Annotated in this window: 53 protein-coding genes, 2 tRNA genes and 1 pseudogene (1 of these 56 running past the window's edge); 11 read left to right on the top strand and 45 right to left on the bottom strand. The window is 51.7% G+C overall.

Annotation, left to right across the window (positions count from 1 at the left end; all coding sequences use genetic code 11):
- The 14 genes from pnp to rlmE all read right to left on the bottom strand — a co-directional run.
- A protein-coding gene (pnp, locus tag AB7038_RS16120; RefSeq protein WP_369453645.1) for a polyribonucleotide nucleotidyltransferase crosses the window boundary here: on the bottom strand, window positions 1-1,060 show its 5' end (the start). 1,097 nt of this gene lie to the left of the window's left edge; only the first 1,060 of its 2,157 coding nucleotides appear in the window; its start codon is at window positions 1,058-1,060; the stop codon falls past the left edge of the window.
- 226 nt (window positions 1,061-1,286) lie between these two features.
- Entirely contained in the window at window positions 1,287-1,556 is a 270-nt protein-coding gene (gene rpsO / locus AB7038_RS16115; RefSeq protein ID WP_004234569.1) for a 30S ribosomal protein S15, read from the bottom strand.
- A 121-nt stretch (window positions 1,557-1,677) separates the two neighbouring features.
- On the bottom strand, window positions 1,678-2,622 hold the full coding sequence (gene truB, locus AB7038_RS16110) for a tRNA pseudouridine(55) synthase TruB (RefSeq protein WP_369453644.1): 945 nt from the start codon (window positions 2,620-2,622) through the stop codon (window positions 1,678-1,680).
- The gene (gene rbfA, locus AB7038_RS16105) at window positions 2,622-3,032 is read right to left on the bottom strand and encodes a 30S ribosome-binding factor RbfA (protein WP_004234563.1); all 411 of its coding nucleotides are present in this window, start codon (window positions 3,030-3,032) and stop codon (window positions 2,622-2,624) included. The genes truB and rbfA overlap by 1 nt, the downstream gene beginning before the upstream one ends.
- A 72-nt stretch (window positions 3,033-3,104) precedes the next feature.
- On the bottom strand, window positions 3,105-5,837 hold the full coding sequence (infB, locus tag AB7038_RS16100; protein WP_087826309.1) for a translation initiation factor IF-2: 2,733 nt from the start codon (window positions 5,835-5,837) through the stop codon (window positions 3,105-3,107).
- Window positions 5,838-5,858: 21 nt separating this feature from the next.
- Complete coding sequence (gene nusA, locus AB7038_RS16095; protein ID WP_004234558.1) at window positions 5,859-7,370, bottom strand: transcription termination factor NusA; 1,512 nt, start codon at window positions 7,368-7,370, stop codon at window positions 5,859-5,861.
- Between the two features lie 26 nt (window positions 7,371-7,396).
- Window positions 7,397-7,849: a ribosome maturation factor RimP gene (rimP, locus tag AB7038_RS16090; RefSeq protein WP_004241392.1), complete on the bottom strand. Its 453-nt coding sequence runs from the start codon at window positions 7,847-7,849 to the stop codon at window positions 7,397-7,399.
- Between the two features lie 196 nt (window positions 7,850-8,045).
- Window positions 8,046-8,122 (bottom strand) — tRNA-Met (locus tag AB7038_RS16085).
- Window positions 8,123-8,179: 57 nt separating this feature from the next.
- Window positions 8,180-8,269, bottom strand: a tRNA-Leu gene (locus AB7038_RS16080).
- Between the two features lie 80 nt (window positions 8,270-8,349).
- Complete coding sequence (secG, locus tag AB7038_RS16075) at window positions 8,350-8,688, bottom strand: preprotein translocase subunit SecG (RefSeq protein ID WP_015422312.1); 339 nt, start codon at window positions 8,686-8,688, stop codon at window positions 8,350-8,352.
- Between the two features lie 244 nt (window positions 8,689-8,932).
- Window positions 8,933-10,267, bottom strand: coding sequence for a phosphoglucosamine mutase (glmM, locus tag AB7038_RS16070; protein WP_004241391.1), 1,335 nt, complete (start codon window positions 10,265-10,267; stop codon window positions 8,933-8,935).
- A complete protein-coding gene (gene folP / locus AB7038_RS16065) occupies window positions 10,260-11,108 on the bottom strand; it encodes a dihydropteroate synthase (protein ID WP_368889652.1) in 849 nt (282 codons plus the stop codon). The genes glmM and folP overlap by 8 nt, the downstream gene beginning before the upstream one ends.
- Before the next feature lie 140 nt (window positions 11,109-11,248).
- Window positions 11,249-13,195, bottom strand: coding sequence for an ATP-dependent zinc metalloprotease FtsH (gene ftsH, locus AB7038_RS16060; protein WP_369453643.1), 1,947 nt, complete (start codon window positions 13,193-13,195; stop codon window positions 11,249-11,251).
- Window positions 13,196-13,243: 48 nt separating this feature from the next.
- Window positions 13,244-13,873 (bottom strand): 23S rRNA (uridine(2552)-2'-O)-methyltransferase RlmE, encoded by a 630-nt coding sequence (gene rlmE, locus AB7038_RS16055; protein ID WP_004234546.1) that lies wholly within the window; start codon window positions 13,871-13,873, stop codon window positions 13,244-13,246.
- 159 nt (window positions 13,874-14,032) lie between these two features.
- Between rlmE and yhbY the strand changes: the two genes are divergently transcribed.
- Window positions 14,033-14,326 (top strand): ribosome assembly RNA-binding protein YhbY, encoded by a 294-nt coding sequence (gene yhbY, locus AB7038_RS16050; protein ID WP_004234544.1) that lies wholly within the window; start codon window positions 14,033-14,035, stop codon window positions 14,324-14,326.
- Window positions 14,327-14,524: 198 nt separating this feature from the next.
- Here yhbY and greA read toward each other — a convergent pair whose 3' ends face one another.
- Window positions 14,525-15,001, bottom strand: a complete 477-nt coding sequence (gene greA, locus AB7038_RS16045; RefSeq protein ID WP_015422313.1) for a transcription elongation factor GreA — start codon at window positions 14,999-15,001, stop codon at window positions 14,525-14,527.
- A gap of 328 nt (window positions 15,002-15,329) precedes the next feature.
- Between greA and dacB the strand changes: the two genes are divergently transcribed.
- Complete coding sequence (gene dacB, locus AB7038_RS16040) at window positions 15,330-16,742, top strand: serine-type D-Ala-D-Ala carboxypeptidase (RefSeq protein WP_170927037.1); 1,413 nt, start codon at window positions 15,330-15,332, stop codon at window positions 16,740-16,742.
- 874 nt (window positions 16,743-17,616) lie between these two features.
- On the opposite strand, the gene AB7038_RS16035 is transcribed toward dacB, so the two are convergent.
- The 5 genes and pseudogenes from AB7038_RS16035 to rplU form a co-directional block, all read right to left on the bottom strand.
- Window positions 17,617-18,156, bottom strand: a complete 540-nt coding sequence (locus AB7038_RS16035; protein ID WP_369453642.1) for a DUF4225 domain-containing protein — start codon at window positions 18,154-18,156, stop codon at window positions 17,617-17,619.
- 177 nt (window positions 18,157-18,333) lie between these two features.
- Window positions 18,334-18,755, bottom strand: a pseudogene (locus tag AB7038_RS16030) (Hcp family type VI secretion system effector).
- Window positions 18,756-18,954: 199 nt separating this feature from the next.
- On the bottom strand, window positions 18,955-20,124 hold the full coding sequence (gene cgtA / locus AB7038_RS16025; protein ID WP_004234535.1) for an Obg family GTPase CgtA: 1,170 nt from the start codon (window positions 20,122-20,124) through the stop codon (window positions 18,955-18,957).
- Window positions 20,125-20,252: 128 nt separating this feature from the next.
- A complete protein-coding gene (rpmA, locus tag AB7038_RS16020; protein ID WP_004241388.1) occupies window positions 20,253-20,510 on the bottom strand; it encodes a 50S ribosomal protein L27 in 258 nt (85 codons plus the stop codon).
- Window positions 20,511-20,530: 20 nt separating this feature from the next.
- A complete protein-coding gene (rplU, locus tag AB7038_RS16015) occupies window positions 20,531-20,839 on the bottom strand; it encodes a 50S ribosomal protein L21 (protein WP_004241383.1) in 309 nt (102 codons plus the stop codon).
- Between the two features lie 262 nt (window positions 20,840-21,101).
- Between rplU and ispB the strand changes: the two genes are divergently transcribed.
- Window positions 21,102-22,073 carry an octaprenyl diphosphate synthase gene (ispB, locus tag AB7038_RS16010; RefSeq protein WP_004234531.1) on the top strand — a complete coding sequence of 324 codons (972 nt, stop codon included), beginning with the start codon at window positions 21,102-21,104 and terminating at the stop codon, window positions 22,071-22,073.
- Between the two features lie 42 nt (window positions 22,074-22,115).
- Here the strand turns inward: ispB and AB7038_RS16005 are convergent, their stop codons facing one another.
- Window positions 22,116-22,502, bottom strand: coding sequence for a DNA-binding protein (locus AB7038_RS16005; RefSeq protein ID WP_072872183.1), 387 nt, complete (start codon window positions 22,500-22,502; stop codon window positions 22,116-22,118).
- Window positions 22,503-23,084: 582 nt separating this feature from the next.
- Between AB7038_RS16005 and AB7038_RS16000 the strand changes: the two genes are divergently transcribed.
- Window positions 23,085-23,351, top strand: coding sequence for a helix-turn-helix domain-containing protein (locus AB7038_RS16000; RefSeq protein WP_015422314.1), 267 nt, complete (start codon window positions 23,085-23,087; stop codon window positions 23,349-23,351).
- Window positions 23,352-23,444: 93 nt separating this feature from the next.
- Here the strand turns inward: AB7038_RS16000 and mdh are convergent, their stop codons facing one another.
- Window positions 23,445-24,383: a malate dehydrogenase gene (mdh, locus tag AB7038_RS15995; RefSeq protein WP_024474260.1), complete on the bottom strand. Its 939-nt coding sequence runs from the start codon at window positions 24,381-24,383 to the stop codon at window positions 23,445-23,447.
- Window positions 24,384-24,831: 448 nt separating this feature from the next.
- Here mdh and argR point away from each other — a divergent pair, with 448 nt between their 5' ends.
- Window positions 24,832-25,302: a transcriptional regulator ArgR gene (gene argR, locus AB7038_RS15990; protein WP_004234524.1), complete on the top strand. Its 471-nt coding sequence runs from the start codon at window positions 24,832-24,834 to the stop codon at window positions 25,300-25,302.
- A gap of 67 nt (window positions 25,303-25,369) precedes the next feature.
- Here the strand turns inward: argR and mpl are convergent, their stop codons facing one another.
- On the bottom strand, window positions 25,370-26,722 hold the full coding sequence (mpl, locus tag AB7038_RS15985) for a UDP-N-acetylmuramate:L-alanyl-gamma-D-glutamyl-meso-diaminopimelate ligase (RefSeq protein ID WP_369453641.1): 1,353 nt from the start codon (window positions 26,720-26,722) through the stop codon (window positions 25,370-25,372).
- Between the two features lie 167 nt (window positions 26,723-26,889).
- Between mpl and fbp the strand changes: the two genes are divergently transcribed.
- Window positions 26,890-27,903 (top strand): class 1 fructose-bisphosphatase, encoded by a 1,014-nt coding sequence (gene fbp / locus AB7038_RS15980; protein ID WP_025154535.1) that lies wholly within the window; start codon window positions 26,890-26,892, stop codon window positions 27,901-27,903.
- A 95-nt stretch (window positions 27,904-27,998) separates the two neighbouring features.
- Entirely contained in the window at window positions 27,999-28,529 is a 531-nt protein-coding gene (gene ppa, locus AB7038_RS15975) for an inorganic diphosphatase (RefSeq protein ID WP_046894262.1), read from the top strand.
- A gap of 67 nt (window positions 28,530-28,596) precedes the next feature.
- Here the strand turns inward: ppa and AB7038_RS15970 are convergent, their stop codons facing one another.
- Genes AB7038_RS15970 through tamA form a run of 3 tightly spaced genes read right to left on the bottom strand, consistent with a single transcriptional unit; the run spans window position 28,597 to window position 34,475 of the window.
- Window positions 28,597-28,959: a gamma-glutamylcyclotransferase gene (locus AB7038_RS15970; protein ID WP_368889648.1), complete on the bottom strand. Its 363-nt coding sequence runs from the start codon at window positions 28,957-28,959 to the stop codon at window positions 28,597-28,599.
- Between the two features lie 3 nt (window positions 28,960-28,962).
- The gene (gene tamB, locus AB7038_RS15965) at window positions 28,963-32,733 is read right to left on the bottom strand and encodes an autotransporter assembly complex protein TamB (RefSeq protein WP_368889647.1); all 3,771 of its coding nucleotides are present in this window, start codon (window positions 32,731-32,733) and stop codon (window positions 28,963-28,965) included.
- Entirely contained in the window at window positions 32,733-34,475 is a 1,743-nt protein-coding gene (gene tamA / locus AB7038_RS15960) for an autotransporter assembly complex protein TamA (RefSeq protein ID WP_368889646.1), read from the bottom strand. Before tamA ends, tamB begins: the two co-directional genes overlap by 1 nt.
- 133 nt (window positions 34,476-34,608) lie before the next feature.
- Between tamA and msrA the strand changes: the two genes are divergently transcribed.
- Both msrA and AB7038_RS15950 read left to right on the top strand, forming a co-directional pair.
- The gene (gene msrA, locus AB7038_RS15955) at window positions 34,609-35,274 is read left to right on the top strand and encodes a peptide-methionine (S)-S-oxide reductase MsrA (RefSeq protein WP_369453640.1); all 666 of its coding nucleotides are present in this window, start codon (window positions 34,609-34,611) and stop codon (window positions 35,272-35,274) included.
- A 178-nt stretch (window positions 35,275-35,452) separates the two neighbouring features.
- Window positions 35,453-36,823, top strand: a complete 1,371-nt coding sequence (locus tag AB7038_RS15950; RefSeq protein ID WP_349419081.1) for a hemolysin family protein — start codon at window positions 35,453-35,455, stop codon at window positions 36,821-36,823.
- 33 nt (window positions 36,824-36,856) lie between these two features.
- On the opposite strand, the gene AB7038_RS15945 is transcribed toward AB7038_RS15950, so the two are convergent.
- From AB7038_RS15945 to AB7038_RS15935, 3 genes are all read right to left on the bottom strand, one after another.
- Window positions 36,857-37,063 carry a DUF1107 domain-containing protein gene (locus AB7038_RS15945; RefSeq protein WP_004234508.1) on the bottom strand — a complete coding sequence of 69 codons (207 nt, stop codon included), beginning with the start codon at window positions 37,061-37,063 and terminating at the stop codon, window positions 36,857-36,859.
- A gap of 331 nt (window positions 37,064-37,394) precedes the next feature.
- Window positions 37,395-38,135, bottom strand: coding sequence for a 3'(2'),5'-bisphosphate nucleotidase CysQ (cysQ, locus tag AB7038_RS15940; protein ID WP_025154542.1), 741 nt, complete (start codon window positions 38,133-38,135; stop codon window positions 37,395-37,397).
- A 134-nt stretch (window positions 38,136-38,269) separates the two neighbouring features.
- Window positions 38,270-38,890 carry a peptidylprolyl isomerase gene (locus AB7038_RS15935; protein WP_369453639.1) on the bottom strand — a complete coding sequence of 207 codons (621 nt, stop codon included), beginning with the start codon at window positions 38,888-38,890 and terminating at the stop codon, window positions 38,270-38,272.
- A gap of 220 nt (window positions 38,891-39,110) precedes the next feature.
- On the opposite strand from AB7038_RS15935, the gene AB7038_RS15930 reads away from it, so the two are divergent.
- Window positions 39,111-39,698, top strand: a complete 588-nt coding sequence (locus AB7038_RS15930) for a LysM-like peptidoglycan-binding domain-containing protein (protein WP_369453638.1) — start codon at window positions 39,111-39,113, stop codon at window positions 39,696-39,698.
- A 75-nt stretch (window positions 39,699-39,773) separates the two neighbouring features.
- On the opposite strand, the gene rplI is transcribed toward AB7038_RS15930, so the two are convergent.
- The 16 genes from rplI to tsaE all read right to left on the bottom strand — a co-directional run bounded on the left by rplI (window position 39,774) and on the right by tsaE (window position 55,552).
- A complete protein-coding gene (rplI, locus tag AB7038_RS15925) occupies window positions 39,774-40,223 on the bottom strand; it encodes a 50S ribosomal protein L9 (protein ID WP_004234503.1) in 450 nt (149 codons plus the stop codon).
- Window positions 40,224-40,261: 38 nt separating this feature from the next.
- On the bottom strand, window positions 40,262-40,489 hold the full coding sequence (gene rpsR / locus AB7038_RS15920; RefSeq protein WP_004234502.1) for a 30S ribosomal protein S18: 228 nt from the start codon (window positions 40,487-40,489) through the stop codon (window positions 40,262-40,264).
- A 4-nt stretch (window positions 40,490-40,493) separates the two neighbouring features.
- Complete coding sequence (gene priB, locus AB7038_RS15915; protein ID WP_045139169.1) at window positions 40,494-40,811, bottom strand: primosomal replication protein N; 318 nt, start codon at window positions 40,809-40,811, stop codon at window positions 40,494-40,496.
- A gap of 5 nt (window positions 40,812-40,816) precedes the next feature.
- On the bottom strand, window positions 40,817-41,206 hold the full coding sequence (rpsF, locus tag AB7038_RS15910) for a 30S ribosomal protein S6 (RefSeq protein ID WP_004241366.1): 390 nt from the start codon (window positions 41,204-41,206) through the stop codon (window positions 40,817-40,819).
- Window positions 41,207-41,357: 151 nt separating this feature from the next.
- Complete coding sequence (gene rlmB / locus AB7038_RS15905; protein ID WP_368889643.1) at window positions 41,358-42,092, bottom strand: 23S rRNA (guanosine(2251)-2'-O)-methyltransferase RlmB; 735 nt, start codon at window positions 42,090-42,092, stop codon at window positions 41,358-41,360.
- 78 nt (window positions 42,093-42,170) lie between these two features.
- Window positions 42,171-44,609: a ribonuclease R gene (rnr, locus tag AB7038_RS15900; RefSeq protein ID WP_369453637.1), complete on the bottom strand. Its 2,439-nt coding sequence runs from the start codon at window positions 44,607-44,609 to the stop codon at window positions 42,171-42,173.
- 27 nt (window positions 44,610-44,636) lie between these two features.
- Window positions 44,637-45,065 (bottom strand): nitric oxide-sensing transcriptional repressor NsrR, encoded by a 429-nt coding sequence (nsrR, locus tag AB7038_RS15895; protein WP_046894250.1) that lies wholly within the window; start codon window positions 45,063-45,065, stop codon window positions 44,637-44,639.
- A gap of 205 nt (window positions 45,066-45,270) precedes the next feature.
- Entirely contained in the window at window positions 45,271-46,569 is a 1,299-nt protein-coding gene (locus AB7038_RS15890; protein ID WP_072872193.1) for an adenylosuccinate synthase, read from the bottom strand.
- A gap of 191 nt (window positions 46,570-46,760) precedes the next feature.
- Complete coding sequence (gene hflC, locus AB7038_RS15885; RefSeq protein WP_004234484.1) at window positions 46,761-47,774, bottom strand: protease modulator HflC; 1,014 nt, start codon at window positions 47,772-47,774, stop codon at window positions 46,761-46,763.
- A gap of 2 nt (window positions 47,775-47,776) precedes the next feature.
- Window positions 47,777-49,054, bottom strand: a complete 1,278-nt coding sequence (hflK, locus tag AB7038_RS15880) for an FtsH protease activity modulator HflK (RefSeq protein ID WP_108655943.1) — start codon at window positions 49,052-49,054, stop codon at window positions 47,777-47,779.
- Between the two features lie 86 nt (window positions 49,055-49,140).
- Window positions 49,141-50,421, bottom strand: a complete 1,281-nt coding sequence (hflX, locus tag AB7038_RS15875; RefSeq protein WP_004234480.1) for a ribosome rescue GTPase HflX — start codon at window positions 50,419-50,421, stop codon at window positions 49,141-49,143.
- A 98-nt stretch (window positions 50,422-50,519) separates the two neighbouring features.
- Window positions 50,520-50,825, bottom strand: coding sequence for an RNA chaperone Hfq (gene hfq, locus AB7038_RS15870; RefSeq protein ID WP_072872197.1), 306 nt, complete (start codon window positions 50,823-50,825; stop codon window positions 50,520-50,522).
- Window positions 50,826-50,932: 107 nt separating this feature from the next.
- The gene (gene miaA / locus AB7038_RS15865) at window positions 50,933-51,871 is read right to left on the bottom strand and encodes a tRNA (adenosine(37)-N6)-dimethylallyltransferase MiaA (protein WP_072872198.1); all 939 of its coding nucleotides are present in this window, start codon (window positions 51,869-51,871) and stop codon (window positions 50,933-50,935) included.
- Complete coding sequence (gene mutL, locus AB7038_RS15860; protein ID WP_369453636.1) at window positions 51,864-53,762, bottom strand: DNA mismatch repair endonuclease MutL; 1,899 nt, start codon at window positions 53,760-53,762, stop codon at window positions 51,864-51,866. The genes miaA and mutL overlap by 8 nt, the downstream gene beginning before the upstream one ends.
- Before the next feature lie 19 nt (window positions 53,763-53,781).
- Complete coding sequence (locus AB7038_RS15855) at window positions 53,782-55,074, bottom strand: N-acetylmuramoyl-L-alanine amidase (protein ID WP_369453635.1); 1,293 nt, start codon at window positions 55,072-55,074, stop codon at window positions 53,782-53,784.
- 13 nt (window positions 55,075-55,087) lie between these two features.
- Entirely contained in the window at window positions 55,088-55,552 is a 465-nt protein-coding gene (tsaE, locus tag AB7038_RS15850; RefSeq protein ID WP_024474246.1) for a tRNA (adenosine(37)-N6)-threonylcarbamoyltransferase complex ATPase subunit type 1 TsaE, read from the bottom strand.
- Window positions 55,553-55,745: 193 nt separating this feature from the next.
- On the opposite strand from tsaE, the gene queG reads away from it, so the two are divergent.
- Entirely contained in the window at window positions 55,746-56,903 is a 1,158-nt protein-coding gene (gene queG, locus AB7038_RS15845; protein ID WP_369453634.1) for a tRNA epoxyqueuosine(34) reductase QueG, read from the top strand.
- The last annotated feature ends 768 nt before the right edge of the window (window positions 56,904-57,671 follow it).

The raw sequence follows: 57,671 nt of genomic DNA, 5'->3' as shown, positions 1-57,671 counted from the left end.
CACCACGGGTGAACAGAGAAGAACCGTGAGTACGCGGCAGAACGCCGGTGCGGACATCCAGTGCACGGACCATGTCTTTTTCACGGCCGTCGATACGCGGCTCGCCGTTCAGAACACGGGTACGGACAACAGATTTCTCAACCGCAGCCAGGATGTCGCTGATTTCATGTTTCAGTTCACCGGTCAGCTCTTCACCACGTGCGGCAAATTCAGCTTCCAGTGCACTGATGGTTGCATCTTTAATGATATCAACCTGTGCGTAACGATCCTGTTTCTCAGTGATACGGTAAGCATCACCCAGCGCTTTTTCAGACAGCTCAGCAACACGGTCATGCAGAGTCTGGTTAACAGGCTCAGGCTGCCAGTCCCACTTCGGCTTACCGGCTTCAGCGGCCAGTGCATTGATGTTTTCGATAACAATCTGCTGCTGCTCGTGACCGAACACGACCGCACCCAGCATTTGTTCTTCGGTCAGCAGCTGTGCTTCTGATTCAACCATCAGAACCGCACCTTTGGTACCGGCAACAACCAGATCCAGTTTACTTACCGCTAATTCGTCAGTGGTCGGGTTCAGAACATACTGGTCATTGATGAAACCAACACGTGCCGCACCAATCGGGCCGTTAAACGGAATACCGGACAGTGCCAGCGCCGCTGAGGCACCAATCATTGCCACGATATCAGGGTTAACCTGCGGGTTCACAGATACCACGGTTGCGATGATCTGAACTTCGTTCAGGAAACCTTCCGGGAACAGCGGACGTAACGGACGGTCAATCAGACGTGCGATCAGCGTTTCGCCTTCGCCCGGACGGCCTTCACGGCGGAAGAAGCTCCCCGGAATACGGCCGGCAGCGTAAGTACGCTCCTGATAGTTTACGGTCAGCGGGAAGAAGTCCTGGCCCGGTTTCATTTTTTTCTGGCCGACAACGGTAACGAATACCGCGGTGTCGTCCATGTTAACCATTACAGCTGCTGTCGCCTGACGGGCCATCATGCCGGTTTCGATAGTGACAGTGTGCTGACCATACTGGAATTTACGGATTGTCGGATTTAACAAAATAATATCCTTCTGGGTCTCTCACCCCGGCAGGGGTAAGTAGTGAAATGGTTCCTTCAGATACATCCTCGCGACTAATGACAACCTTTTCCTGCTGCCGGAAAGTGCTCTCATTAGCCGCGCGAATAGCTGTACCGAAGAATCGTTATTATTGCGGCAACAGCTCAATGTGCCGCATTCAGAAGAAAAGGGGCCGTCGGCCCCTTTCCACTGAAACTTGTCTGAATTAGCGACGCAGGCCCAGACGCTCAAGAATTGAGGTATAGCTTGCTAAGTCTTTGCCTTTCAGATAGTTCAGGAGCTTACGACGCTGAGCAACCATACGCAGCAGACCACGACGGCTGTGGTGATCTTTTTTGTGCTCTGCAAAGTGACCCTGCAGATGGTTGATCTGTGCAGTCAGCAGCGCGATCTGAACTTCGCTTGAACCGGTGTCGTTTTCGCCACGACCGAAATCAGCGACAATTTTCGCTTTCGCTTCAGTGCTTAGAGACATAATAGAACTCCAAATATACTTTGATTAATAAAAATGAGTGCCGATCTCTAATTCAGCATCTCAGGGAAATTGCCGCGTTATTCTACGCCGCCTGCGCCCTGAACGCAAGATGCCGCGACGCTTATTCGGCGTATTCCACAACAAGACGGCGCGGTGCCACCAGCCCGTCCTCACTGATCACCGCAAGACCGATAAACCGGGCTTCATCACCTTGTGTTACGCGGGTTAATGTCTCCGATGCCAGGTCGTGCGGAGCCCGTACCGGCTGCCCCAGCTTAAAATACCCGGCAGTCACGTCCGTCAGATTGACCTGCGGGAAATGTGACACAGCGGTATCCATCGGCAGCAGCAGCGGATCCAGTGCGGTTTCAAGCGGAGTTTCAGACTCATCCGCCACACGGCGCATTTCCTGAAGCTGTTCCAGTGTCACCATCCGTTCTGCCGGATACGTGGCCACCTGCAACCGGCGCAGCATGATCACGTGAGCACCGCAACCGAGTTTTTCACCGAGATCATCAATGATAGTGCGGATATAGGTGCCTTTCGAGCAGTGAATTTCCAGCTCCAGCTCTTCCCCTTCATGGCGGATAAACAGCAGTTCATACACCGTGATCGGGCGGGATTCCCGTTCTATGGTGATGCCTTTGCGGGCATACTCGTACAGCGGACGTCCCTGATGCTTGAGCGCGGAATACATGGACGGCACCTGTAAGGTATCGCCCCTGAATGACTCCAGGGCAGCCGCAAGCTGTTCCCCCGTGAATGACAGCGGGCGCTCACTGATCACCTCACCCTGTGAGTCTGAGGTGTCCGTACGCTGCCCCAGCCGGGCAATCACGCGGTAACGTTTGTCGGAATCCAGCAGGAACTGTGAAAACTTGGTTGCTTCACCGAGGCAGACCGGCAGCATACCGGTCGCCAGCGGATCCAGCGCACCGGTGTGACCGGCCTTGGCGGCATTAAACAGACGGCGGACCTTCTGCAATGCATCATTGGATGAAATGTCCTGCGGTTTATCCAGCAGGACAATGCCGTTGATATTACGGCCACGACGACGGCGTGCCATCAGTTACCCTCTTTGTCGTCCGCAGATTTACGCATATCCTGGTCGTGTTTGATCACATCAGACACCAGATTGGACATACGCATCCCTTCGACCAGAGAACTGTCATATTCAAATTTGAGTTCCGGAATAATGCGCAGACGCATCTCTTTCCCCAGCAGGGAACGGATATAGCCGGAAATATCATTTAAGACTTTGATACCTGTTTTCACCTGCTCTGAATTATGGTCTTCATCCATAAAGTTCAGAAAGGTGACAAACACCGTGGCATAGGCCATATCGCGGGATAAATCCACACCGGATACCGTTGCCATCCCCACACGGGGATCTTTAATTTCACGCTGCAGGATAATCGCAATTTCTTTCTGAATTTCCTGTGAAACGCGCTGAGTACGGCTGAATTCTCTCGCCATAGTTTCTCTCCTGAAAATCAGGGGGGCCATAAGCCCCCCAATTATATCATGTTATGTCATACCGTCAGGTGATCAGATAGTTCGCTGAACTTCAATCACCTGGAAGACTTCAATCATGTCGCCCGGGCGGACATCATTGTAGTTCTTGACACCGATACCACATTCCATCCCGTTACGGACTTCAGCAACGTCATCTTTGAAGCGGCGCAGAGATTCCAGCTCACCTTCATAGATAACCACGTTGTCACGCAGAACGCGGATAGGGTTATTACGCTTGATAGTTCCTTCCGTCACCATACAACCGGCGATAGCACCAAATTTCGGTGAACGGAATACATCACGGACTTCTGCCAGACCCATGATTTCCTGTTTGAATTCCGGCGCCAGCATCCCGCTCATTGCCTGTTTGATTTCATCAATCAGGCTGTAGATGACGGAATAGTAACGCAGGTCAACGCTTTCGCTTTCAATCAGGCGGCGTGCTGATGCATCCGCACGGACGTTAAAGCCAAGGATAATCGCGTTGGATGCCGCAGCCAGCGTGGCGTCAGTTTCAGTGATACCACCCACACCGGAACCGATGATTTTGACTTTGACTTCATCAGTCGACAGTTTCATCAGTGAATCGGTGATAGCTTCACAGGTACCCTGAACATCGGTCTTCAGAACGATATTCAGTTCAGAAACCTTACCGCTTTCCATGTTAGCAAACATGTTTTCCAGTTTGGCTTTCTGCTGACGTGCCAGTTTCACATCACGGAATTTACCCTGACGATAGAGTGCCACTTCACGGGCTTTCTTCTCGTCACGGACAACGGTAGCTTCATCACCGGCAGACGGTACGTTGGACAGTCCCAGGATTTCCACCGGAATGGACGGACCCGCTTCGGTGATATCCTGACCCAGTTCGTTACGCATCGCACGGATACGGCCGTATTCAAAGCCGCACAGCACGATATCGCCTTTGTTCAGTGTACCGCTCTGTACCAGGATAGTTGCGACCGGACCACGGCCTTTATCGAGGTAAGATTCGATAACCACACCGCTCGCCATACCGGCACGCACTGCTTTCAGTTCGAGAACTTCAGCCTGCAGCAGGATAGCGTCGAGCAGATCGTCGATACCAATACCTTTCTTCGCGGAAACGCTGATGAACTGAGTCTCGCCGCCCCACTCTTCAGAGAGGATGCCGTACTGAGACAGTTCGTTACGTACGCGATCCGGATCAGCTTCCGGTTTATCAATTTTGTTCACCGCAACCACAACCGGCACACCCGCTGCTTTCGCATGCTGGATAGCTTCGATAGTCTGCGGCATCACGCCATCGTCCGCTGCGACAACCAGAACAACGATATCCGTTGCCTGCGCACCACGGGCACGCATGGAGGTAAACGCGGCGTGCCCCGGAGTATCCAGGAACGTGATAGCGCCTTTATCGGTGGTCACATGGTAAGCACCGATGTGCTGGGTAATACCGCCCGCTTCGCCGGAGGCGACTTTGGTGGAACGGATATAGTCCAGTAAAGAGGTTTTACCGTGGTCAACGTGACCCATGATGGTCACAACCGGCGCACGTGGTTCAGCCTGTGCTTCACCCATGTCACGGTCGTTCAGGATCGCTTCTTCCAGCTCGTTCTCACGGCGCAGGATAACTTTGTGCCCCATTTCCTCGGCAACCAGCTGTGCAGTTTCCTGGTCAATCACCTGGTTGATAGTCGCCATAGCGCCCATCTTCATCATGGTTTTAATGACCTGAGAACCTTTCACCGCCATCTTGTTGGCTAATTCGCCAACAGTGATGGTTTCACCGATAACCACATCACGGGTAACCGCTGCAACCGGCTTGTTAAAGCTCTGCTGCAGTGAGCTGCCTTTACGCTGTTTCTTACCGCGCGGCAGTTGCGCACGGGCTTCTTCGCGATCGGCTTTCTCAGAGTGACGGTTGTTTTTCTTCTGGCGGACGTTTTTCGCGCCACGGCCGCGGCCGCGGTTATCGCCTTCAACTTTCGCATCACTTTCATCTTCCGCTTCACGGGCGTGGGCAGAGGTGGTGGTGTGATAGTCCGCGCTTTCTGTTTCTTCGCTGACAGGAGCAGACCATTTCTCGCCGTTTTCTTCGGCCAGACGGCGCGCTTCTTCTGCGGCACGTTTCACTTCAGCTTCAAGTTTGCGCTGCTGTTCTTCTTCAGCTTTGCGTTTGATTTCAGCGGCTTCGGCTTCGCGGCGCACTTTTTCGCTGTTTTCCCGGGTATCAGCCGGGGCTGATTTCGCTTTATTTTCTTTCACGTTATTCTTTTCCGCTGCTTCACGCTTAGCCGGTTCTGCCGCTTGTTCAGTTACTTTCGCTGCTGCCGCTTCGCGTTTTGCCTTTTCTTCAGCCTCACGTTTGGCTTGTGCCTCTTGTTTAGCTTTTTCTTCGGCTTCACGACGGGCCTGCTCTTCAGCTTCGCGTCTTGCCTGCTCTTCCGCTTCACGCTGTGCCTGCTCTTCCGCGGCTTTTGCCTGTTCAGCGGCATCGCGGTTTACATATGTGCGTTTTTTGCGGACTTCAATATTAACCGATTTGCTCTTGCCACCGGTTACCGGAACACTCAGCGTACTGCGAGTTTTGCGCTGAAGTGTTAATTTACCCGGCTGACTTGCCCCGCCCTGTTCGCGGTTCAGATGGGCCAGCAGGGCCTCTTTTTCTTGCTGGGAAACGTTATCAGACGCCGTCTTTTTGATGCCGGCATCAGCAAACTGCTGAACCAGGCGCTCTACGGAAGTCTGAATTTCGTCTGCCAGTGATTTTACCGATTCTGTCATGCTGCTCCTTCCCGCTACAAATTAAGATGCATCGTCGCCAAACCAACAGATATTACGCGCTGCCATGATGAGTTCACCTGCTTTCTCATCATTCAGACCTTCGATATCCGTGAGGTCATCGATACCCTGCTCTGCGAGATCTTCAAGGGTACAAATACCACGGGAAGCCAGGGTGAATGCCAGTGTGCGGTCCATGCCTTCAAGGTTTAACAAATCATCCGCCGGTGTGGTACCTGACTGGCTCTCTTTCTGTGCCAGTTCGAGCGTTGTTAAAGCGGCTTTTGCACGTTCGCGCAGGACTTCAACGGTTTCCTCTTCGAGGCCGTCGATTTCCAGAAGTTCGCTGACCGGCACATATGCCAGTTCTTCCAGTGTGGAGAAACCTTCTTCCACTAATAAGGTTGCGAAATCTTCATCGATGTCGAGATGCTTAACAAAAGTTTCAATGGAAGCGTGTGCTTCCGCCTGGTGTTTCGCGTTAAGTTCCTCCGCAGTCATGACGTTCAGTTCCCATTTGTCATCACCACGATGTTTTTTCAGCAGTTGTGCAGCGAGACGCACATTCTGGCCGTTACGGCCAATGGCCTGTGCAAGGTTGCTGCTTTCCACAGCAACGTCCATTGTACATTTGTCTTCATCGACAACAATGGATGCAACATCTGCCGGAGCCATTGCATTAATCACGAATTGCGCCGGGTTGTCATCCCACAACACGATATCAATCCGCTCGCCGCCCAGCTCACCGGAAACGGCCTGAACGCGGGCGCCGCGCATTCCCACACATGCCCCGACAGGGTCAATGCGTTTGTCATTGGTTTTCACCGCGATTTTCGCACGGGAACCGGGATCACGGGCAGCCGCTTTAATTTCAATAATCTCTTCGCCGATTTCCGGCACTTCGATTTTAAATAATTCGACCAGCATTTCCGGACGGGAACGGGTCACAAATAATTGTGCACCACGGGCTTCCGGACGAACATCATACAGAACTCCGCGGATACGGTCACCCGGACGGAAGTTCTCACGCGGCAGCATATCTTCGCGCATAATGACCGCTTCTGCATTATTCCCCAGATCGAGGGTAATGTTTTCGCGGTTCACTTTTTTCACCACACCGGTGATGATTTCGCCCTGCTGCTCGCGGAACTGATCAACCACCATCGCACGTTCGGCTTCGCGCACTTTCTGTACGATAACCTGTTTTGCAGTCTGAGTGGTGATACGGTCGAAGGTGACAGATTCAATCTGATCTTCGATATATTCGCCTAACTGAATGCCCGGTGTTTCATAATCAGCCGCTTCCAGTGTGATTTCACGGGTCGGCTGAGTGACTTCTTCTACCACCATCCAGCGGCGGAAGGTATCAAAATCACCGGATTTACGGTCGATTTCCACACGAACATCAATTTCCTGTTCGTATTTTTTCTTGGTGGCGGTTGCCAGCGCAGTTTCCAGAGCCTCAAAAATTTTCTCACGAGGAAGCGATTTTTCGTTAGAAACTGCCTCAACAACAGCCAGAATTTCTTTATTCATCCTAGTTGCCTCTTTTGAACTTTATATTAAAAGTGGGGTACCAGGTTAGCTTTCTGGATGTTGCCAAGTGCGAACACTTCGTCTTTGCCATCCACTGTAACCGTGATCATTTCACCGTCAACGGCTTTGATAATACCCTGCCATCTGCGACGGTTCTGCATTGCGATTCGTAAAGTCAGTGAGACTTCCTCACCGGTAAACCGCTGATAATGTTCAGCCGTAAATAACGGACGCTCCATACCCGGAGACGAAACCTCAAGGTTATAAACGGTTGTAATAGGATCTTCAACATCAAGAACGGCACTGACCTGGTGGCTCACGTCCGCGCAATCATCAACAGTGATACCCTCTTCACTATCAATAAAAATACGCAGTGTTGACACGCGGCCGCGGATAAACTCCACGCCGACAAGCTCAAAACCGAGTGCTTCGACAGGTGCAGTGACCATCTCTGTTAATTTCTGCTCTAATGTGGACAAGACCACCCCCGGGACATAAAAAAAGGGCATAACGCCCAGTATCTCTGTTGACTGATAACAAAAAACCCCGAAATTTCGGGGCTTTATGCAACTGGACCCTGTGTACATCACACTTCTTAATCTTTTTTCCAAATCAGGGATAACGTAAGAGTTGTTGATACAATCAACATTGGAAAAAACGATTTGTTATAAGAAGTGGTTGCGGGAGCCGGATTTGAACCGACGACCTTCGGGTTATGAGCCCGACGAGCTACCATGCTGCTCCATCCCGCGTTCGAAACGTGAAAAATTTTACGCTGATCACCTGCAAAACGCAAGTGTGAAACTAAATGGTGCCGAGGACGGGACTTGAACCCGTACGCCCGTTTTGTAGGCACTACCACCTCAAGGTAGCGTGTATACCAATTTCACCACCTCGGCACTGAACTGCTCTTTTTTACGGGACTGACTGATGGTGTGTATCAATCCCGTTTAAAACTTTTACTTCAGACTTGCAACAATCAGCGCGGAATATCGCTGTTAGGAGCTGCTGGTGCTGCGGGAACATCTGTTTTCTGTTCTGTCTGCACCGGCTGAGCGAGATTATCAAACTTGCTGCCTGTACCGGTTTTATTGCTGGTCATGTTGCCCAGAACCAAACTCAGTACAAAAAACAGTGTTGCTAAAATGCCTGTGGTACGGGTCATGAAGTTACCGGAACCCGAAGAACCAAACAGTGTTGCAGACGCGCCTGCACCGAACGAAGCACCCATGTCCGCACCTTTCCCCTGCTGCATTAAGATCATGCCGACTAAGGCAATCGCAACAAGTAAGAAAACGACTAAGAGAGCTGTATACATAAACGTGTACCTATTCCTCGTACGGTATACCGACTGATTCGGTATCAATCTGCACACTCACAGGTAAATCTGATTACCTTGCTGAGCGGGTCAGAATACTAACCAAACAAACGCGCACACGCAAGTCTATTTTAAGCCCGGCGCATCGGTTGCGGAAAAAAACAACAATAAGGGGCGGATTCTGACAGAGCCGGGGGAAAACCGCAATAATTTTTTCCGGCTCTGTCATTCACATCATAAATAATTATACGCGTTTCACCGCGTCTGCAATGCGGTTTGCCATCGCAGTGACCTGCGCTTCATCTTCCCCTTCCACCATCACACGGATCAGCGGTTCAGTACCTGATTTACGCAGCAGCACACGGCCTTTGCCGTTCAGCTCTTTTTCCACTTCCTGTGCCACGCGGGTGACTTCCTCGCTTGCCAGCGGATCGTGCTGACCGGCAAAGCGGACATTCACCAGCACCTGCGGCAGCAGTTTCATGCCGCTGCACAGGTCGTGCAGGCTCATATTGTTGCGTACCATGGCACTCAGCACCTGAAGACCCGCCACAATGCCGTCACCGGTAGTGGTTTTGTCCAGCAGGATGATGTGGCCTGAGTTTTCCGCACCCAGACGCCAGCCTTTTTCCTGGAGTTTTTCAAGCACGTAACGGTCGCCGACTTTCGCGCGCTCAAACGGAATACCCAGCTGTTTCAGTGCCAGTTCCAGTCCCATGTTACTCATCAGTGTGCCGACAGCACCACCGCGCAGTTGTCCCTGACGCAGTGCTTCACGGGCAATGATAAACAGGATCTGGTCACCGTCCACTTTCTCACCCAGGTGATCCACCATGATCAGACGGTCGCCGTCACCGTCAAATGCCAGACCGACATGCGCGCCTTCAGCGAGAACACGTTCCTGTAACTGACGGACATCCGTTGCACCACATTTTTCGTTAATGTTGATACCGTTCGGGTCACAGCCGATAGCAATCACTTCCGCACCCAGTTCACTTAATACGTTCGGTGCGATGTGATAGGTTGCGCCGTGTGCGCAGTCGATCACCATTTTCAGCCCGTTCAGGCTCTGCTCGTTCGGGAATGTCCCTTTACAGAATTCAATATAACGGCCGGCAGCATCCACAATGCGGTTTGCGCGGCCCAGCTCGGCGGATTCCACACAGGTCAGTGGTTTTTCCATCTCGGCTTCAATCGCTTCTTCCACGTGATCAGGCAGCTTGGTGCCGTCGATGGAGAAGAATTTGATGCCGTTGTCATAATACGGGTTGTGAGAGGCTGAAATAACAATACCGGCCTCGGCACGGAAAGTACGGGTCAGATACGCGACAGCCGGTGTCGGCATCGGGCCGGTAAATGAGGCGGATAACCCTGCAGCGGCAAGACCGGCTTCCAGTGCGGATTCCAGCATATAGCCGGAAATACGGGTATCTTTGCCGATAATAATTTTACGTGAGCCATGACGTGCCAGCACTTTCCCGGCCGCCCAGCCCAGTTTGAGCACAAAATCAGGGGTAATCGGGCTGTCACCCACTTTTCCGCGGATGCCATCAGTACCAAAGTATTTGCGATCACTCATTGTCGTTTGTTTCCTTCGCTAAACGGGTTGCTTCCACCACTTTCATGGCCTGGACAGTTTCTTTCACATCATGAACACGGATAATCTGCGCACCTTTCATCGCGGCAATCACCGCACAGGCCACGCTGCCGGCAACCCGTTCATCCGGGGGAATATCCATCAGCTGGCCAATCATAGATTTTCGTGACATTCCGGCGAGAACCGGTAATCCCAGGTTATGAAACAGGTCTAATTTATCCAATAACTGATAATTATGCGCCAGTGTTTTTCCGAAACCGAAGCCCGGATCGAGAATTATGTGATTTTTTTCAATTCCGGCCGCCACACAGCGTGCTACCTGCGCTTCAAGATACGTATACACCTCACGCACCACATTCTGATAGTGCGGTGCCTGCTGCATGGTACGCGGTTCTCCCTGCATATGCATCACACAAACCGGCAGGCCGCTCTGTGCCGCCGCCTGTAATGACCCCGGCTCACTGAATGAGCGGATATCATTGAGAATATGAGCCCCTGCATTTGCGGCTTCGCGGATCACCAGCGCTTTTGAGGTATCCACTGAAATCCAGACGGCCGATTCACGGGCAATCGCTGCCACAACCGGGATAACCCGCTCCGCTTCCTGCTCCGGACTGACTTCCGCCGCTCCGGGACGGGTGGATTCACCGCCGATATCAATGATTGTCGCGCCTTCTGCAATCATTTTCCGGGCATGTTCCAGTGCTTTGGCGGGGGTGTTGTGTGTACCGCCGTCTGAGAATGAATCCGGGGTCACATTGAGGATCCCCATCACCTGCGGCGTTGCCAGCGAAAGTGTCTGACCGCGTGCGGTAAGTTTCATAATCCGGCCTTCTTACTGTTTATTATTTCAATCGTGATGTGATTGTAATGCCTGACTCCGGCGGGATAAAGATATAAAAAAACCCGGCGAATTTTCCGCCGGGTTTTTCATATTACTGCTTCATACAACTGAATGATGAATTATGACTGCTTGTTGTCGTCTTCAGACGGCGCAGCATTGTTATCATCTGATTCAGGTGCTTCCTGAACCGGAACCTGGTTACTGCTTTCCGGCGGACGGGTATCCGCTTTCGGCTTGTCACCTTCCCAGCCCGCAGGTTCGCGGACCGGCACACGGTTCATCAGATCATCAATCTGTGGTGCATCAATGGTTTCATATTTCATTAATGCATCTTTCATGGTGTGCAGGATATCCAGGTTATCCATCAGGATCTGACGCGCACGTTTGTAGTTGCGCTCAATAATCCCGCGGATTTCCTCATCGATAGTCCGGGCAGTTTCATCAGACATGTGCTGTGCTTTTGACACAGAACGGCCTAAGAACACTTCACCGTCTTCATCCGCATACAGTAACGGCCCCAGTTTTTCGGAGAAGCCCCACTGCGTCACCATGTTACGGGCAATGTTAGTTGCCACTTTGATGTCGTTGGATGCGCCTGTGGACACATTTTCCGGCCCGTAGATAATTTCTTCCGCCAGACGACCGCCGTACAGGGTGGAAATCTGACTTTCAAGCTTCTGACGGCTGGCGCTGATCTGATCCCCTTCCGGTAAGAAGAAGGTCACACCCAATGCACGTCCGCGCGGAATAATGGTCACTTTATGGACCGGGTCATGCTCCGGCACCAGACGACCGATGATCGCGTGACCGGCTTCATGGTAGGCAGTCGAGGCTTTCTGCTCTTCTGTCATCACCATAGAGCGGCGTTCCGCACCCATCATGATTTTATCTTTTGCTTTCTCGAACTCGACCATGGTCACAACGCGTTTGTTACCGCGTGCCGCAAACAGCGCAGCTTCGTTCACCAGGTTGGCGAGATCCGCACCGGAGAAGCCCGGTGTACCACGTGCCAGCACAGACGGTTCAACGTCCGGCGATAACGGCACACGGCGCATATGCACTTTCAGGATTTGCTCACGGCCGCGCACATCCGGCAGACCGACCACGACCTGACGGTCGAAACGGCCCGGACGCAGTAATGCAGGGTCAAGCACATCCGGACGGTTGGTTGCCGCGATAACGATAATACCTTCGTTACCTTCGAAACCATCCATCTCAACCAGCATCTGGTTCAGTGTCTGCTCACGTTCATCGTGACCACCGCCCAGACCCGCACCACGCTGACGGCCGACGGCGTCGATTTCATCGATAAAGATGATACATGGCGCTGCTTTCTTCGCCTGTTCGAACATATCACGGACACGGGACGCACCCACACCCACGAACATTTCGACGAAGTCAGAACCGGAAATGGTGAAGAACGGCACTTTCGCTTCACCGGCAATCGCTTTTGCCAGCAACGTTTTACCGGTACCCGGAGGCCCCACCATCAGAATACCTTTCGGAATTTTACCGCCGAGTTTCTGGAAGCGGCTCGGCTCACGCAGATACTCCACCAGCTCACCGACTTCTTCTTTGGCCTCATCACAACCGGCCACATCCGCAAAGGTGGTTTTGATCTGATCTTCGGTCAGCATACGTGCCTTACTTTTACCGAAGGACATCGCACCTTTACCGCCGCCGCCCTGCATCTGGCGCATGAAGAAGATCCAGACGCCGATTAACAGCAGCATCGGGAACCAGGAAATGAAAATGGTTGTCAGGATACCCGGCTCTTCCGGTGGTTCACCGACCACAGTGACGTTTTTGTTCAGCATGGTGTTAAGCAGCTGATTGTCCTGCATCGGCAGGTACGTCGTGTATTTGGAGCCGTCTTTTTTACTGACGTTAAGATCACGATTGGAAATACGGACTTCGCGCACCTGATCCTGTGCTAACTCAGTGATGAAGGTAGAGTAGTCCACCTTACGACTGTTTGAATCGCCTGGGCCAAAACTCTGGAACAACGACATCAGCACTACCGCGATGACCAGCCAGAGAATTAGGTTTTTCGCCATGTCACTCAAGGGATTAACCTCTTATTACATCTGTGTTAACAAATAACGCACAGGGTACTACACTTTCCACCCTGTCGCTACAATGTATACTTCACGCGATCGGGCCCGCGAAGCATCGGGTTTACGGATTTTCACTTTCGTGAACAGGGAGCGAACCTCCCGGAGGTACTCGTCAAAGCCATCTCCCTGAAAGACTTTAACAATGAAACTGCCCCCCGGTGCCAGAACAGAACGGCACATATCAAGTGCCAGCTCAACCAGATACATCGCGCGCGGAATATCAACAGCCGGAGTTCCGCTCATATTTGGTGCCATGTCTGACATAACAACCTGGACTTTTTTATCCCCCACGCGCCCCAGCAGAGCTTTCAGCACGTTTTCGTCACGGAAATCACCCTGAAGGAAATCCACGCCGACGATGGGATCCATCGGTAACAGGTCACAGGCAATAACGCGCCCGGACTGACCGATATGATTAACAGCATATTGTGACCAGCCGCCGGGTGCAGCACCCAGATCCACAATAGTCATGCCCGGTCTGAAAATATTATCGCCCTGCTGAATTTCTTCGAGCTTAAACCAGGCACGAGAGCGAAGCCCCTTTTTTTGCGCCATCTGAACATATTTATCACTAAAATGTTCCTGTAACCAGCGCCCGGAGCTTGCTGAACGTTTTTTATTGGCCATTGTGTTTTCCGACTAACCTGTTATTTCTGACTCAGTTTTTTCGCATAACCGGACGAAAAGTCCCGTTACCGCAGACAGTACTCCTCACCTAATGATGGTGATAAGCATGATATGGCGGTAGAATACACCGTTTTCAATAGTTATTAAGCAAAAAAAACGATGAACCTCACTAAAAAACAAGTCCAGCACCTGAAAGCACTCGCTCATCATCTGAACCCGGTTGTCATGATTGGCAACAACGGACTGACTGAAGGCGTACTCGCAGAAACTGAAGTGGCTCTTACACATCATGAGCTTATCAAAGTTAAAATCGCGGGCGAAGACCGTGAAATGAAAACCTTGATTGCTGATGCGATTGTGCGTGAAACCGGTGCTTACAATGTGCAGATTATCGGTAAAATTCTGGTGCTCTACCGTCCGTCGGAAGCCCGGAAGATCATTTTACCTAAATGATAATTGCATATTTATAAAAAAATGCCACCGGCAGATGATTTCTGACGATATCGTCCGGCCGGTGGCATTCCTTTCAGATTTTCTTCATATCCGGGCCGCCTCAGTGTTCTGCCACCCGAATGTAAAGTTCAGTAAAAACGCCTTTCACTGCATTTTTCTGATGAAATATCCGTATTGTGCTGTTTTTTACGGCACAGCTTACAGGTATTCCACATTGATGACTTCATACTCAACTTCACCGCCCGGTGTCTGGATGACAACCACGTCGTCAACCTCTTTACCGATCAGGCCGCGGGCAATCGGGGAGTTCACTGACAGCAGATTTGATTTGATATCAGCCTCATCATCACCCACGATGCGGTAAGTCTGCTCTTCATCCGTTGCGACGTTAAAAACGGTAACCGTCGCACCGAAAATAATCCGGCCGTTGTTGGTCATTTTGGTGACATCAATCACCTGCGCATTGGAGAGCTTGGCTTCAATCTCCTGGATGCGGCCTTCACAAAAACCCTGCTGTTCACGTGCTGCATGGTATTCTGCGTTTTCTTTCAGATCGCCGTGCTCGCGGGCTTCCGCGATATCAGCGATAATTTTCGGACGGCGCTCATTTTTGAGAAATTCTAATTCTTCACGCAGTTGGTCTGCGCCGCGTACCGTCATAGGGATTTGTTTCATTCTCTACCTCTGAATCATTCCTAAGTAATAGTCATATCATCCTGATTAAACGATAACAGTACCTTATGCGCCATGTGTGGCACACTACTATTAAGTAAAACCGTGTAAATCTGCGCTGATACGGCCATCGCACTGCGGATGCTGTCAGCGCGGTTGACGCGTTATCCGCGCGGGCTGAACTGAGATCCTGTCCCGGTATTCTATCCCGGAGCGCAATGCGGGTCATCGTTTACTTTTACCGGTCCGTGGCTTTAGTATAACGGGCTCTCACCCCCGATTGTGATGGATAGGTCGCTCAATGAATGTTTTTACCCGGCTCGCATATGCGATGGGATTGTCAGTATTACTGGCTGCAGGTGCAGCAGCCACCCCGGTCGAACAATATACCCAATATCTGCCCGCCGGTACAAACCTGGCGATGATTGCGCAGCGGGTGGGCGATTCTCAGCCAATCGTGGAATACCAGGGGCAGCAGATGGCACTGCCCGCCAGTACCCAGAAAGTGGTGACAGCGCTTGCCGCTCTGTTACAGCTGGGGCCGGATTTCCGTTTTACCACCAGTCTGGAAACCAAAGGCCATGTTGAGGGTACTACCCTGAAAGGGGATTTAATCACCCGTTTTACCGGTGATCCGACCCTTACCCGCCAGCAGATCCGCAATATGGTCAATGAACTGCGTAAAGCCGGGGTACAGGCCATCGACGGTGATCTGGTGATCGATATCTCTGCCTTTGCCAGTCATGACAAAGCGCCGGGCTGGGTATGGAATGATTTAACCCAGTGCTTCAGTGCCCCGCCGGGTGCCGCGATCATCGACCGTAACTGCTTTTCTGTAACGCTGTATCCGGGGGAAAAACCCGGTGATACCGCCTATATCCGCACGTCTGAGTATTATCCGGTTAATATGTTCAGTGAGGTCAAAACCCTGGAACGCGGCTCTGCCGAAGGACGTTTCTGTGAGCTGGATGTGGTGCCGGGTGAACTGAACCGCTATACCATCACCGGCTGCATGAATCAGCGCAGCGAGCCGCTGCCGCTGGCATTCGGTGTCCAGAACGGCGCAAGCTACGCCGGGGCTATCGTCAAAAATGAACTGATTCACGCCGGGATCACCCTGAGCGGCAATGTCCGCCGTCAGACCCACCCGGAGCAGCCCGGCACTGTACTGATACAGACACAATCCGCCCCGCTGCATGCTCTGCTGACCAAAATGCTGAAAAAATCCGACAACATGATTGCCGATGAAGTTTTCCGCACTATCGGCCGCAGCTATTACGGTGTGCCGGGCACCTGGCGTTCCGGCCAGCAGGCCGTCCGTCAGGTACTGAAAGAGAAAGCCGGTATTGATATGGGTAATACCGTGATGGTGGATGGCTCCGGATTATCCCGTCACAACCTGATCACCCCGGCGACCATGATGGAAGTGCTGCAATTTATAGCCAAGCATGATGATCAGCTTCAGTTTATCAAAATGCTGCCACTATCCGGTTATGACGGCACACTGCAATACCGCGGTGGCCTGACAGAAGCAGGCGTTAACGGCAAACTTTCAGCCAAAACCGGTTCATTACAGGGTGTCTACAACCTGGCCGGATTCCTCACCACCGCCAGCGGTCAGCGCATTGCATTCGTACAGTTTATTTCCGCTTATGCCGTCCCGCCTGCCGAGCAGCGCAGCCGCCGTGTGCCGCTGGTCCGCTTTGAGGGACACTTGTATAAAGATTTATACCGGAATTACTGAGTTGACAGCAAAGCCCGGTACAAGTGCCGGGCTTTGCTTTGATAAGACCAGAACAAAAAACAGGCTGACTACCACAATCCATCATTTCACTCAGAAAAAACCATATCCTCCGTACAAACACAATTACGTATCCCATGTTTTTATTGCTTCAATCTAAAAAATGGCTTAATTCTTAAGTTAAATGCACATAAATGAATAAGATGACACATCAGGTACTCATGAAGATCAGGGGGCATGGTCAGAGGTTAATTACCAAAAACACTTCAAACTCAAAAAAATAATGCCGTTTTGATTAACTCAGTTGGCTTATCCCGTCAAAATGATGAAAACGGAACACAATACTTACGAGTCACTATCGATAAAGATATTGACCACACATCAGGCTTAACTTCCGATGTATTTGATAAAGAAGAAAAGGAAAATCCTGTGAAATCATTCAGATGATAGGGTATAATTGAAAATAAAAACCTGAACTGACTTAATTTAAAAAATAACGCCTGACTAATAAAGCCCTGCATTTTATAAAAACAGGATGTGGCATGATAAATAAAGAAGAAAAGATAAAATTAAAAAAAACAAAAAGATCACCAATGTACGGAAATATAAAGGTCAGTGTAGAGACTAATATACAAACTACCTTAATCGCCATTATCTTTTCAATGTTTTTTATTTTCATCGAAACCGTAACGGAGACACTAATAAATAAAATATCATACTCGTTATTATCAATAATGTTTGTTTATTTATTTGGGTCGTGGTATTCATTTCGAAATATACGACCAGCCACAAAACTAACAATTATTTATATAAAAATAAAAATAAAAAAATTAATTATCCGTTTCTTCAGAAAGTAATAACCTTAATCTATTGCCGCTCATGCCTGCATGACAGTTTTGTAAGTCAGTTCACCACTTCTTCTTCCATACCCAGCATATTCGGAAATATCCGCCATTACATTCTCAATATAATTTTTATTATACCCTCCAAATTTTCCTTTAGTTATTTCATATTGAATGATGAAACCATGCTCAAAAGCATTACTTATTCCAGTAGTAATGGCCAAAGCGCCAATTCCCTTTAATTTATTTGACCTTATTAGTTGTCCTGTTTTAAATGTTATGACCCCTCCCGCAATTTGAACAACCCCGCCAAGAATCTGAAATTCTTCTTTTGCATAAAAAATCCATCCTTGCTCTTCAAATTGTTCAGTTGCCTCATAAACAGACCAGTCATTCCGTCTGCCACGTTGGTAATCAGCCTCTTCACTCTGGTACAAATAAACAAGACCATTAAACGCATTATCCCTGCCTTGCCTGTAAGTATAATGATCCTCAGCCGAACTCCGCTTGCGGTAAAATTCTTCCCGCAAATACGCTATCGCCTTGCGGATATTTTCCCGGTAAATTATTTTCACTTCCGGGTCATATATAAAGATAGGATGCCGCGCGTTCAGAAAGCGTTTTCAGTTTATTACAGTAATCATCAAATTCACGACTGTAAGCGGGCTGGGTCGATAATACACGGGCTGTTGGCATCAGAAACTCCTGTCATCCCAGATACTGTAAGAACTGGTTCCGGCCATAACGTGATCCTATGTTATGGACTTAAAGCGGATTGAAAGACTTTCTTCCGGTTGTGAATCGTTATGTGTAACAGAGTTCGGATAGAAACAGTTAAGACTGACAATCGCAGCCCCGGTCAGTTTTATTTTGTAATATAACTCCATACTGCCGTTCATCCCTGTCCGGTAAAATGAAAAATCACACGTCAATATCTCATTATTTGTCAGCGCCTGAGCGAGAAGCGGGGATGACTTATCAATCGGTTTACGGATATCTAACGGCTGAAAATTGACATTCTGCCCCATCGAGATACCGGAGGAAACTTCAAACACCAGTATTTCATCTTCATGTCCCGACTGATATTTATTTCCGATCGAATCAATCGTTGAAGCCCCCGGGAAATTAATCCTTGTTTATTACCGGTTACTGACAGATAGATGATGTTGGCCACTTGTCGTCCTTAATGATAAAAGAAAATTTACCTTAAGTTCACCATCTTATTTATGCGGGTGCAATAAAGACATCGTGATTAACATAAACAAAATTTATTTTTTCGGTGAGAATCGCAATACCGCCCTCATTCTTTCATCCACAAAAAAACCGATAGTTGGATAACCAACTATCGGTTTTTTTATTCAGAACGCTGACGATTATTTCTGCCAGATGAACTCGACGCCTTCTTCGTCGTCTTCATCCCAGTCGTCGTCCCAGTCATCATCGTCTTCTGCCTGCTCAAGCTGCTCTTTGTGGTAATCGTCCCACATAAAGTCCACTTTCGCGTCCGCAGCCGGCACTTCGGCCACGGCTTCGCGGGCATGGGTATTGAGGAATTCCATCAGATCCCAGCACAGTGCTTTCACGCCTTCGTGATTGACCGCAGAGATCATATAGAATTTGTCTTCCCAGCCGAGGGCATCGGCGATCGCCTGAGAACGGGCTTTCGCTTCTTCCGGATCAATCAGATCGACTTTGTTGAAGACCAGCCAGCGCGGCTTCTCAGCCAGCTTCTCACTGTATTTTTCCAGTTCGCCGACAATGATCTTCGCATTCTCCACCGGATCACTTTCATCGACCGGACAGATGTCGATCAGGTGCAGCAGCACGCGGCAGCGTTCCAGGTGTTTCAGGAAACGGATCCCCAGACCGGCACCGTCAGATGCGCCTTCGATCAGTCCCGGAATATCCGCGACCACGAAGCTCTGTGAGTTATCCATCCGCACCACACCCAGGCTCGGTACCAGCGTGGTGAACGGATAATCCGCCACTTTTGGTTTTGCCGCAGAGACAGAACGGATAAAGGTGGATTTACCGGCATTCGGCATCCCCAGCATCCCGACGTCAGCCAGCAGCATCAGTTCCATCATGAGTTCGCGGGTTTCACCCGGGGTACCCATGGTGCGCTGACGCGGTGCACGGTTAACGGATGATTTAAAGCGTGCGTTACCCAGGCCGTGAAATCCGCCCTTGGCAACCATGTGACGCTGTCCGTGCTGCAACATGTCCGCCAGTACCTCATTGGTGGTCATATCACGCACACGGGTGCCTACAGGCACGTTAATCGTGATATCGTTGCCCCGTTTACCGGTACAGTCACGACTCTGACCGTTTTGACCCCGCTCAGCGCGGAATGATTTTTCAAAACGGTAATCAATCAGGGTATTGAGGTTTTCATCGGCCTGGAGGTATACATCACCGCCATCGCCGCCGTCTCCGCCGTCTGGTCCGCCTTTCGGAATATATTTTTCGCGACGGAAGCTCACGCATCCGTTGCCGCCATCTCCTGCCACAACCAGGATTTTAGCTTCATCTACAAATTTCATTACTTTTCTCCGTAACGTTGCCGTGTCCGGACTACCGGTTCAGTATGACCCGGGATGACGTTTTACGCATATAAAAAGCCCTGCAAAAGGTTTGCAGGGCTTTCGGACTCGGTTAAGACGTGAAAAACTTATTCAGCTTCGATGCTGATGAATTTACGGTTTTTCGGGCCTTTAACTTCGAATTTGACTTTTCCGTCAGCTAACGCGAACAGAGTGTGGTCGCGACCGCAACCTACGTTGCTGCCTGCGTGGAATTTAGTACCACGCTGACGAACGATGATGCTGCCTGCTAATACAGCTTCACCACCGAAACGTTTTACACCCAGACGTTTTGCTTCAGAATCGCGACCGTTTCGAGTCGAGCCGCCAGCCTTTTTGTGTGCCATTGATCTGCTCTCCTATTAACTTAAGCGATACCGGTAATTTTAACATCAGTGAACCACTGACGGTGGCCCTGCTGTTTCCGGCTGTGTTTACGACGACGGAACTTAACGATTTTAATTTTATCGCCGCGACCGTGTGTAACCACTTCAGCTTTAATTTTAACACCTTCAACGACTGGAGCGCCGATCTTGATGTCTTCACCATTTGCAACCATCAGAACCTGGTCAAACTCAACAGTTTCACCTGTTGCGATGTCCAGCTTTTCCAAGCGAACGATTTGACCTTCGCTGACCCGGTGTTGTTTACCACCACTTTGGAAAACCGCGTACATATTAACTCCGCTTTCCGCACACCCCATAAAATTTGATTCTCAGAGTGCACTATAAAATTATTCACAATAGGGCGCGGATTTTACGCAAAAACGCTGCAAATGACAAGTGCTGAAAACGATCTAATGGTAAAAAAACGTCACTTTACAGATAGCCGTTTATTTGCAGCTTTTTTACAGTACAATCATAAAATATAAAAAAACGCTGCTATCATAAACCATTACCTTTGATCGGGATGTCAAAAACAAGGTTAAAGCAAGTCATATGAACTCAGAACAAATAATCGCGCTGACTGCGGATGATATGACCGCAGTCAATCAAAAGATTCAAAAACAGCTGACCTCGGACGTATCGCTTATCAACCAGCTGGGTTACTACATTATCAGCGGCGGCGGGAAACGGATCCGCCCGATGATCGCTGTGCTGACCGGCCGGGCTCTGGGCTATGACGGCGACAAACATATTCAGGTTGCGGCTCTGATCGAATTTATTCATACCGCCACCCTGCTGCACGACGATGTGGTGGATGAATCCGACATGCGCCGCGGCAAACAGACAGCCAACGAAGTGTTCGGCAATGCCGCCAGTGTGCTGGTCGGGGATTTTATCTACACACGATCCTTTCAGATGATGACGGATCTGGATTCCATGCGGGTGCTGAAACTGATGTCAGAAGCGACAAACGTGATCGCGGAAGGTGAAGTGCTGCAGCTGATGAACTGCAACGATCCGGATATCAGCGAAGCGGATTACATGCAGGTTATCTACAGCAAAACCGCCCGACTGTTTGAAGCTGCCTCACAGTCTGCGGCAATCCTGGCCGGTGCCACACCGGAACAGGAAAAGGCCCTTCAGGATTACGGCCGCTTTCTCGGTACCGCGTTTCAGCTGATCGATGATGTTCTGGATTATGATGCGGATAACGCGACACTCGGCAAAAATACCGGGGATGATCTCGATGAAGGCAAACCGACGCTCCCGCTGCTCCACGCCATGCATAACGGCAATGCGGAAGAATCCGCGCTGATCCGTCAGGCGATTGAACAGGGTAACGGACGTCATCTGCTGGAGCAGGTTCTTGCGACCATGAAGCGCTGCGGATCTCTGGCTTACACCTATGCCCGCGCCGAAGAAGAAGCAGACAAAGCTATCGCCGCTCTGTCCGCACTGCCGGACTCACAGTACAAAGATGCACTGGCCGGCCTGGCCCATATCGCAGTCCGCCGCTCAGCCTGAACATTGCATGAGAAAACGGGATCTTCACAGATCCCGTTTTTTTTATTCCGGTTTTTCGTCCGGCTCCCGGCTGCCCGGAAGCTCCTGTGCATCAAGATGCTGGATCAGCTTAGCCAGCCCTTCCCGCAGAATGAACGTGACGATTTTTTCCCGTTCCTCTCTGGTCAGCTGATAATAGGCTTCCACCCAGATCAGAAACGCATCCTGCCGTTTCGCCTGATAGCTCGCGCTGTTATCACATGCATGCAGGATCGCCTGAACTTCATCCGGCAGACTATCGACACTGTATTCGACTGCTTTTCCCTGCACGCCGCGCTTGCGCCGCTGATGCCAGCCTTCCCGTCTCGCCATCAGGTTGACACCTTGAGGAGATGATGGCAAGCCCGCCAAACCAACCAATTCCTTCGCGGAATACCATTCTTTTTTCATCTTTTCTCCTGCAACCCATTTTCAGCAAAAAATCGGCAATTTCCGTGCTTAAACTGCGTGAATTTGCCGGGCACTTTCCTAAAAATGACAAATGCTTTAGCTACACTGAATTTTTTAACAGCTTCCGGATTTAAGACGATTTTCACGAGAATATTTTACAAACGCAAGGATAAAACATCATCTTTTTGTGAATAATCGGCATATTTTATTACAACAACGGTAAACACTGACTACAATAACCACCGGGCAGAAAATGAGATCCGGCTCAGTGCTGCTGCTGGCGTATCACGCCTGATAACAGGTAAAAACCGCTTTTGTTTCATCAACAAACTCCTTATGTTAAGTAAGTAAATATGCTTACTTCATTCATTCCTTTGTGTTACCTGCCCATTTTCATTCTGTTTCTTAATTCTGTAACAGAGTTCAAAAAAGATATTTTTAAGAAAAAATTTAAGAAAATATTTAGAAAAATAATGGTATTTTATTTTCTTAATAACGAATTGGGTTCATCTTTAATGTGATGGCAACCCGTTATTTATACCACTAATACAACATTAATCTAAAATAAAAAGGACTCAATATATGGATTCCGGTAAATCTGACTGGCACCCTGCTGATATAATTGCATCGCTGAAGAAACGGGGGACAACCCTGGCCGCCTTGTCGCGCAGTGCGGGACTCAGCTCCTCAACGCTTGCTAACGCGCTTTCCCGGCCGTGGCCGAAGGGTGAATGGCTCATCGCAGACTTTCTCGCCGTCCATCCGTCAGAGATTTGGCCCAGCCGTTATTTTAATTCTATCACAGGTGAATTATTAGATAGGAAAATAAGAGTGAAGGTAACTAATTAATTTCAATATATACTTATAAAAACAATAAAACCGCTAATCGTAATTAGCGGTTTTATTTACGGCTCAAAAAAATAAATACAACTATTTAATAATTCAGCTGTTAATAAATTTCTCACCAAGCGCAATATCAGCCTTCAGCACATCCAGCATGCCGTTCAGTGCTTTCTCTTCATATGCACTGAGTGAACCGATGTCCAGACGCTTCTCAACACCGTTCTTGCCTAACACGACCGGCTGGGCGAAGAAACGGGCGTATTTGCCGTCACCTTCGGTATAAGTGCATTCCACCACATTGCTCTCGCCCTGCATGGCACGAACCAGTGACAGGCCGAAACGTGCGGCTGCCTGACCCATAGAGAGCGTTGCGGACCCGCCGCCTGCTTTGGCTTCCACCACTTCAGTACCGGCGTTCTGGATGCGTTTGGTCAGGCTGTCGATTTCCGCGTCGCTGAAGCTGACACCCGGGATCTGAGACAGCAGCGGCAGAATGGTCACACCTGAGTGGCCGCCGATAACCGGCACTTCCAGCTCCTGTGGTTTCTTGCCTTTCAGTTCCGCCACAAAGGTGTTGGAACGGATGATGTCCAGCGTGGTCACACCGAACAGGCGATTTTTGTCATACACACCGGCTTTTTTCAGCACTTCTGCCGCGATCGCCACTGTGGTGTTCACCGGGTTGGTGATAATGCCGATTAATGCTTTCGGACAGGTTTTGGCAATTTTTTCCACCAGATTGCGGACGATCCCCGCGTTCACATTAAACAGATCAGAACGATCCATGCCGGGTTTACGGGCCACACCAGCAGAAATCAGGACAATATCCGCACCTTCTAATGCAGGGGTAGGATCCTCTCCCGCGAATCCGGTGATCCGGACATCGGTCGGAATATGGCTGAGATCTTTTGCCACACCCGGTGTGACCGGTGCGATATCATATAAAGTAAGATCTGAACCTGAAGGAAGCTGGGTTTTAAGAAGAAGGGCGAGAGCCTGACCAATACCACCTGCTGCTCCGAGAACTGCAACTTTCATCCTGAGACTCCTTAACTTGGGACGGTTAGCACGATTGCGCATCAGACGCGAATCCGTGCATGAGGGCTGTGAATACAATATTTTAACAGACTGATTGCATATTCACGCATTTGAATCTGTTTGTCTATTGTTATCCATTCTAAACAAATCGCTTATCTGTTAATGAGATAAGGAACACTATTTTGACAATTATTTTACTTTAAGCGCACTTATAGTCATGTACGTTAATATACCGATGCGTAACTGATAACAACCTCATTTAATTAACAATATATTTACCTCCGGTGATAACCCGGTCAGAACCATAAGCAATGTCAATTACGTGAGCTGATCACCAGTTTTGACCATTAATGCGGTTTCCCCCGGTCAGACCACAGGGTTTAATTTGCATAAAAATGCATTTTTCCGCATAATAATAAGGTTCGTATCCAAATTTGCAGGAAAGACTATGCGCGCACCTTCTAAACAGGAAGATCTGATCAAGGCGTTTAAAGCGCTGTTGAAAGAAGAGAAATTCAGCTCTCAGGGGGAGATCGTCACCGCCCTGCAGGAAGAGGGCTTTGAGAATATTAACCAGTCCAAAATTTCCAGGATGCTGACCAAGTTCGGTGCTGTCCGCACCCGTAACGCGAAAATGGAAATGGTTTACTGTCTGCCTGCGGAACTGGGTGTTCCGACAGCCACCAGCCCGTTAAAAAACCTGGTGCTGGATATTGATTACAATGACTCGGTTGTGGTTATCCGTACCAGTCCGGGAGCAGCACAGCTGATCGCCCGTCTGCTGGACTCCATCGGCAAATCCGAGGGCATTCTCGGCAGTATTGCCGGGGATGACACCATTTTCTCGACACCGGCCAAAGATTTCACCACAGAACAGCTTTACGAAGCGATTCTCGCCCTGTTCGAGCAGGAACTGTAATCCGCCGTTAATCATAAAAAAACCGCATGGTACTGATGCACCGTGCGGTTTTTTATTTCTTCTCAGATTACTTCAGTTTTTCCAGCAGTTTATCGTGGATACCACCGAAGCTGCCGTTGCTCATCACCAGGATATGATCCCCCGGCTGTGCATGCTCGGCCACCATGTTGGTCAGCGCATCCAGGTCACCGCTCCAGTATGCCGGTTGTACACAGCGCTCGGTAATTTCACTGACCAGCCACGGAATATTCGCCGGCTGGAAGATAAAGACTTCATCCGCACGACCCAGCGCAGGCGCGATATCGTCTTTGCTGATCCCCATTTTCATGGTGTTTGAACGCGGCTCCAGAACCACCAGGATACGGGCCGTGCCGCCGACTTTACTGCGCAGTGCCTGTAATGTGGCCAGAATCGCGGTCGGGTGATGCGCAAAGTCATCATAGACACTGATACCGTTCACCTCACCGCGCAGCTCAAGACGGCGGCGGGCGTTGATAAATTTACCCAGAGCACGGCAGGCTTCCGCGACCGGCACACCAACGTGATGTGCGGCAGCCACCGCCATCAGGGCGTTCTGCATATTATGCTCGCCCACCAGTCCCCAGGTCACGCGGCCGCTGATTTCACCGTCATAACGCACATCGAACTCACCGCAGTCATTGGTAACTTTCTCTGCCTGCCAGCGGGCGTTGTCGCCGGTGTACTCTTCCTCACTCCAGCAGCCCATACTGAGCACCTGTTTCAGATTGGCATCCTGGGCCGGGGCGATAATTTTGCCGTCACCCGGCACCACACGCACCAGATGATGGAACTGTTTTTCAATCGCCGCGAGGTTTTCGAAGATATCTGCGTGATCAAACTCGAGGTTGTTGAGCAGCAGTGTACGCGGGCTGTAGTGCACAAATTTTGAGCGCTTATCAAAGAATGCACAGTCATATTCATCTGCTTCGATAACAAAGAACGGGCTGTTACCCAGCGTGGAGGAAACATCAAAATTCCCCGGAACACCGCCGATCAGAAAGCCCGGCTGATAGCCACAGTCTTCCAGAATCCACGCCAGCATACCGGCAGTGGTGGTTTTGCCATGAGTTCCGGCAACCGCCAACACCCAGCGCTCCGGCAGTACATGGTCATGCAGCCACTGCGGACCTGACGTGTAAGGGATCCCCTGGTTCAGCACCGCTTCGACACACGGGTTTCCGCGTTTCATGGCATTGCCGATCACCACCATATCCGGGCGCGGCGTCAGCTGAGCCGGGTCATAACCCTGAATCAGTTCGATCCCCTGCTCTGTCAGTAAATCACTCATCGGCGGGTAGACATTCTGATCCGAACCGGTCACTTTGTGCCCCTGTGCACGGGCCAGGATAGCCAGGCTGCCCATGAAGGTGCCGCAGATACCGAGAATATGAATATGCATTATTTTTTATCCAATAGCATGACGTTGGTCACTATTCTAACCATCTCTCAAAAGAACTGAAACGGATTAGCCTATCAATTATGATTTTCTTTGGCTAAACTTGCACCCGCGTTTACGGGCAACCGCTTTCGTAATACTTTTATTTCACCCACTTCAGGACGTACGTCATGAAAACATTAGGCGAATTTATCGTCGAAAAACAGCAGGACTTTTCTCACGCCACCGGAGAACTGACTGCACTCCTCTCCGCGATTAAGTTAGGCGCTAAGATTATTCACCGTGATATCAACAAAGCCGGGCTGGTTGATATCCTTGGTACTAATGGTATCTCAAACGTGCAGGGCGAAGTCCAGATGAAACTGGATCTTTATGCCAACGAGAAACTGAAAGCCGCGCTGAAAGCCCGTGGTGAAGTTGCCGGTATTGCCTCCGAAGAAGAAGACGACATTGTTGTTTTTGAGGGCGGCCGTGCGGAAAACGCCAAATATGTGGTTCTGATGGATCCGCTCGACGGCTCATCCAACATTGATGTGAATGTGTCAGTCGGTACTATTTTCTCTATTTATCACCGTATCACTCCGCTGGGCCAGCCGGTCACCGAAGCTGACTTCCTCCAGCCGGGTAACCGCCAGGTTGCTGCCGGTTATGTGGTGTACGGCTCTTCCACCATGCTGGTTTACACCACCGGCAACGGTGTTCACGCCTTCACCTATGACCCGTCTCTGGGTGTGTTCTGCCTGTGTCAGGCGGATATGAAATTCCCGGAAAACGGTAAAATGTATTCTATCAACGAAGGGAACTACATCCGTTTCCCTGTCGGCGTGAAAAAATACATCAAATACTGCCAGGAAGAAGATCCGGCAACTGACCGCCCGTACACTACCCGTTATATCGGCTCTCTGGTGGCGGATTTCCACCGCAATCTGCTCAAGGGCGGAATTTACATCTACCCGAGCACCGCAAGCCACCCGAACGGCAAGCTGCGTCTGCTGTATGAGTGCAACCCGATGTCATTCCTCGCGGAACAGGCCGGCGGTAAAGCGAGTGACGGTAAGAACCGTATCCTCGATATCATTCCGGAAAAACTCCACCAGCGTTCGCCGTACTTTGTCGGTACCCGCGCAATGGTAGAGAAAGCAGAAAGCTTTATGGCGGAATTTCCGGACGAAAACGGGAAGTAACCAACAGTAAGCGAAGGAAAAGGCGGTATACCACCGCCTTTTTTTCGTTATAATATCCGCCACGCTATTTGTTCTGAAGATTAAGGAATCCGTTCATGAGCCTGAATAATGTTCCTGCAGGTAAAGATCTGCCGGAAGATATCTATGTTGTTATCGAAATCCCTGCCAACGCAGATCCGATTAAATACGAAGTTGATAAAGAATCCGGTGCACTGTTTGTTGACCGTTTCATGTCAACCGCCATGTTCTACCCGTGCAACTACGGTTACATCAACCACACCTTATCTCTGGATGGTGATCCGGTAGACGTGCTGGTCCCGACTCCGTATCCGTTACAGCCTGGTTCAGTGATCCGCTGCCGTCCTGTCGGCGTGCTGAAAATGACCGACGAATCCGGTGAAGATGCCAAACTGGTTGCGGTTCCGCACACCAAACTGAGCAAAGAATACGATCACATCAACGATGTGAACGATCTGCCTGAACTGCTGAAAGCTCAGATCACTCACTTCTTCGAGCACTACAAAGACCTCGAAAAAGGCAAATGGGTGAAAGTTGACGGCTGGGAAGATGCTGCTGCCGCTAAAGCTGAAATCATTGCTTCTTTCGAACGCGCTGCGAAAAAATAATCCGCAGTCCGTTGCAGAGACAAAAAAAACCGCTGTTTTCACAGCGGTTTTTTTATTCACAGGGAAATCATTCGCTTTCCGGGTCTTCTGCCTCGTGCCGTTTCAGCCAGTCCCCGCAATTTATCTTCACCAGTCCGTCCACCGGATGCTGATATAAGTAAATCCAGGCACTGCCGTACGGCGTAGAAACCAGTTCGCGCCGGTAATCCTGACCATCTTTTTTTAATTCATCCAGCTCGGTCAGGATCGACGAGGAGATCCGGTACACTTCACATTCGATCGAACCGGTTCCCGGCACCACCGCAGGATAGTGTCCCAAATCATACAGGTCATAGCCTTCAAGCGTATATTTTCCCAGCAGGGCGGCATAGGTCATCCAATGATGGTTGCCCTGTTTCTGCCGCAAACTGCCATAAACGATCACTCGCATATATTAAAACTCAAACTGATAAAGCAGATCGATCGCCTGGTTAACACCAGACACCGCTTCCAGATATAACCTGGGCATTAACCTATAGCGTAACGTTAAGGTCGCTAAGGAGTCAAATATACCGACGCCATATTTTACCTGCAGGTCGTTGGTTATCTTACCGCTGACCACAACCTGCGACTTATCGCCCACGCCCTGGGTATCCAGTGCCAGATCCGAAATACCGAATGTCTCACCGATTTTGCCGACTAACTGCCCGCTTTGTGCCACCCCGAGGCTGATAAGCATAGAGGTCATCTGCGAACTGTCCGCATCCCCGGTGTCCAGCCCCTCACCACGCAGCAGGTAAGAGAGCGCATTTTCCTGGGACATCGCCGGGTCAGAAAATATTTCCACTTTCGGTTTATCCGCAAGCCCGGTCACCCGGACACCCGCAATCACGCCGTTGGCGGTGTTATCCGGGTTACGGATCGCTTCCAGATTGAGGAACGGCTGGTCAGCCGGACCGGAGAACAGGATCTGTCCTTTACGCACCAGCAGATCCTGCCCGTAAGCATGGAAACGCCCGCGCGGAATATCCACCTGACCGTTGAGTCCCAGCCCCTGCTTATCCTGAGCGACTTTCAGATCCCCGGTGAGTTTTGCTTTCAGCCCAAAGGCATCGAGCAGCACATCATCACCGATATGGATCCGCAGATTACTCAGGATCGGAATACTGGTCTGTTTCTCACGGATTGGCTGTAAGTTGTCATCCAGCATCACTTCATCAGACGTAGCGCTGACAGCGGACTCCGGTACTTCATGCACCGTGATCCGTGCCCACGGAATATTCACCGTTCCGTCCAGTTTCAGCATTGACGGTGTGGCTTCAAAGACCAGATCCGGGCTGACATCAATCCGGATCATCGGCGGCAGCGAAACGCGCAGTTTGTCACCCTGCGCGAAAATCTTCGCACTCCAGGCATCCATTCTGCGCCAGTCCGCGTTACCGCTGAGGTTGAGATAGCCTTCCGGCGTTTTAATGTTTCCGCTCAGATCAGAACGGGCACCATCGAAATTAACCGTCAGTCCGCCGGTCGTGATATCAAACGGCAGCAGACGGCCGCTGACTGCCAGATCGGATAATCCCAGCTGGCCAAACAGCAGCGGTGACGCAGCATTACCGCCCAGACGCAGCCCCGCATTCAGCCGCCCGGTGGCTTTATCCCCTTTGCCGAGCAGCGGTTTCAGCAGATCCAGCGAGATATTATCGATCCCGACATTTCCGCTCAGCTGGCGGCGTTTCTCCAGATCAGAAATCTGGACATTACCGTTAATCTTCCCGTTACCGGCGATGGCAATCAGCCACTGAAGATTGAGTTTGCCGTTCTTCATGGCAGCAGTCAGTGTCAGGGTATCAAACGCAACCGGCAGATTCGTGCCTTCCAGGTTCTGCACCACCTTCACGCCGTTACCTTTCAGGGATGCATCCACCACCGGCTGTGAGCCGTCCGCAAACCAGCGGACATTAGCATTACCGCTGAATACACCATCCAGCCGGGTATCCGGGCCGAGGAACGGTTTAATCATCGCCAGATCAAAACGTTCAAGGGCAACAGATGCATTACCGGAAGCCCCTGCGGTAATCGGTTTTGGTACACAGATTCGGGCATCCGGATTCACCCAGCAATGGGTGCCGATGGTCATTTCCTGTTTTTCATTCAGATAGGTCAGCGCCATTGCCTTACTGAGTGACCACTCACCCACCGGTGTGTCAAAGCGGGTGTTATTCAGCGTACCTTTCCAGGTTTCGGTTTTACGGTCAAACCCGCCGTTCAGCATCAGTTGTGCCGAGACCGGCTCACCTTTCATGGTCAGCTTCAGCTGGTGCTGTGCTTCGGTACCTTTGGCATTCAGGGTCAGATTGCTGATCACCAGATCAGCCTGTTTCAGCTGATTCACAGTTACATCCAGCTGGCCTTTGATCTGCTCTGCGGAAGTGATATCCCCTTTGATTTTGGCATCCGCCACCGACAGATCGTTCTGCCATTTCAGATTGCTGACAGCCAGATCGGCGAGGATCTGTGGTTTTTCCATATTGCCGCGAACATTGAGCTTCCCTTTGATCGTACCCGCCAGCCCCGGAACCAGGCCGCCGAGCGCCGGTGCATTGATATCCGCATCCAGCTTCCAGGCATCTGCCAGCTCGCCCCGCACATCCAGTTTATTGTTACCCAGTGCCAGTTTCAGATCCGGAATCGTCCACTGACCGCCCGCGTTACCTTTCACATTACCGCGCGCTTTCAGCGGATAGGTTTTCACTTTACCGTCGAGGGTGATATCCGGGATTTCAAGCTCCCAGTTACCGCCGTAAAGGCTGCCCCTGGTACTGATTTTGCCGTCCACTTTGGCCGGCCACTCCGGATAGGCTTTTGCGGTATTCAGCCCGGAAAGCGTCAGAACCGCCTGCCAGCTGATGGCTTTCTGCCAGTCCGCCACCCCGGTCACTTCCGCAAAGCCCTGTAACGCATTCAGGCGCAGCCGGGTAAGATTGAGCTGTTCAGTATTCCCTTTGGCATCCAGGGTCAGCAGTGCAGGCGGGATGTCCTTTCCTTTGATATCCGAACGCAGTGAGAGATCGTAACCGCTCACTTTCCCGTTAAGGCGCAGTTTCACGCCATCAAGCTGATAATCCGCCTCACCGGTCAGCGGCCAGCTGACTTTCTGACTCTCCAGGGTCAGCAGCAGCGGCAGATCGGCCTGCGTCAGGTTGGTCTGTGCATCCAGCGTGGCATTGACCGGCCCTTTCAGTGCCAGCGCCAGTTTCAGCTCATCCAGCAGTCCGCCGTTCAGGGTAAGATCGAGATCCTGCCCGCTGAATTCCTCAAAATCACGGACATGCCCTTTAACCGACAACGCCACCGGCCATTTTTCACTGAGCGCCACTTCCCCGCTGACCGCGATGTTGCCCTGTGGCGCATCCGCAGACAGATCACTGAGGGTCAGCACCTGCCCTTTGTTAAACAGCGCCAGATGCAGGGAATTGAGCGTTACCGGCGCATCACCGCTCATCTGCCAGTTTTCACCGGAAATACCTTCCACTGAAATATTCAGCGGCAGAATAACCTCCGGCAGTTCTGCCAGCATCGGCTGAGCAAAAATCTCACTGATGGTTTCACCTAACGGCTTCTCCGGTGCATCCGTTGCCGGTGCCGGTTCTTCTGCCGCAGCCGGGTCACTTTTCGGCAGCACAACAGACAGGGCATTAATCACCGTTGGTTTCAGGGTCAGCTGGTCGCCCTGCCAGGTCATGGCGGTGCGGAAGGTATCCAGGTTTACCGCCATATCATCCACAGTGACCTGTGTGTTGGTCACAGAGAGAGAATCCAGGAATATGGTCAGCGGTGCATTCAGCTCTGTCAGCGGCTCTGACGGCGGAGTTTCTTCTGACGGCGGCAGTTTTGCCGTATCAACAGCAACCCGCGTGCCATCCGTGCTGAGGTTTTCAACACAGAGTGTCATGTCTTTCAGGCAGCTCAGGCGCAGCGCCAGGTTCACCTTATCCACGCTGACATCAATACCCGGCATGGTGTATTTCACCTGCTTCAGGGTCAGATTACGCAGATCGCCCTCAACCTGACCGATAGCCAGGCCGGAAACCACACGCGGAGCAAGATTCAGCGCAAAATGCAGGCCGGACTGTGTGCCCAGGATCCAGCCGAGTGTGCCGCCAATCAGCAGAATGAGTACCAGCAGAATGATTGCCGGCCATTTCAGATACTTCAGCCATTTCATCAGAGTTCTGCCCCCAATCCGATATAAAACTGGATATTTTTCGTCTGGTCATCACCGACCGGTGCCGCGAGGTCAAATTTGATCGGCCCGACCGGCGATGCCCAGCGCACCCCGACACCGGCACCGGTTTTGAAATTACTCCGTTTGATATCATTCACCACTTCACCGCTGTCCACAAACACCGCGCCCCACCAGTTTCCGGTTACGTTGTACTGGTATTCCAGCGAGCCGACCACCATCCGCGAGCCGCCGGTCAGTTTACCGTCAGCATCTTCCGGTGAAATTTTGTTGTAACGGTAACCACGGATGCTGCCATCGCCACCGGCGAAGAAACGCAGATCCGGCGGGACTTTGTCGAAGTTATTGGTTTCAATCCAGCCGAGGTTGCCGCGCATCACAAAGCGGTGACCATCCCACGGCGTTCTCACCCAGACGTTACGGGCGCGGAAAATGGAAAAATCCACATCTGAGCCCCACATTTCATTGGAAACATCTACTGAGTAACGCTGACTGTCCCCCCAGGACGGCATCATCCCGCCCCGCGAACGGACACGGCTGACATTCACCCCCGGATAGAGCAGCATGGTGGTGTTGGTGATATCCGCCTGGGTAAAGTGGCTGAGACTCCAGCGCATATTGATGCCGTACTGCCAGCCGGTGGATAAATCCCAGTTACGGGAAACACTGACTGTCGCGGTATCGGCTTTGGTATCGTTCAGGTCGGTCCGCTTATACCCGCCGGAGACGGCGTAGTACTGCTCAATCGGATTGACCTTCAGCGGGATGCGGTAAGAGGTATCAATAATCTGTTCCGGCGCGGACAGGCTGATACTGGAGGTCAGGCTGTGGCCGCTGGAATTCACCCACGGCTTATTCCATTTCGCCTGAACGCGCGGCCCCACATCGGTGGCAAAGCCACCGCCCAGCTCAACAAAGTTTTGCGCGCGCGGGGTGAATGAGGCATCCATAGTCAGATAATCACTGTTATCCGCCCGTGCCTTTGCAATATCCGGGGTGACGATCGCGGACTGGAACCAGCCGGTTTCCGCCAGCAGACGGTTAAATTCCGCCAGCTGATCAGAGGTGTAGTAATCACCCTCTTTAAACGGTACCAGACCTTCCAGATACGCATCACTGATTTGCGATCCCTGGTAATTCACTTTCCCGAAACGGTATCGTTTGCCGCTGTTGAACACAAAATCCCAGTAGGCAGCATGACGGGAAAGCGCAATACCGAGCTGGCTTTTTTCCATCTCCGCATCAAAATAACCGCGTTTTAAGGCAAGCCCGGATAATCCGCTTTTAAAACTTTCGTACTCGCCGTGATTGACGACAGTCCCGGTTTCAGGTGTATTTTTGGTAATGAATTTTTTGAATGCGGGATCGGTTTTTGCCGCGCCTTCGATATCCACGGTAACCCCGGCAATTTTAACCGGCTCCCCCGGGACGACACGGGCATACAACACCGGACGCGCAGGCGGCGCGTTGTCCTGATAATCAAAGGTGATCACCGGCTCATAATACCCCAGCGGACGAAGCCCTTCTTTGATGGCTTTTTCCACCCGTGCACGAAAACGGCCGTCAGCCACGACCTCATCGGTCGTGATAGTGGAGAGCTGGACTCTTGCATTTTTTTCAAGTTGCCCGCTGAGCCCTTCCACTTTTAAGCGAAGATTTGCACTATATGCCAGAGGGGATGTGAGAGACACAGCGACAACACAAACAAGAGGGTACCGGATCACATCAACTCCTGAATTTCTGAGATTTGACTGAGATAAATGAAAATTATTTGAAGTTTACTATAGATACATAAGATAAATAACCTGAAATCTGCTGATAATGCACCGATTATTCTTAAAACAGGAGCCACCGCAAATGACACAAAACACCACTCAATACCCGCAGGACACTGTTGTATCTCCTGTTTCTGCCGCTGATGCACTGCCGGACAGCGCCGTGGCACTGACCATCAGCCCGCGCCATACCGTAACCGGCCATGATGTGAACCATGTGCCTGACGGCTTTGATACCGCGTATTTCGCCATGGGTTGCTTCTGGGGCGTGGAGCGTCTGTTCTGGCAGCAGCCGGGCGTATACAGTACCACCGCCGGTTATACAGGCGGTACGACAAAGAACCCGGCCTATGAAGGCGTCTGCACCGGCAACACAGGTCATGCTGAAGCCGTCCGTGTGGTCTATGACCCGTCGGTCATCAGTTATGCCGATCTGCTGCGTCTGTTCTGGGAAAACCATGATCCGGCACAGGGCATGAAACAGGGCGGTGATATCGGCTCGCAGTACCGTTCGGCAATTTACACTCAGTCTGACAGTCAGCGCGTGCAGGCACTTGCTTCCCGTGAGCAGTATCAGCAGGCGATGAATGACAATAACGACAGCCGCAGTATCACCACGGCCATCCGCCCGCTCGGCCCGTTTTATGTGGCGGAGGATTACCACCAGCAATATCTGGATAAGAACCCGGAAGGCTACTGCGGACTCGGCGGGATCGGTGTTTGTCTGCCACCCTCGCTGAGAAACTAGCCGCTTTTCCCGTTCCGGTGCTATACTGCACATCCGCGCACAGACAAATTGGATGCTCTGTGCGCCTTTCTTTTTTAATATCCGATACTTATGCTCTATATATCTAAAATAACCGGTCGCCACGCATAATCAACAACAGCGCGCCCAGAGGCAATCGTGCCGGCCATTCGGAACTTATATGTTAAATAGTTTATTAATCGTCCTGTTACTCTGCGCGATCAGCGCATTCTTTTCGTTATCTGAAATATCACTGGCCGCCTCGCGGCGTATCAAACTCAAAGTCATGATTGACGAAGGCAATACCAATGCCGCCCATGTGCTCCGTTTGCAGGAAGCACCGGGGATGTTCTTCACCGTAGTGCAAATCGGCCTGAATGCCGTGGCGATCCTCGCCGGTATTGTCGGTGAATCGGCCTTTTCACCGGCGCTGCGTACCCTGTTCGGCAATTTTATGGCCGATGCCGCCGCACAGCAGCTCGGCTCCGTATTGTCATTTATTATCGTGACCTCCATGTTTATCCTGCTGGCGGATCTGACCCCGAAACGTCTCGGCATGATCAAACCGGAAGCGGTCGCCATCCGGATTGTCCAGCCGATGCGTTTTTGCCTGACAGTACTGCGCCCGCTGGCCTGGCTGTTTAACGGGTTATCCAACCTGTTCTTTAAATTATTCAAAATTCCGCTGGCGCGAAATGAAGATATCACCTCAGATGATATTTACGCGGTGGTGGAAGCAGGCGCGGTCGCCGGTGTGCTGCGCAAGCAGGAACACGAACTTATTGAAAACGTGTTTGAGCTGGAATCCCGTACCGTCCCGTCTGCCATGACCTCCCGTGAGAGCGTGGTCTATTTCGACAAGCAGGAAAACGAAGAGAGTATCAAAGAGAAGATCTCCACGCAGCCGCACTCGAAATTCCTGGTGTGCGACGGCGGGCTGGATCATGTGCTCGGTTATGTCGATTCCAAAGACTTGCTGAACCGTGTGCTGAACGGCCAGAGCCTGAATCTGCATGAAGGTGTGCAAATCCGCCCGGCACTGATGATCCCGGACACTCTGAGCCTGTCAGACACCCTGGAGAGCTTTAAAAACGCCGGGGAAGACTTCGCTATCATTCTGAATGAATACGCCATGGTGATGGGTGTTATCACTATCAATGACGTGATGATTACTCTGATGGGGGATCTGGTCGGTCAGGGACAGGAAGAACAGATTGTCGCCCGTGATGAAAATTCCTGGCTGATTGAAGGCGGTACACCGATTGAGGATGTGCAGCGGGTGCTGGATATTGACGAGTTCCCGGATGACAGCAATTACGAAACCATCGCCGGGTTCCTGATGTATAAGCTGCGCCGTATCCCGAAACGGACCGATTCCGTGAAATTCTCAGGCTTTAAGTTTGAAGTGGTGGATATCGACAACTACAAGATTGACCAGCTGCTGGTTACACGGATCCCGGATGTACCGGTTATTCCGCGTCCGTCAGCGGCGGAAAGCGGCAAAGAGGGTCAGTCTGACGTGGCACACAACGAACAGCACCAGAAACCGTAAAACTAACCCTTCTTCATCAGACAGGTATTGTGGTTACGCCAGCTGCGCCTGCAGCAACGATACCTGCTGATTAATTTCACTCATTGCACTCAGGTGGCGTTTGTCTCTGATTTTCGGCGGTAAAATCTTACCGTAGTCAAATTCAAACGCACCCATCCCCTGTATATACAGGCGGCCACGGAATAAGGTTTTCACGTAGCGGGCGATCTGAGCCGGGTTGTAACGGGCGAAAATTTTCATCGTACTTATGTCCTCCCCTTTACCTTTTCTTTCATGCCTAAGGTATGACTCAATTCTACCACCCGGGTTCATTAATCAAATGATTTAATCACTATTTTTACATAAAATGACACTTCACTACGATTTACTTCACAAATCAGAGTGAAAATCGATCACCGTCACACTATAACTTCGGAATAATAACCTCATAATTACTATAAGTTTTATAAATAATGTGAGGCTGAAATACCGGGATTAGTGTCAGCAGATGCGGAATTTAACAGACGGGGAAAAATCAGTGTAATTTGCATAATCATGCAAATTACACTGTTATTCAGGAATAAAATGGCAGTCAGAAACTGCTGACGCGGAACCCCGGGTTTATCAGCGATTCACGCGGTGTATAGTCGAGCGTTTTTCCGCTCCAGTCCGTGATATGCGCTCCGGCTGCGAGTGCAACGGCGTGTCCGGCTGCCGTATCCCAGATGTGGGTCGGGTTGAAACGGGGATAGAGCTGCGCCTTACCTTCCGCCACCAGGCAGAATTTGAGGGATGAGCCGATAGCACGGGTTTCATGCGGTCCCAGCTGCTCCAGATAATCAGCCAGTTCCGCATCCTGATGTGAACGGCTGATCACCACCATCGGCAGATCCGTGTTCACCACTTTGATCGCCATCCGCTGCCCGCCCCGTTCACGCCAGGCATGTTTGCCTTCTGCCAGGTAGAGCACGTCCGGTACCGGGGCATACACCACACCCATTACCGGTATGCCGTCAGAAATCAGGGCAATATTGACCGTAAATTCACCGTTGCGGCTGATAAATTCTTTGGTGCCGTCGAGCGGATCCACCAGCCAGTATTGTGTCCAGTGCTGCCGCTCAGACCACGGCTGCGGATCTTCCTCTGACAGCACCGGGATGTCCGGTGTCAGGGCTTTCAGTTCCTGCACGATGATGTGATGCGCGGCTAAATCCGCAGCGGTTAAGGGGGAGTTATCCGCTTTGGCGGAGATGGTCAGTGTGTCGGGATGATGGTAGATATCCATGATTGCATCGCCCGCCCGCCGGGCCAGCAGACAAATTTGATTGAGCATCCTTCACCTCTTTCACAGAACGGTTAGTGAGTCGCGTAATCCTGTTCACGTCTCCGGAGACCTGAGTATAGAAATAAAAATGGCCGGTGAAAACCGGCCATTTCGCATATTCTGTTATTGCTGACAAAGAGAGATTACAGGATCTCCAGCAGCTCCACTTCGAATACCAGTGTACTGTACGGCGGGATTGCCGCACCGGCACCACGCTCACCGTACGCCAGGTTGCTCGGGATATACAGTTCCCACTTGGAGCCGACCGGCATCAGAGTCAGTGCTTCAATCCAGCCAGCGATCACGCCGTTTACCGGGAATTCTGCCGGCTGGCCGCGCTGTACAGAGCTGTCAAACACGGTACCGTCGATCAGACGGCCGGTGTAGTGAACACGGACACGGTCAGTGCGGGCCGGGATAGCGCCGTCACCCTGATTAATGACGGAGAACTGCAGGCCGCTTTCAGTGGTGGAAACGCCGTCTTTCTTCGCGTTTTCTTCCAGGAAGCGCATGCCGTCTTTGACCAGCTCAGCCTGTTTTTCATTGCGGACAGCATCAGCACGCTCATGCATTTCACGCAGGGCACGATGCAGAACATCCACCGCCACAGCCGGCTGGTTATTTTCCAGTGCGTCGGTGATACCGGCCAGGATGGCTTCCGGTACTAATCCGCTCAGTCCGGATTCCTGTAATTGCTGGCCGATTTGTAAGCCGATTCCGTAGCTTGCCTGTGCTTCCATCGTGTCAAAAGTCGGTTGTGTCATGAGAGATACCTGATCAATAAGTAAGACGGACAAGCATAACAGCAGGATGTACCCCGGTAAACCCGATAATCAGTGAAAGCTGATGCAACACGGTGATTCCCGGAAAACAGCACAATCAATTTATAAAACAGGACTAATTCCGAATAATTTCAGTAAGTCTGCTGCTACACTGGAATAATACCGGATGATAATTATTCATGCTAAACAGCGGGAGATTCTGATGAGACTACTGCCAAAGCGCCATCTTTACGCCATCACCGCCATTGCGCTGATTGTCATGCTTGTCCTGATATTCTGGCCTGCCGCACAGAAGCCCCCGGTGATCGTACCTTCGCAGAATATCACGCTGACGCCACCGGCTGATCCGCTCGGTGACCTGATAGCAGAGCAGACCGGTACACCACCGGATACTGCAGCTGATACTCCGGATTTACCGTTGCCGGATAACCTCCCGCCGGGCGCACTGAATAACGAACCGGCACCGCAACCGGCGACCACTCCACCGCCGGTTACCGCAGAGCCCACCCCTGCTGCGGTGCCGGTACAGGCAGATACACTGCGTTTCACCCTCAAAAAGGGCCAGACCATCGCTCAGGTCTTTCGCAGCAACGGGTTACCGGTGGATGATTTATTCCGCATGACAGCCATTGAGGGACCGCAGAAGCCGCTGAATCAGGTGGAGGCAGGGGATAAAATCAGTGTGACCAAAGGAAAGGGGAATACTGTCTCTGTGCTGAGGATTGATAAGGCTAACGGGCAGTCCGTCACCTTTAAACGGCAGAAAGACGGCAGTTACCGCCGTTCTTAACATCTGTTTTTACTGCAAAAAAAAACGCTGGCCTGAGCCAGCGTCTTTCAAAGATGTTTACCGCGTAATCAGAGATTACTCAGCAACAATCTTCACATTCAGTTCTGCAAACACGTCGCTGTGAACCTGGAAGTGAACTTCGTGATCACCCAGAGTACGCAGAACGCCGTTTGGCAGACGAACTTCGCTTTTCGCCACTTCAACGCCTGCTGCAGTTACAGCATCAGCGATGTCACGGGTACCGACAGAACCGAACAGTTTACCTTCGTCACCCGCTTTAGAAGACAGAGTCACAACGCCCAGGGCATTGATTTTTTCTGCACGAGCGTGTGCTGCTGCCAGAACGTCAGCTAATTTAGCTTCCAGTTCTGCGCGGCGCGCTTCGAAGAATTCGATGTTTTTCTTGGTTGCAGGAACTGCTTTACCTTGCGGTACTAAGTAGTTACGTGCATAACCAGATTTAACATTTACCTGGTCGCCCAGGCTGCCCAGGTTTGCTACTTTATCAAGCAGAATAACTTGCATTACCTTATCCTCTTAAAGTCATTAATGGACTGTGCCGATTACTGATGACGATCAGTGTAAGGCAGTAAAGACAGGTAGCGTGCACGCTTGATAGCACGAGCGAGCTGACGCTGATATTTCGCACTGGTACCGGTGATACGGCTTGGTACGATTTTACCACTTTCAGTGATGTAGTTTTTCAGCGTAGCGATGTCTTTATAATCAATCTCTTGAACGCCTTCTGCGGTGAAACGGCAGAATTTACGACGACGGAAATAACGTGCCATATGGCTAGTCTCCAGAATCTATCAATTCAATATGTTCGGCATGAAGAACCAGTTTTGATAATCCATTTCGCCCCTGATGGGTGCTGATGAATCCCTGAACGGTTATCTGACTGCCGACCGTTATACTGCGAGTAATGGTTTGGATCGTCTGTCCGCTGGCAACCACGGGCATTCTGCACCATGCCTGCCGGGTGAGTCCGGCTTCCTGCTGTTGTGAGCGGTGCTCAAGCACAAACTGACAATGCGGAATTCCGGCCGGGCTGACTTTCCGGATGGGTTCCCTGCACACTGTGCCGGATAACACCAGACGGTTAGCGGACACCGTTATTACTCTTCAGTTTCCTCAGCTTCATCATTTTCTTCAATGTCGTCAGACATGTCGCGCGGGCGACGTTCGTCTTTCGCTTTAACCATTGGAGAAGGTTCAGTCACCGCGTGCTTAACGCGCATAACCATGCTGCGGATAACGGCATCATTGAAGCGGAAAATAGTTTCCAGCTCGTCAATCACTTCCTGCGGAGCTTCAACGTTCAGCAGAACGTAGTGTGCTTTGTGCAGTTTGTTGATTGGGTAAGCCAGTTGGCGACGACCCCAGTCTTCGAGACGGTGGATCTGACCTTCTGCGTTAGTAATAGCAGTTTTATAACGCTCGATCATTGCCGGTACTTGTTCGCTCTGGTCCGGATGAACCATGAAGACGATTTCGTAATGACGCATTAGTAGTGCTCCTTACGGATTATTAGCCTCCTGTCCGGGCAACCGCAACCCTGAGAGGCAAGGAACTTGTTTAAGTGCGGCTGAAAAATTTGACGCATAACTATACTCATACCCGCCCCAAAAGACAAGGTAATAAGTGTGTGATGCGGGATTATTTTGCGCGCTGACGCACGGCCTCAAACAGGCAGACACCCGTTGCCACCGAGACGTTCAGGGAAGAGACTGACCCCGCCATCGGGATGCTGATCAGTTCGTCGCACAGGTCACGGGTCAGACGGCGCATGCCTTCCCCTTCCGCACCCATCACCAGCGCCACCGGGCCGGTCATTTTGCTCTGATACAGATCATGGGTGGCTTCGCCGGCGGTGCCGACAACCCAGATATTTTCATCCTTAAGCTGACGCAGTGTGCGGGCCAGGTTAGTGACACGGATAAGCGGCACGCTTTCCGCCGCACCACACGCGACTTTTTTCGCCGTGGCATTCAGTTGCGCGGAACGGTCTTTCGGGATGATCACCGCATGTACACCGGCAGCATCTGCGGTACGCAGACAGGCCCCCAGGTTGTGCGGGTCAGTCACGCCGTCGAGCACCAGCAGGAACGGTGTTTCATGCTCTGCCAGCAGATCAGGCAGATCCTGCTCCTGATACTGACGGCCGCCTTTGACTTTGGCGATAATACCCTGATGAACGGCACCTTCGGTCTGGCTGTCCATCCACTGACGGCTGGCCATCTGCACGCGGACACCTGCCGCTTCCAGAGCATGCACAACCGGGGTCAGGCGGCGGTCTTCACGCCCTTTTAAGATAAAGACTTCAAGAAAACGGCTGGGATCACGCGCCAGCAGAGCATCCACGGCGTGGATACCATAAATAATTTCACTCATAACGTTCCGTTTGTTGCGGGACAATAAAACACAATGAGGCGCAATGCCTCATTGTGGGAAAATTCAAATCAAAGGCGGTTACTTTTCGGCTTTTTTCTTCGCGCGTTTCGCCTTTATATTTGCCTCGATTTTTTTGGTCCGGGCTGATTTCTTGCTTTTCGGGGCTTTCGGGCCGTCTTCTTTTTTCTTCTTGCGGAACGCACTGTCCGGCTCGAAGTTTTTGTCACGGCGGGGATCCCCTTTCTTACCGTCCCGGCGTTTATCCCCTTTATCCCCGGCTTTCGCCCGGGTTCTTGCGGTTTTGCCTTCATTACGGGCACGGCGGGTGGTGGAAATCAGCGCGAAATCAATGGTGCGCTCATCCATGTGCACGGCTTCCACCCGGATTTCAACTTCATCACCCAGGCGGTATACATTAGAGGACGATTCACCAATCAGACGCTGGCCGACATTATCGTAGCGGTAGTAATCGTTATCAAGTGTTGATACGTGTACCAGACCATCGATAAACAGGTCGTTCAGACGGACAAAGAAACCGAAGCCGGTCACGCTGGTGATAAGCCCGGTAAAGACATTCCCCACCTGATCCTGCATAAAGTCGCACTTCAGCCAGTCTGCCACGTCACGGGTGGCTTCATCGGCACGGCGCTCCGTCATGGAGGTATGTTCACCGAGCTGGAGCATACTCTGCATATCGTAATGCCACGCGCCGGTCTGCGATTTCCCTTCGCCGCGTTCTTTTGCCAGCAGGTACTTAATCGCACGGTGCAGGCTCAGATCCGGATAACGGCGGATTGGTGAGGTAAAGTGGGCATACGCCGGTAATGCCAGGCCAAAGTGACCCCGGTTGTCAGGATCATAAATTGCCTGTTTCATCGAGCGCAGCAGCATGGTCTGTAACAGCTCGTGGTCAGGACGCTCCGCCACTTCCAGCATGACACGGGCGTAATCTTTCGGCTCCGGTGTCAGACCGCCCGGCAGGGTCAGCCCCAGCTCATTAAAGACGGTGCGCAGATTGGTAACGCTGTCTTCTTTCGGACGATCATGCACACGGTACAGTGCCGGTTCGTTGTTTTTCTCAACAAAGCGGGCTGCGGCAACGTTCGCCATGATCATGCACTCTTCGATCAGTTTGTGTGCATCGTTGCGCAGTACCGGTTCGATACGCTCAATGCGTTTTTCCGCATTGAAAATAAATTTCGCTTCTTCGGATTCAAAAGCAATCGCGCCGCGCTCATCACGGGCTTCCGCCAGTGCTTTATAGAGTTTGTGCAGTTCTTCCAGGTGTTTGACCAGCGGCGCATAGTGTTCGCGCAGCTCTTCATCCCCTTCGAGGATTTTCCACACTTTGGTATAGGTCAGACGGGCGTGAGAACTCATCACCGCTTCATAGAAACGGTAACCTGAAAGTTTGCCTTTCGCCGAAATGGTCATTTCACACACCATACACAGGCGATCCACCTGCGGGTTCAGTGAACAGACCCCGTTAGACAGCACTTCCGGCAGCATCGGCACAACCTGTGACGGGAAGTAAACCGAGGTTCCCCGGCTGCGGGCTTCGTCATCCAGCGCCGTCTGCGGACGCACATAATAGCTGACGTCCGCAATCGCCACCCACAGACGCCAGCCGCCGCCGCGTTTGGCTTCACAGTGGACGGCGTCATCAAAGTCACGGGCATCTTCGCCGTCGATAGTCACCAGCGGCAGGTCGCGTAAATCAACACGGCCTTTTTTGGCGGATTCCGGCACATCTTCGCGGATATCCGCGACCTGGCGTTCCACCTGCTCAGGCCAGGTGAACGGAATTTCATGTTTGCGCAGAGCAATATCCACGGCAATGCTGGTGCCCATTTTCTCACCCAGCACTTCGGTGATAACACCGAGCGCCTGCACCCGTTTGCCCGGACGGCGGGTCAGCTCCGCCACCACGATATTCCCCATCCGAGCGCCGTTAATCGACTCTTTCGGGATCAGGATATCGAAGCACAGACGGCTGTCATCCGGCACGACAAATCCCATGCCTTCTTCGGTAAAGTAACGGCCGACAATCTGACCGGTTTTCGGCTCGACGACACGCACAACGCGCGCTTCGCGGCGGCCTTTGCGGTCCGCACCCATCACCTGAACCAGGATCACATCACCGTGGATGCATAATTTCATCTGATCCTGCGGGATGTAGAGGTCGTCTTTTTGTCCTTCCACACGCAGGAACCCGAAGCCGTCACGATGGCCGATCACGGTTCCTTTAATTAAATCAAGACGTTCCGGTAGTGCGTAGCACTGACGACGGGTAAAGACCAGCTGCCCGTCGCGCTCCATCGCGCGCAGGCGACGGCGCAGGGCTTCCTGAGCCTCTTCACCGCTGATCCCCAGTTCCTGTGCGATATCTTCGCGGCTCACCGGTTTGGTGTGGCGGCGGACAGTTTCAAGAATAAATTCACGGCTCGCGATCGGCGATTCGTATTTTTCCGCTTCGCGCTCACGGTAAGGGTCGTTTGATTGTTTTTCCACTGACATTGTATCCTCCGTGGTTTCTGAACGGCGTTATTCGTCCGTCAGTAACAATTTATAAAGATGCTGATTGTCCTGCACCATATCAGCGAGCGTGTGTTTATCCAGTTCCTGTAAGAACTCCCGGATGGCTTTATTCAGTACCGATTTCAGCCTGCATGCCGGAGTAATGTGACAGAATTCACCGCTGCAGTTCACCAGTGTTAACGGCTCGAGCGCGCGGACAACCTCACCGATACCTATAGTATTAGCAGGTTTTCCCAGGCGGATCCCGCCATTTTTGCCGCGAATCGCCTCGACATAACCCAAATGGCTCAATTGGTTAATTATCTTGACCATATGGTTACGGGATACGCCGTAAACGTTCGTCACTTCCGTAATACTGGTCATTTTACCATCAGGAAGTGACGCCATATAAATCAGCGCCCGCAAGCCATAATCTGTAAAACTGGTTAACTGCACATTTTACCCCGGGAATTCTGTCATCCCGCGCGGGGGATCACATGATAAGTAATGGATAATCATTATGTGTGTCTTTTGCTTATTAAGCAAAATTTGTCGTTAAAAACGCCGGATTTCCTGTCATCACACAGTCAGAAATCCCGGCGTCAGAAAACAAAAGGCCGGACAAACATGCCCGGCCCTGACTGGTATCACCTGAACGATCTTATGCGTCGAACGGGTCGCGCAGGATCATCGTTTCAGAACGATCCGGACCGGTTGAAATAATATCAACAGGAACGCCTGTCAGTTCTTCAATGCGGCGGATATAATCCAGTGCTGCCTGAGGCAGTGCTTCGCGGGTCTTCGCCCCGAACGTGGTTTCAGTCCAGCCCGGCATGACTTCATAGATAGGCTCGATGCCTTCCCAGTTATCCGCAGCCAGTGGTGTGGTTTCGATGATTTCACCATTCGGTAAACGGTAACCGACGCACACTTTCACTTCTTTCAGACCATCCAGCACATCCAGCTTGGTCATGCAGAACCCTGACAGGGAGTTGATCTGCACAGCGCGGCGGATAGCAATGATGTCCAGCCAGCCGCAACGGCGGCTGCGTCCGGTGGTCGCACCGAACTCCTGGCCTTTGGTACGCAGGTATTCACCGGTTTCATCAAACAGTTCGGTCGGGAACGGACCCGCACCCACGCGGGTGGAGTAAGCTTTGATGATACCCAGGACATAATCCACATAACGCGGACCTAAACCGGAACCGGTGGCAACACCGCCGGCAGTGGTGTTTGAGGAGGTCACATACGGATAGGTACCGTGGTCGATATCCAGCAGTGTACCCTGAGCGCCTTCAAACATCACCAGCTCACCGTTAACGGTGGCTTTGTACAGCAGATCAGACACATCCACAACCATACCGGTCAGGATATCCGCAACTGCCATGATTTCGTCCAGGGTTTTCTGATAGTCAACCGCAGGCTCTTTGTAGTAGTTCACTAACTGGAAGTTGTGATACTCAAGGATTTCTTTCAGTTTCTGAGCGAAGGTCTCTTTATCGAAGAGATCACCCACGCGCAGACCGCGACGGGCAACTTTATCTTCATATGCAGGCCCGATACCGCGCCCTGTTGTGCCGATAGCTTTCGCGCCGCGTGCTTTCTCACGGGCATTATCCAGCGCAACATGATAAGGGAGGATCAGCGGACATGCTTCAGAAATCAGCAGACGTTCGCGCACCGGAACACCACGCTCTTCCAGTGCAGTCATTTCTTTCAGCAGTGCATCGGGTGCGAGTACAACACCGTTAGCAATGATGCTGACGACGTTTTCGCGGAGAATACCTGACGGAATTAAATGCAGGACGGTTTTCTCACCGTTGATAACCAGAGTGTGACCCGCGTTGTGGCCACCTTGATAACGAACAACATACTTAGCCCGTTCAGTCAGCAAGTCGACGATTTTGCCCTTGCCCTCGTCACCCCATTGGGTGCCCAATACGACAACGTTCTTACCCATTTCGTTTTTACCTGGTTGCTTAAAAAAGGATTCTAGCATCTCATGACCGCCCTTTCAGCACTTTTTATCCACTTTATGAAAGTCACCTGATCAATGTCCATAATAAAGCCCGCCTAAGCGGGCTTTCTTCATCAGAGTGCGACCATCAGCATGCTGACGATTTTTCAGTACCGGTTATGCGGTTACCGGACTTACTGGCCTGAAGCCGGACGCAATGATGTCGGTGCCTTCATGTAACGGAAGAAATCCGTATCCGGGCTTAACACCATAATGTCGTTGCCATCGGGTTTGAAGCTTTGCTCATAAGCACGCAGGCTTCGGATAAACGCATAGAAATCCGGATCCTGACTGAATGCATCCGCAAACAGTTTAGCGGCTTCCGCATCACCCGCACCACGCAGGGAGAGTGACTGGCGCTCCGCTTCGGCCAGGATTTCAGTACGGGTTTTATCTGCCACCGCACGAATCTTCATGGCTTCTTCCAGACCCTGTGAGCGGTGACGACGTGCCACAGCTTCACGTTCTGCACGCATACGCTGGAAGATAGCTTCGGAGACTTCCGCAGGCAGGTTGATCTGCTTGATACGGACGTCCACCACTTCGATACCTAACGCCGCCATACTGTTCGGATTCACCTGCGGCTGTGCGCCTTTGGTTTCTTCCTGAACACGCGCTGCCGCATCGGCAATAGCGTTATCAGCATCGGTTGCCTGCGGATCGTTACCGGAGCTTCCTTCGTTCAGTGCATTTTTGACTTCCGTCGTTAATGTACCGCGGGAATCCGTCACAATCTCTTTCACGCTCAGACGACCGAACTCAGAACGCAGACGGTCACTGAATTTACGCTTCAGCAGGTTTTCAGCCTGATTAATATTACCGCTGTTTGTTGCGAGATAATACAGGCTGAAATCACTAATCCGCCATTTCAGGTAAGAATCGACGATCAGGTCTTTATTTTCGTTTGTCAGGAAACGGTCAGCCTGGATATCCAGTGTCTGGATACGGGCAGGCAGCATTTTCACTGTTTCAATAAACGGCACTTTCAGATGCAGACCCGGCTCATACACAATCGGTTTGTTATCCGCATCACGCAGAACTTTGCCAAAGCGCAGCACAATACCGCGCTCGGTCTGCTGAACGGTAAAGACAGACGCATACAGAACGCCTAAAACCAGAATAACAATAACGGCTAAATACTTACGCATGATTATTGTCTCCCTGTGCGTTCAGTGTTGCCACGGATACCCGAACTGCTGAGATCATACGTGTTGTTGTATTCAGCGGGTACATTCGGATTCTGGCTGCTGTTTTGTGCCTGACGGCCTGCCGGTGCCTGTGTTGCCGGGGCGGATGATGGTGTGGCAGCAGCTTTCGCCGGTGCAGTCTGAGAGGCGGCTCTCTGCTCACGCATAATCTGATCCAGCGGCAGCACCATCATGCTGTTGCTTTTATCATTGGCAATCACTTTACGGGTATTGCTCAGCACACGTTCCATTGTCTCAATGTACAGACGTTCACGGGTGATATCCGGTGCCGCACGGTATTCCGGCAGCATTTTCGAGAAGCTGGCCACTTCACCGCGCGCTTTCAGCACGATACTGGCTTTATACGCCTGTGCGCTTTCGATCATACTTTGCGCATTACCTTTTGCCAGCGGCAGAACTTCGTTCGAATAAGCTTCCGCTTCACGGATGGACTGCTGTTCGTTTTCACGCGCGGCAATCACGTCATCGAATGAAGCCTGAACTTCAGCCGGCGGACGCGCTTCCTGGAAGTTTACGTCGACAATCGCTATCCCCATTTTATAAGGTCTGATTGTCTCTTCGAGGACTTTCTGGGTTTCGTTACGGACCACGGTACGGTTCGCCGTCAGAATTTTCTCCATGGTGAACTTACCGATAACCCCGCGTACCGCACTGTCCATCGCCTGACGCAGACTGTTGTTCGGGTTGGTGACGCTGAAGAGGTAATCTTCCGGGTTCACTACCTGGAACTGCACGTTCATGTTAACGCGGACCACGTTCTCGTCAGCGGTCAGCATCATGCCGTTGGTGGCCAGATCCTGGACGGTCGCCACATCGACCGCAGTAACGCGATCAATAAAGGTCGGTCTCCAGTTCAGACCCGGCTGAACCACATGACTGAATTTACCGAAACGCGTAACCACGCCGCGCTCCGTTTCTTTAATCGTATAGAAGCCGGTTGCGGCCCAGACAACAACAACGGCGGCAATAGCGAGACTGATAATACGTCCGCCCGCGAACTGTACCGGAGGACGATTGTTCCCGCCGGACTGCCCGTTATTGTTTCCGCCTTTACCGCCACCCAGACCACCGAGTTTTCTGCTCATTTTCCGGAACAGATCGTCGAGATCAGATGCCCCACGGTTCCGGCCGCCTTTGTTACCGTCGGAGTTGCCGCCTTTATTGCTGCTCCCCCACGGGTCGCGGTCCTGTCCGTTATTACCGGGCTGATTCCACGCCATGCCTTCGCTCCACTCTTTTATGATCGGTTTTTCAGGGCTAAGAGCACAAAAACGCGCTCTCAATTAATATATTACGCCGCTGATAATCAGATAACGTAATCGGCTAACTGTTGTTCCTGCTTGCAGAGGCGGCGCCAGTCAACAATGGGCAGCCTGATTTCAAGGCAAATCCGGCCATCATCATCAAGCCATTCACGTTCAATCGCCTGAAGCTGATAAAAACGGCTGCGCAGACGACCCTCCGACGGAGGCAGACACAATTCCAGGTGTGCGATCTCACCGGAAAGGCGTTCCGTCAGCGCCCGGAACAACAACGGGATCCCTGCTCCGGTCTGTGCTGAAAGCCAGACCCTGACCGGCAGGTTATCCTCATTTCTGTCGATACGCGGTTCGAAATCGTCCAGCATATCGATTTTATTCATCACTATCAGAACCGGAATTTCATGTGCATCAATCTCTTCCAGAACTGCATTAACCGCATGAATATTTTCATCCACCCGGTTATCCGCCGCATCGACCACATGAAGCAGCAGTGTCGCTTCGCGGGTTTCCTGCAGCGTGGCTTTAAATGCCGCCACCAGGTCATGCGGCAGATGGCGGATAAACCCGACCGTATCCGCCAGCACCACTGTGCCGACATCATCGACATCAATCCGCCGCAGGGTCGGATCGAGTGTCGCAAATAACTGATCCGCAGCATAGACTTTCGCATCAGTTATGTGATTAAACAGACTGGATTTCCCGGCGTTGGTGTAACCGACCAGAGACACCGTCGGAATATCCGCTTTACTGCGCGCCTGACGGCCTTGTCCGCGCTGGCGTTCCACTTTTTCGAGACGCCCTGAAATCTGTTTGATTTTATCCCGCAGCATCCGGCGGTCGGACTCAAGCTGAGTCTCACCCGGCCCCCGCAGACCAATCCCGCCTTTCTGGCGTTCAAGGTGCGTCCAGCCGCGGACCAGACGCGTGGAAAGATGGCGTAACTGCGCCAGTTCCACCTGTAATTTACCTTCATGTGTCCGTGCCCGCTGGGCGAAGATATCGAGGATAACCCCGGTTCTGTCAACCACCCTGCACTGGCACAAACGCTCGAGGTTGCGTTCCTGCGCCGGACTTAAAGCATGGTTAAAGAGCACCACATCGGCTTCACTTTCTGTGACAGCATCGGCAATCTCTTCCGCTTTACCTTCACCCGCAAAATATTTCGGGTGCGGGGCACTGCGGCTGCCGGTGACTATCTGAACAGGTGTCACACCCGCGGATGTCACAAGGGATTCAAATTCACTGAGATCATCAGTGTTCTTATCCTGTGAGAAAAATATATGGACCAGTACGGCCCGTTCACCGCCTTCATACCTGTCAAACAACGGCAGAACCTCTCAGGCTGAGTGAAAAACACGCAGGAAAAAACACAGGTAAAGTCTCCCTACCTATGTTTTTCCGCGATTGATAACTGCACACTGACTTATTCAGCGCCATCAGTATCCTGTTGCACACCACCGTTACCGGCTGACTGGTGGTAATTGCTGCCGCCGGTCCCCGGGTTTGCGCCACCGCTGTGGTGAGAAACCGGACGGGAAGGTACGACGGTAGAGATCGCGTGTTTGTAAACCATTTGGCTGACCGTGTTTTTCAGCAGAATAACAAACTGGTCGAATGATTCGATCTGACCCTGTAATTTAATACCGTTGACCAGATAAATAGAAACCGGAACCCTTTCGCGACGTAATGCGTTCAGGAACGGATCTTGCAAAGATTGCCCCTTAGCCATTCTGTATTTTCCTTATTTTGTTGTTTTTTAAATGAAACCCAAGCTGGGTTCGAAAAATAACTACTCAAAAACTTTCGTAACCCGTTAATTGTACACAATCAACGGCGCTATGCACGAAGAACATGCATAACGGCTTTAAGAGATTGTTCAGGCTGTTCACTGTCGAGCCACTGAACACCTTCCCAACCCCGCAACCACGTCATCTGCCGCTTGGCAAGCTGACGGGTGGCGCAAATGCCCCGATACACCATGTCATCATAACTGATTTCTCCGGCCAGATATGACCACATCTGGCGGTAGCCGACACAACGGATCGACGGCAAATCCGGATGAAGATCCCCGCGCTGATACAGCGCACGGACTTCGTCCTCAAAACCGGCTTTCAGCATCATCTGAAAACGCATTTCAATGCGCTGATGCAATATTTTACGATCTGCCGGTGCAATGGCAAACTGATAAGCATTAAAGGGCAAATTCTCCCCTGCGGTTTCCGTCAGTTCTGTCATCGTTTTCCCGGAGATATAGTATACCTCCAGTGCCCGGCTGAGCCGCTGCGGATCATTCGGATGGATCCGCGCCCCGGCGACCGGGTCAACCCGGCTCAGTTCATCATGGAGAACCTGCCAGCCTTCCTGTGCCGCCCGTGCCTCAATCTGCGCCCGGATTTCCGGATCAGCGGACGGCAGCGGCGATAATCCTTCCAGCAACGCTTTGAAATACATCATGGTTCCGCCGACCAGCAGCGGAATTTTTCCCTGAGCAGTTATCTCATGCATTGCCGCCAGCGCATCACGGCGGAAATCGGCGGCGGAATAGGCCACTGACGGATCGAGAATATCAATCAGCCGGTGCGGGGCGAGTGCCAGTTCGGCAGCATCGGGTTTTGCAGTCCCGATATCCATCCCCTTATAAATCAGTGCGGAATCCACACTGATGATTTCCACCGGCAGGTGCTGACGCAGTTCAATCGCCAGCGCGGTTTTTCCTGAAGCCGTCGGCCCCATCAGAAACAGGGCTGCGGGTTTATGATGATTCTGTTCACTCATGACGTAATGCTGAAACGACCTCAGTTAAATCAATTAATTGCAATAAATCTGCCGGCGGCCTGCGCACCAGCTGCGGGCACAGCCGTTCCACATCGGCCAGCAGCTGCACTGCCTGTGCTTTGCTCTGAACTGCCGGTTCACTGACCAGCATCTCTGCCAGCCGCGATGCAACGGCGTTTTCATCCGCATCCGGATGAGCAGCCAGAAAACTCAGTAATTCAGGGATAAGATGCGGTAAATTTTGCTGACGAAGCGGTAACGATACCGTACGAATCGTCGCTTTTCCACGGGAAACTGAGCCTTCTATGCCGAAAGTACGCAATATCCCGGCAAACTGCATAAATGTCTCACACTCCTGTGCGCTTAACGCCATCTGAAGCGGGATCATCAGTGGCTGGGATTTCAGTCCCTGCTCTCCCGGGATCAGTTGCTGACAACGCAGATAATGTGATGCTTTGCTGAGGGAAAACAGCGCAATACCTGCATCTGTCTCAATTAACGCATAACACGGCGGATAAAGCGTAAGGATTTTACCAAAACTTACACGCTCACTTTTTTCCGTCACCGGCTCACTTGCGGCGCTGATCCGGTTTTCTGACAGAAAAGTGCTTTTTTCCGGGAACAGCTGCGGCCGGGTTTCTGCCGGAGTCTGCATCAGTGACTGATATATTCCGGCTTCTTTCGGGTTGTATGCGGGTTTATCCGCAGAATATGCCGGTTTTCCGCTGCTGTGACCGCTGTGAGACACGGCACCGCCTGTGGTTTCCCGGTGCGGCGGCGGTGTGAGTACTTCCTCACGCTCAAAGATATTTTTACCGGCTGCCGCACGGTTTTCCGGCACATGCTGAGTCTGCGGCGCTGACGGCTCCGGTTCAAACAAAGAGACCGGCTGCTCATGCTGTTTCAGCACACTGAGCACCGCCTGATAAATAAAGTCATGCACCAGCCGCGCCTGATGAAAACGCACTTCGTGCTTGGCCGGATGGACATTCACATCCACCTGACGCGGGTCAATGGTCAGATAAAGGACATAGGCAGGCTGCTGATCGCCGCTCAGCCGGTCTTCATAGGCCTGACGGATGGCGTGGTTGATCAGACGGTCGCGCATCATCCGTCCGTTAACATAGCAATACTGCAGATCCGCCGGGCCGTTGTAATCTGCCGGTGAGGCCACCCAGCCGCGGATCTCCAGTTCTTCGTGAGACCAGGTTACCGCCAGCGCCTGCTGCATAAACGCAGTACCGCAGATAGCCCCGAGACGGCGCTCCTGCTGATCTTCCGCTTTAACCGGACGGTACTGGCGCATCAGTTTGCCGTTGTGGGTGAGATTAATGGCCACATCAAAACGGGATAGCGCGATACGCCGCACCACTTCATCAATGTGGCCGAATTCGGTTTTTTCAGTACGCAGGAATTTGCGCCGTGCCGGCGTATTGAAAAAGAGATCCAGCACTTCCACGGTACTGCCCGCCGGATGCGCCGCCGGTTTCAGCGTCACGTCCATTTCACGCCCTTCGGCATATGCCTGCCAGGCTTCGTTCTGGTCACGGGTGCGGGAGGTAAAGGTCAGGCGTGATACGGAGCTGATACTGGCGAGCGCCTCGCCCCGGAACCCCATGCTCATGATGGCTTCGAGATCATCGAGTGTGGCGATTTTACTGGTGGCGTGACGGGCCAGCGCCAGCGCCAGCTCGTCTTTGGCAATACCGCAGCCGTTGTCACGGATGCGGATAAGCTTTTCACCGCCGCGTTCAATATCAATATCGATACGGGTGGCACCGGCATCCAGGCTGTTTTCCACCAGTTCTTTCACCACCGATGCCGGGCGTTCAACCACTTCGCCTGCGGCTATCTGGTTTGCCAGCTGCGGCGGTAAAATCCTGATCGCCATAATTGCCCCCGTTCTCCTGTTATTTGGACGGTGCTGCCTGTAACGGGTTCGCGGTAAAGTATGCGCGTAACCCGCCATGGATCGCGGCAGCGACCTGCTCCTGGTAAGTATCGGATCCTAACAGCTGTTCTTCAGTGCTGTTACTGATAAAGCCGGTTTCCACCAGAATGGACGGAATATCCGGCGAACGCAGCACACCGAGGCTCGCGTGTTCCGGCGTACCTTTGTGTACTTTACCTATCTGGCGCAGCTGACGGATCACGTCCTGAGCCACCGCATAACCGACACGCTGAGAGTTACCGAACTGTAAATCCAGCACCGCCTGGCTGAGATACGGATCTGCACCGTTTGCCAGTGCATCACCGGCACCACCGAGCAGTTCGGATTGTTTTTCGCTCTGTTCCAGCCAGTTACCTAATTCGTTGTTTGCCCGCCGGTTGGAGAGCACCCAGACTGACGAACCGGTCGCGGTGCGGTTTGGTGCGGAATCCGCATGGATGGACACCAGCATGTTGGAGCCGAATTTACGCGCCACTTCTGAGCGCCCGGCCACCGAGATAAAATAATCGCCGTCACGGGTCAGTACCGGTTTGAACATCGGGTCATCTTTCAGACGTTTTTCCAGCTTGCGGGCGATACTGATAGTGACGTTTTTCTCTTTCAGCCCGTTCTGGCCGATAGCACCCGGGTCTTTCCCGCCGTGTCCGGCATCAATCGCCACCACGATCTGACGACTGTTTTTCGGCAGTTTACCCGTCGGTACCACCGGGATTTTTGCCTGTGCAGGTGCAGCGGCCGGGGTGGTTGCTGCCGGAGCAGCACTGCCGCTGTTCATGCGCAGCGGTTTGCCGGTTGTGGTGGTGACCGGTTGTGCGGCAGCCACCGGGGCTGCGCTATAACTGTTTTTGCCGGTCAGCGTGATGGTCAGACCGCTGTTATCCGCAGAATCGCGGAAACTGTTTTTATCCGCCAGTTCCAGCACGATGCGCTGATGCTGAGCATCCGGCGCGCGGCTCTCTCTGACCACTTTAATCAGCCCGTTATTCAGATTGATCGGCAGGCCGGTAATTTTCTGCGGCTGACGGATGTCAATCACCAGACGCTCCGGGTCATGCAGCGGAAACAGTTTATATTGCGGTTTGCCATCAAAACTGAGCTGTAATGTGCCCTGAGAACCGTTGTTGTTCACATTGATGCCCGTCAGGGACGCGGCGTGCCCGGCTGCACTGAACAGCAGGCTCACGCAGAAAAACAGCGCCGTCAGCCATGAAACGGCAGCCACATCAGATTTCCGTGTCAGATATGCATTCATTATCGGTAATTCCTCACATCTCCGCTAACTTATCCAGGAGTTCTTCACCATAAGGGGAACGGGCGGCAAAACGGGCTTCCCGTCCTTCACCATCATACCGTAAGTGCAATTCCAAATCTGCATCCGGCAGGAAACCGGCTCCTTTTTGCGGCCATTCGACCAGACAAACGGTGTTTTCCCCGAAATAATCGCGGATCCCCATAAATTCCAGTTCTTCCGGATCCGCCAGGCGGTACAGGTCAAAATGATAGACCGGACGTGGTGAGAGCTCATAGGGCTCGACCAGGGTGTAAGTCGGGCTTTTCACATGGCCGGGATGCCCCAGTGCCTGAAGAAAGCCGCGGCTGAAGGTGGTTTTTCCGGCCCCCAGATCGCCGAAAAGATGCAGGACAAATCCGCGCTGACTCTGCTGTGCCAGTGCACGGCCGAGCGCGACAGTGGCAGCTTCATCTGCCAGCGTAAACAGACGTTCTTTCATTCTCGTTGTCGTCACAGGTTATTTTATTGAAATAATTGAGCGTGTAATCCGTTAAACATACCACATTCCGGTGACATACCTGCATAACGGCGTGCGAAAAAACGACAATAATGCGCAGTTTTTGTGCCGGACGGTCTGTGATAAACTCCGCACCATTCACCATCACACCTGCAATGTAAGTAAACACTCACTAATGAGCACTCACCCTGATTTACACCAGCTTGCCGCCCGGATCAAACAATGGGGACGCGAACTCGGCTTTCAGCAGGTCGGTATCTGCGATACAGATCTCAGCGCGGAAGAGCCGAAGCTGCAGGCGTGGCTGGATGCAGGCTATCAGGGAGAGATGGACTGGATGGCGCGCCACAGCATGATGCGCGCGCGCCCTCATGAACTGCTGCCGGGCACGCTGCGGGTGATCAGTGTGCGGATGAACTACCTTCCGGCCAAAGCGTCCTTTGCTGCTGTACTGCAAAACCCGGAGCAGGGTTATATCAGCCGTTATGCGCTGGGGCGTGATTATCACAAGCTTCTGCGCCAGCGCCTGAAGCAGCTGGGAGAGCGGATTCAGGCTGAGTGTGATGATCTCGCGCTGGAAAATACCCTCAGTTACCGCCCGTTTGTCGACTCGGCACCGGTACTGGAACGCCCGCTGGCAGCCAAAGCCGGCCTTGGTTGGATTGGTAAGCACTCACTTACTTTAAATCGTGAAGCCGGTTCCTGGTTTTTCCTCGGCGAACTGCTGATCAACCTGCCGCTGCCGGTTGATACGCCTGCGGAAGAACAGTGCGGCCGCTGTGTCGCCTGTATGACCACCTGTCCGACTCAGGCGATTGTCGCGCCTTATACTGTCGATGCACGCCGCTGCATCTCCTACCTCACCATTGAGCTGGAAGGCGCTATCCCCGAAGAATTCCGTCCGCTGATGGGAAACCGCATTTACGGCTGTGATGACTGCCAGCTTATCTGCCCGTGGAACCGTTTTTCACAACTGACAGACGAGGCGGATTTCTCCCCGCGCAAGCGGCTGCATACACCGGAACTGCTGGATCTATTCGCCTGGGATGAAGCCACTTTCCTGCGGGTGACAGAGGGTTCCGCTATCCGGCGCATCGGGTATCTGCGCTGGCTGAGAAATATCAGTGTCGCTCTCGGCAACGCGCCGTATGAAGATAAAATTATTATTGCACTGACAGAAAAAACCGGACTGACTGACTGGCTTGATGAGCATATCCGCTGGGCGGTTGCCCGTCAGTATGCAAAAAGAGATGAATCACGTATCGAAATACAGACTTCACAGCAAAAACGCCTGATCCGCGCCATTTCCAAAGGTTTACCGCGCGACGCCTGAACCCGCCTCATAATCCCGTTAAGTTATCCACAATGTTCAGTGTTGTGAATAATATAAAAAGACCTTGTCTATCAATGTGAAGAAAAAATACAAGAGAGCTGTCACACAATTCACATAAATTAAATTAACATATAAATATCAATATATTAAATATACATTCTTTCGGTATTTCGCGGAATTCTGTGATTCAGCCGACAAAACCGGCCTGTGGATAACTCTGTGCAGAAAAGTGTGTCAGAAACCCCGGGATGTGAATAACATGCCCCGCAGCGCTGTGGATAAAAAATGACATCCGGACAAAAAAATTGCCCCTGTTTGACTTAATCACCCTATGAAAGGTGATGAAAAGCAGAAACTGACATAAAGATAGTGCAGAAAGTGCCGGAGGTAATCTTTCACTGTCTGAATAATCACCGCTGGTGATCGTTCATCTGCCCTTCGTCAGAGAGGGCGCAAATTCTATTTCACCACGCCGGGATTAGCAAGCCTTTTCCCCGTATTTACGAAAAAAAGTCATCTAACAGATTAAATTATCAGCAAAATTTCAGTGTGACCACTTTTGTGCTGCGGATAACCGTGACTGATGATTATTTACACCACACAGCAGTTTTCCCGGCAGAACCGGTAACAGAAATCATGCAAAGGATTTTATTCAGAAAATAATGTTGGGGGGACTGAAGAGAAGAAAAAGATTGGAGCGGGAAACGAGACTCGAACTCGCGACCCCGACCTTGGCAAGGTCGTGCTCTACCAACTGAGCTATTCCCG

It is taken from the genome of Morganella morganii, assembly GCF_041099235.1.
GTDB classification, from domain to species: domain Bacteria; phylum Pseudomonadota; class Gammaproteobacteria; order Enterobacterales; family Enterobacteriaceae; genus Morganella; species Morganella morganii_E.
Note: the sequence above shows the minus strand (reverse complement) of the source record. Positions and strands in the feature narration are given on the sequence as shown.

What these genes read in the sequence shown, in the direction of transcription:
- infB (WP_087826309.1), bottom strand. Translation starts at nt 5,837, where the DNA reads ATGACAGAATCGGTAAAATCACTGGCAGACGAAATTCAGACTTCCGTA.
- hflC (WP_004234484.1), bottom strand. Translation starts at nt 47,774, where the DNA reads ATGCGTAAGTATTTAGCCGTTATTGTTATTCTGGTTTTAGGCGTTCTG.
- miaA (WP_072872198.1), bottom strand. Translation starts at nt 51,871, where the DNA reads ATGAGTGAACAGAATCATCATAAACCCGCAGCCCTGTTTCTGATGGGG.
- truB (WP_369453644.1), bottom strand. Translation starts at nt 2,622, where the DNA reads ATGGCACGCCGTCGTCGTGGCCGTAATATCAACGGCATTGTCCTGCTG.
- rlmB (WP_368889643.1), bottom strand. Translation starts at nt 42,092, where the DNA reads ATGAGTGAAATTATTTATGGTATCCACGCCGTGGATGCTCTGCTGGCG.
- rpsR (WP_004234502.1), bottom strand. Translation starts at nt 40,489, where the DNA reads ATGGCACGTTATTTCCGTCGTCGTAAATTCTGCCGTTTCACCGCAGAA.
- rpmA (WP_004241388.1), bottom strand. Translation starts at nt 20,510, where the DNA reads ATGGCACACAAAAAGGCTGGCGGCTCGACTCGAAACGGTCGCGATTCT.
- queG (WP_369453634.1), top strand. Translation starts at nt 55,746, where the DNA reads ATGAGCACTCACCCTGATTTACACCAGCTTGCCGCCCGGATCAAACAA.
- hfq (WP_072872197.1), bottom strand. Translation starts at nt 50,825, where the DNA reads ATGGCTAAGGGGCAATCTTTGCAAGATCCGTTCCTGAACGCATTACGT.
- ppa (WP_046894262.1), top strand. Translation starts at nt 27,999, where the DNA reads ATGAGCCTGAATAATGTTCCTGCAGGTAAAGATCTGCCGGAAGATATC.
- rnr (WP_369453637.1), bottom strand. Translation starts at nt 44,609, where the DNA reads ATGTCAGTGGAAAAACAATCAAACGACCCTTACCGTGAGCGCGAAGCG.
- cgtA (WP_004234535.1), bottom strand. Translation starts at nt 20,124, where the DNA reads ATGAAATTTGTAGATGAAGCTAAAATCCTGGTTGTGGCAGGAGATGGC.
- AB7038_RS16005 (WP_072872183.1), bottom strand. Translation starts at nt 22,502, where the DNA reads ATGAAAAAAGAATGGTATTCCGCGAAGGAATTGGTTGGTTTGGCGGGC.
- fbp (WP_025154535.1), top strand. Translation starts at nt 26,890, where the DNA reads ATGAAAACATTAGGCGAATTTATCGTCGAAAAACAGCAGGACTTTTCT.
- AB7038_RS15935 (WP_369453639.1), bottom strand. Translation starts at nt 38,890, where the DNA reads ATGACACAACCGACTTTTGACACGATGGAAGCACAGGCAAGCTACGGA.
- secG (WP_015422312.1), bottom strand. Translation starts at nt 8,688, where the DNA reads ATGTATACAGCTCTCTTAGTCGTTTTCTTACTTGTTGCGATTGCCTTA.
- rpsF (WP_004241366.1), bottom strand. Translation starts at nt 41,206, where the DNA reads ATGCGTCATTACGAAATCGTCTTCATGGTTCATCCGGACCAGAGCGAA.
- yhbY (WP_004234544.1), top strand. Translation starts at nt 14,033, where the DNA reads ATGAACCTCACTAAAAAACAAGTCCAGCACCTGAAAGCACTCGCTCAT.
- argR (WP_004234524.1), top strand. Translation starts at nt 24,832, where the DNA reads ATGCGCGCACCTTCTAAACAGGAAGATCTGATCAAGGCGTTTAAAGCG.
- mpl (WP_369453641.1), bottom strand. Translation starts at nt 26,722, where the DNA reads ATGCATATTCATATTCTCGGTATCTGCGGCACCTTCATGGGCAGCCTG.
- rbfA (WP_004234563.1), bottom strand. Translation starts at nt 3,032, where the DNA reads ATGGCGAGAGAATTCAGCCGTACTCAGCGCGTTTCACAGGAAATTCAG.
- greA (WP_015422313.1), bottom strand. Translation starts at nt 15,001, where the DNA reads ATGAAACAAATCCCTATGACGGTACGCGGCGCAGACCAACTGCGTGAA.
- AB7038_RS15945 (WP_004234508.1), bottom strand. Translation starts at nt 37,063, where the DNA reads ATGAAAATTTTCGCCCGTTACAACCCGGCTCAGATCGCCCGCTACGTG.
- hflK (WP_108655943.1), bottom strand. Translation starts at nt 49,054, where the DNA reads ATGGCGTGGAATCAGCCCGGTAATAACGGACAGGACCGCGACCCGTGG.
- rlmE (WP_004234546.1), bottom strand. Translation starts at nt 13,873, where the DNA reads ATGGCCAATAAAAAACGTTCAGCAAGCTCCGGGCGCTGGTTACAGGAA.
- AB7038_RS16000 (WP_015422314.1), top strand. Translation starts at nt 23,085, where the DNA reads ATGGATTCCGGTAAATCTGACTGGCACCCTGCTGATATAATTGCATCG.
- cysQ (WP_025154542.1), bottom strand. Translation starts at nt 38,135, where the DNA reads ATGCTCAATCAAATTTGTCTGCTGGCCCGGCGGGCGGGCGATGCAATC.
- AB7038_RS15950 (WP_349419081.1), top strand. Translation starts at nt 35,453, where the DNA reads ATGTTAAATAGTTTATTAATCGTCCTGTTACTCTGCGCGATCAGCGCA.
- mutL (WP_369453636.1), bottom strand. Translation starts at nt 53,762, where the DNA reads ATGGCGATCAGGATTTTACCGCCGCAGCTGGCAAACCAGATAGCCGCA.
- nusA (WP_004234558.1), bottom strand. Translation starts at nt 7,370, where the DNA reads ATGAATAAAGAAATTCTGGCTGTTGTTGAGGCAGTTTCTAACGAAAAA.
- folP (WP_368889652.1), bottom strand. Translation starts at nt 11,108, where the DNA reads ATGAAACTTACCGCACGCGGTCAGACACTTTCGCTGGCAACGCCGCAG.
- msrA (WP_369453640.1), top strand. Translation starts at nt 34,609, where the DNA reads ATGACACAAAACACCACTCAATACCCGCAGGACACTGTTGTATCTCCT.
- glmM (WP_004241391.1), bottom strand. Translation starts at nt 10,267, where the DNA reads ATGAGTGATCGCAAATACTTTGGTACTGATGGCATCCGCGGAAAAGTG.
- tamB (WP_368889647.1), bottom strand. Translation starts at nt 32,733, where the DNA reads ATGAAATGGCTGAAGTATCTGAAATGGCCGGCAATCATTCTGCTGGTA.
- tsaE (WP_024474246.1), bottom strand. Translation starts at nt 55,552, where the DNA reads ATGAAAGAACGTCTGTTTACGCTGGCAGATGAAGCTGCCACTGTCGCG.
- AB7038_RS15890 (WP_072872193.1), bottom strand. Translation starts at nt 46,569, where the DNA reads ATGGGTAAGAACGTTGTCGTATTGGGCACCCAATGGGGTGACGAGGGC.
- rpsO (WP_004234569.1), bottom strand. Translation starts at nt 1,556, where the DNA reads ATGTCTCTAAGCACTGAAGCGAAAGCGAAAATTGTCGCTGATTTCGGT.
- AB7038_RS15970 (WP_368889648.1), bottom strand. Translation starts at nt 28,959, where the DNA reads ATGCGAGTGATCGTTTATGGCAGTTTGCGGCAGAAACAGGGCAACCAT.
- dacB (WP_170927037.1), top strand. Translation starts at nt 15,330, where the DNA reads ATGGGATTGTCAGTATTACTGGCTGCAGGTGCAGCAGCCACCCCGGTC.
- AB7038_RS15930 (WP_369453638.1), top strand. Translation starts at nt 39,111, where the DNA reads ATGAGACTACTGCCAAAGCGCCATCTTTACGCCATCACCGCCATTGCG.
- AB7038_RS15855 (WP_369453635.1), bottom strand. Translation starts at nt 55,074, where the DNA reads ATGAATGCATATCTGACACGGAAATCTGATGTGGCTGCCGTTTCATGG.
- ispB (WP_004234531.1), top strand. Translation starts at nt 21,102, where the DNA reads ATGAACTCAGAACAAATAATCGCGCTGACTGCGGATGATATGACCGCA.
- rplI (WP_004234503.1), bottom strand. Translation starts at nt 40,223, where the DNA reads ATGCAAGTTATTCTGCTTGATAAAGTAGCAAACCTGGGCAGCCTGGGC.
- rplU (WP_004241383.1), bottom strand. Translation starts at nt 20,839, where the DNA reads ATGTACGCGGTTTTCCAAAGTGGTGGTAAACAACACCGGGTCAGCGAA.
- mdh (WP_024474260.1), bottom strand. Translation starts at nt 24,383, where the DNA reads ATGAAAGTTGCAGTTCTCGGAGCAGCAGGTGGTATTGGTCAGGCTCTC.